This window comes from Escherichia sp. KTE52 (genome assembly GCF_000408325.1).
Classification (GTDB): domain Bacteria; phylum Pseudomonadota; class Gammaproteobacteria; order Enterobacterales; family Enterobacteriaceae; genus Escherichia; species Escherichia marmotae.
Genome location: NZ_KE138680.1, coordinates 1656328 through 1713704 on the forward strand (window position 1 = coordinate 1656328; position 57377 = coordinate 1713704).

The 57377-nt window shown below is 50.9% G+C and carries 53 protein-coding genes and 1 pseudogene (2 of these 54 only partly in view); 26 read left to right on the forward strand and 28 right to left on the reverse strand.

From position 1 onward, the window contains the following. A protein-coding gene (locus A1SC_RS03915; protein WP_000843394.1) for a 3-ketoacyl-ACP reductase crosses the window boundary here: on the reverse strand, nt 1-738 show its 5' portion. Its footprint begins 54 nt before the window's first position; only the first 738 of its 792 coding nucleotides appear in the window; its start codon is at nt 736-738; its stop codon lies beyond the left edge, outside the window. Nucleotides 739-948: 210 nt separating this feature from the next. Here A1SC_RS03915 and A1SC_RS03910 point away from each other — a divergent pair, with 210 nt between their 5' ends. Then, nucleotides 949-1596, forward strand: a complete 648-nt coding sequence (locus tag A1SC_RS03910) for a TetR/AcrR family transcriptional regulator (protein ID WP_001517639.1) — start codon at nt 949-951, stop codon at nt 1594-1596. On the opposite strand, the gene ytfB is transcribed toward A1SC_RS03910, so the two are convergent. After that, nucleotides 1580-2218, reverse strand: a complete 639-nt coding sequence (gene ytfB / locus A1SC_RS03905; RefSeq protein WP_001517640.1) for a cell division protein YtfB — start codon at nt 2216-2218, stop codon at nt 1580-1582. The genes A1SC_RS03910 and ytfB overlap by 17 nt on opposite strands. 217 nt (nt 2219-2435) lie before the next feature. Here ytfB and fklB point away from each other — a divergent pair, with 217 nt between their 5' ends. The 4 genes from fklB (at nt 2436) to A1SC_RS03885 (ending at nt 7711) form a co-directional block, all read left to right on the forward strand. Further along, nucleotides 2436-3056: a BamJ family beta-barrel-assembly machinery protein gene (gene fklB / locus A1SC_RS03900; RefSeq protein WP_000211229.1), complete on the forward strand. Its 621-nt coding sequence runs from the start codon at nt 2436-2438 to the stop codon at nt 3054-3056. A 301-nt stretch (nt 3057-3357) separates the two neighbouring features. Then, entirely contained in the window at nt 3358-4761 is a 1404-nt protein-coding gene (cycA, locus tag A1SC_RS03895; protein ID WP_016262810.1) for a D-serine/D-alanine/glycine transporter, read from the forward strand. 266 nt (nt 4762-5027) lie between these two features. Then, nucleotides 5028-6185: a hypothetical protein gene (locus tag A1SC_RS03890; protein WP_016249509.1), complete on the forward strand. Its 1158-nt coding sequence runs from the start codon at nt 5028-5030 to the stop codon at nt 6183-6185. 32 nt (nt 6186-6217) lie between these two features. Further along, nucleotides 6218-7711, forward strand: a complete 1494-nt coding sequence (locus A1SC_RS03885) for a hypothetical protein (RefSeq protein WP_000944314.1) — start codon at nt 6218-6220, stop codon at nt 7709-7711. Between the two features lie 52 nt (nt 7712-7763). Here A1SC_RS03885 and ytfE read toward each other — a convergent pair whose 3' ends face one another. The 3 genes from ytfE to A1SC_RS03870 all read right to left on the reverse strand — a co-directional run bounded on the left by ytfE (nt 7764) and on the right by A1SC_RS03870 (nt 10468). After that, nucleotides 7764-8426, reverse strand: coding sequence for an iron-sulfur cluster repair protein YtfE (gene ytfE, locus A1SC_RS03880; RefSeq protein ID WP_000331472.1), 663 nt, complete (start codon nt 8424-8426; stop codon nt 7764-7766). 107 nt (nt 8427-8533) lie between these two features. Next, the gene (locus tag A1SC_RS03875) at nt 8534-9499 is read right to left on the reverse strand and encodes a DMT family transporter (RefSeq protein ID WP_010379620.1); all 966 of its coding nucleotides are present in this window, start codon (nt 9497-9499) and stop codon (nt 8534-8536) included. Nucleotides 9500-9607: 108 nt separating this feature from the next. After that, entirely contained in the window at nt 9608-10468 is an 861-nt protein-coding gene (locus A1SC_RS03870) for an SDR family oxidoreductase (RefSeq protein ID WP_016262811.1), read from the reverse strand. Nucleotides 10469-10556: 88 nt separating this feature from the next. On the opposite strand from A1SC_RS03870, the gene A1SC_RS03865 reads away from it, so the two are divergent. Further along, entirely contained in the window at nt 10557-10937 is a 381-nt protein-coding gene (locus tag A1SC_RS03865; protein ID WP_016262812.1) for a winged helix-turn-helix transcriptional regulator, read from the forward strand. A gap of 112 nt (nt 10938-11049) precedes the next feature. Here A1SC_RS03865 and cpdB read toward each other — a convergent pair whose 3' ends face one another. Then, on the reverse strand, nt 11050-12993 hold the full coding sequence (gene cpdB, locus A1SC_RS03860; protein ID WP_016262813.1) for a 2',3'-cyclic-nucleotide 2'-phosphodiesterase: 1944 nt from the start codon (nt 12991-12993) through the stop codon (nt 11050-11052). 171 nt (nt 12994-13164) lie between these two features. On the opposite strand from cpdB, the gene cysQ reads away from it, so the two are divergent. Further along, nucleotides 13165-13905 (forward strand): 3'(2'),5'-bisphosphate nucleotidase CysQ, encoded by a 741-nt coding sequence (cysQ, locus tag A1SC_RS03855; protein WP_000886881.1) that lies wholly within the window; start codon nt 13165-13167, stop codon nt 13903-13905. Here the strand turns inward: cysQ and A1SC_RS03850 are convergent. Continuing rightward, nucleotides 13895-14452, reverse strand: a complete 558-nt coding sequence (locus A1SC_RS03850; protein WP_001517647.1) for a YtfJ family protein — start codon at nt 14450-14452, stop codon at nt 13895-13897. The two genes, cysQ and A1SC_RS03850, sit on opposite strands and share 11 nt — an antisense overlap. A gap of 324 nt (nt 14453-14776) precedes the next feature. Here A1SC_RS03850 and A1SC_RS03845 point away from each other — a divergent pair, with 324 nt between their 5' ends. Continuing rightward, nucleotides 14777-14983 carry a DUF1107 domain-containing protein gene (locus A1SC_RS03845; protein ID WP_000689228.1) on the forward strand — a complete coding sequence of 69 codons (207 nt, stop codon included), beginning with the start codon at nt 14777-14779 and terminating at the stop codon, nt 14981-14983. A 60-nt stretch (nt 14984-15043) separates the two neighbouring features. Here the strand turns inward: A1SC_RS03845 and A1SC_RS03840 are convergent, their stop codons facing one another. Then, on the reverse strand, nt 15044-16393 hold the full coding sequence (locus A1SC_RS03840) for a polyamine export protein PaeA (protein ID WP_001517648.1): 1350 nt from the start codon (nt 16391-16393) through the stop codon (nt 15044-15046). 187 nt (nt 16394-16580) lie between these two features. Beyond that, on the reverse strand, nt 16581-17219 hold the full coding sequence (gene msrA / locus A1SC_RS03835) for a peptide-methionine (S)-S-oxide reductase MsrA (protein WP_016262814.1): 639 nt from the start codon (nt 17217-17219) through the stop codon (nt 16581-16583). A 205-nt stretch (nt 17220-17424) separates the two neighbouring features. On the opposite strand from msrA, the gene tamA reads away from it, so the two are divergent. The 3 genes from tamA to A1SC_RS03820 are packed head-to-tail and all read left to right on the forward strand — an operon-like array spanning nt 17425 to nt 23281. After that, entirely contained in the window at nt 17425-19158 is a 1734-nt protein-coding gene (gene tamA / locus A1SC_RS03830) for an autotransporter assembly complex protein TamA (protein WP_016262815.1), read from the forward strand. Beyond that, the gene (gene tamB, locus A1SC_RS03825; protein ID WP_016262816.1) at nt 19155-22934 is read left to right on the forward strand and encodes an autotransporter assembly complex protein TamB; all 3780 of its coding nucleotides are present in this window, start codon (nt 19155-19157) and stop codon (nt 22932-22934) included. Before tamA ends, tamB begins: the two co-directional genes overlap by 4 nt. A 2-nt stretch (nt 22935-22936) precedes the next feature. Continuing rightward, nucleotides 22937-23281 (forward strand): gamma-glutamylcyclotransferase family protein, encoded by a 345-nt coding sequence (locus A1SC_RS03820; RefSeq protein WP_001219159.1) that lies wholly within the window; start codon nt 22937-22939, stop codon nt 23279-23281. A 282-nt stretch (nt 23282-23563) separates the two neighbouring features. On the opposite strand, the gene licT is transcribed toward A1SC_RS03820, so the two are convergent. The 4 genes from licT to ppa form a co-directional block, all read right to left on the reverse strand. Next, nucleotides 23564-24403, reverse strand: a complete 840-nt coding sequence (gene licT / locus A1SC_RS03815; RefSeq protein ID WP_000636962.1) for a BglG family transcription antiterminator LicT — start codon at nt 24401-24403, stop codon at nt 23564-23566. Next, complete coding sequence (locus tag A1SC_RS03810) at nt 24400-25824, reverse strand: glycoside hydrolase family 1 protein (RefSeq protein ID WP_000640262.1); 1425 nt, start codon at nt 25822-25824, stop codon at nt 24400-24402. The genes licT and A1SC_RS03810 overlap by 4 nt, the downstream gene beginning before the upstream one ends. Next, nucleotides 25821-27701 (reverse strand): beta-glucoside-specific PTS transporter subunit IIABC, encoded by a 1881-nt coding sequence (locus tag A1SC_RS03805; protein ID WP_001108705.1) that lies wholly within the window; start codon nt 27699-27701, stop codon nt 25821-25823. The genes A1SC_RS03810 and A1SC_RS03805 overlap by 4 nt, the downstream gene beginning before the upstream one ends. Nucleotides 27702-28212: 511 nt before the next feature. Continuing rightward, nucleotides 28213-28743: an inorganic diphosphatase gene (gene ppa / locus A1SC_RS03800; RefSeq protein ID WP_000055070.1), complete on the reverse strand. Its 531-nt coding sequence runs from the start codon at nt 28741-28743 to the stop codon at nt 28213-28215. 308 nt (nt 28744-29051) lie between these two features. Between ppa and ytfQ the strand changes: the two genes are divergently transcribed. The 5 genes from ytfQ to A1SC_RS03775 all read left to right on the forward strand — a co-directional run bounded on the left by ytfQ (nt 29052) and on the right by A1SC_RS03775 (nt 34215). Then, the gene (gene ytfQ, locus A1SC_RS03795) at nt 29052-30008 is read left to right on the forward strand and encodes a galactofuranose ABC transporter substrate-binding protein YtfQ (RefSeq protein ID WP_000265933.1); all 957 of its coding nucleotides are present in this window, start codon (nt 29052-29054) and stop codon (nt 30006-30008) included. Between the two features lie 135 nt (nt 30009-30143). After that, a complete protein-coding gene (ytfR, locus tag A1SC_RS03790; RefSeq protein WP_000205820.1) occupies nt 30144-31646 on the forward strand; it encodes a galactofuranose ABC transporter, ATP-binding protein YtfR in 1503 nt (500 codons plus the stop codon). A 13-nt stretch (nt 31647-31659) separates the two neighbouring features. Continuing rightward, nucleotides 31660-32682, forward strand: a complete 1023-nt coding sequence (ytfT, locus tag A1SC_RS03785; RefSeq protein WP_001468307.1) for a galactofuranose ABC transporter, ATP-binding protein YtfT — start codon at nt 31660-31662, stop codon at nt 32680-32682. Continuing rightward, nucleotides 32669-33673 carry a galactofuranose ABC transporter, permease protein YjfF gene (yjfF, locus tag A1SC_RS03780; protein WP_000596001.1) on the forward strand — a complete coding sequence of 335 codons (1005 nt, stop codon included), beginning with the start codon at nt 32669-32671 and terminating at the stop codon, nt 33671-33673. The genes ytfT and yjfF overlap by 14 nt, the downstream gene beginning before the upstream one ends. 26 nt (nt 33674-33699) lie before the next feature. After that, nucleotides 33700-34215 (forward strand): DUF2569 domain-containing protein, encoded by a 516-nt coding sequence (locus A1SC_RS03775; RefSeq protein WP_000263317.1) that lies wholly within the window; start codon nt 33700-33702, stop codon nt 34213-34215. A 39-nt stretch (nt 34216-34254) separates the two neighbouring features. Here the strand turns inward: A1SC_RS03775 and fbp are convergent, their stop codons facing one another. Beyond that, the gene (gene fbp / locus A1SC_RS03770; RefSeq protein ID WP_000853758.1) at nt 34255-35253 is read right to left on the reverse strand and encodes a class 1 fructose-bisphosphatase; all 999 of its coding nucleotides are present in this window, start codon (nt 35251-35253) and stop codon (nt 34255-34257) included. Nucleotides 35254-35428: 175 nt separating this feature from the next. Between fbp and mpl the strand changes: the two genes are divergently transcribed. Further along, a complete protein-coding gene (gene mpl / locus A1SC_RS03765) occupies nt 35429-36802 on the forward strand; it encodes a UDP-N-acetylmuramate:L-alanyl-gamma-D-glutamyl-meso-diaminopimelate ligase (protein ID WP_001219774.1) in 1374 nt (457 codons plus the stop codon). A gap of 179 nt (nt 36803-36981) precedes the next feature. Here mpl and yjgA read toward each other — a convergent pair whose 3' ends face one another. Next, a complete protein-coding gene (gene yjgA, locus A1SC_RS03760) occupies nt 36982-37533 on the reverse strand; it encodes a ribosome biogenesis factor YjgA (RefSeq protein WP_000166266.1) in 552 nt (183 codons plus the stop codon). A 93-nt stretch (nt 37534-37626) separates the two neighbouring features. On the opposite strand from yjgA, the gene pmbA reads away from it, so the two are divergent. The 4 genes and pseudogenes from pmbA (at nt 37627) to A1SC_RS03740 (ending at nt 40135) form a co-directional block, all read left to right on the forward strand. Continuing rightward, nucleotides 37627-38979 (forward strand): metalloprotease PmbA, encoded by a 1353-nt coding sequence (gene pmbA, locus A1SC_RS03755; RefSeq protein ID WP_001162190.1) that lies wholly within the window; start codon nt 37627-37629, stop codon nt 38977-38979. 58 nt (nt 38980-39037) lie between these two features. Continuing rightward, on the forward strand, nt 39038-39424 hold the full coding sequence (gene cybC, locus A1SC_RS03750; RefSeq protein ID WP_001232257.1) for a cytochrome b562: 387 nt from the start codon (nt 39038-39040) through the stop codon (nt 39422-39424). A gap of 189 nt (nt 39425-39613) precedes the next feature. After that, entirely contained in the window at nt 39614-39856 is a 243-nt protein-coding gene (locus tag A1SC_RS03745) for a type II toxin-antitoxin system RelB/DinJ family antitoxin (RefSeq protein WP_000212715.1), read from the forward strand. Then, nucleotides 39846-40135, forward strand: a pseudogene (locus tag A1SC_RS03740) (type II toxin-antitoxin system RelE family toxin). Before A1SC_RS03745 ends, A1SC_RS03740 begins: the two are co-directional and overlap by 11 nt. Here A1SC_RS03740 and nrdG read toward each other — a convergent pair. The 5 genes from nrdG to treR form a co-directional block, all read right to left on the reverse strand. Then, a complete protein-coding gene (gene nrdG / locus A1SC_RS03735; protein ID WP_001106237.1) occupies nt 40136-40600 on the reverse strand; it encodes an anaerobic ribonucleoside-triphosphate reductase-activating protein in 465 nt (154 codons plus the stop codon). It abuts the pseudogene before it with no gap. An 84-nt stretch (nt 40601-40684) separates the two neighbouring features. After that, entirely contained in the window at nt 40685-42823 is a 2139-nt protein-coding gene (nrdD, locus tag A1SC_RS03730; protein ID WP_000187807.1) for an anaerobic ribonucleoside-triphosphate reductase, read from the reverse strand. A gap of 392 nt (nt 42824-43215) precedes the next feature. Beyond that, nucleotides 43216-44871: an alpha,alpha-phosphotrehalase gene (gene treC / locus A1SC_RS03725; protein WP_016262818.1), complete on the reverse strand. Its 1656-nt coding sequence runs from the start codon at nt 44869-44871 to the stop codon at nt 43216-43218. A gap of 49 nt (nt 44872-44920) precedes the next feature. Then, nucleotides 44921-46339 carry a PTS trehalose transporter subunit IIBC gene (gene treB, locus A1SC_RS03720; protein WP_000049038.1) on the reverse strand — a complete coding sequence of 473 codons (1419 nt, stop codon included), beginning with the start codon at nt 46337-46339 and terminating at the stop codon, nt 44921-44923. A 121-nt stretch (nt 46340-46460) separates the two neighbouring features. Beyond that, complete coding sequence (treR, locus tag A1SC_RS03715; RefSeq protein WP_001181341.1) at nt 46461-47408, reverse strand: trehalose operon repressor TreR; 948 nt, start codon at nt 47406-47408, stop codon at nt 46461-46463. Between the two features lie 173 nt (nt 47409-47581). On the opposite strand from treR, the gene mgtL reads away from it, so the two are divergent. Together mgtL and mgtA are read left to right on the forward strand one after the other, a co-directional pair. Next, on the forward strand, nt 47582-47635 hold the full coding sequence (gene mgtL, locus A1SC_RS25275) for a mgtA regulatory leader peptide MgtL (RefSeq protein ID WP_001387276.1): 54 nt from the start codon (nt 47582-47584) through the stop codon (nt 47633-47635). A gap of 142 nt (nt 47636-47777) precedes the next feature. Continuing rightward, complete coding sequence (gene mgtA, locus A1SC_RS03710) at nt 47778-50474, forward strand: magnesium-translocating P-type ATPase (RefSeq protein ID WP_016262819.1); 2697 nt, start codon at nt 47778-47780, stop codon at nt 50472-50474. 44 nt (nt 50475-50518) lie between these two features. Here mgtA and A1SC_RS03705 read toward each other — a convergent pair whose 3' ends face one another. The 5 genes from A1SC_RS03705 to pyrL all read right to left on the reverse strand — a co-directional run bounded on the left by A1SC_RS03705 (nt 50519) and on the right by pyrL (nt 53047). Continuing rightward, on the reverse strand, nt 50519-50974 hold the full coding sequence (locus A1SC_RS03705; protein ID WP_001029763.1) for a transposase: 456 nt from the start codon (nt 50972-50974) through the stop codon (nt 50519-50521). Nucleotides 50975-51040: 66 nt separating this feature from the next. Beyond that, nucleotides 51041-51427, reverse strand: coding sequence for an enamine/imine deaminase (locus A1SC_RS03700; RefSeq protein WP_000047542.1), 387 nt, complete (start codon nt 51425-51427; stop codon nt 51041-51043). Between the two features lie 72 nt (nt 51428-51499). Then, entirely contained in the window at nt 51500-51961 is a 462-nt protein-coding gene (gene pyrI, locus A1SC_RS03695; protein WP_000148581.1) for an aspartate carbamoyltransferase regulatory subunit, read from the reverse strand. Between the two features lie 12 nt (nt 51962-51973). Beyond that, entirely contained in the window at nt 51974-52909 is a 936-nt protein-coding gene (gene pyrB / locus A1SC_RS03690) for an aspartate carbamoyltransferase (RefSeq protein ID WP_000013036.1), read from the reverse strand. A 3-nt stretch (nt 52910-52912) separates the two neighbouring features. Further along, nucleotides 52913-53047, reverse strand: coding sequence for a pyr operon leader peptide (gene pyrL, locus A1SC_RS0122385; RefSeq protein ID WP_032141493.1), 135 nt, complete (start codon nt 53045-53047; stop codon nt 52913-52915). A gap of 262 nt (nt 53048-53309) precedes the next feature. Here pyrL and tabA point away from each other — a divergent pair, with 262 nt between their 5' ends. Next, a complete protein-coding gene (tabA, locus tag A1SC_RS03685) occupies nt 53310-53762 on the forward strand; it encodes a toxin-antitoxin biofilm protein TabA (protein ID WP_000583473.1) in 453 nt (150 codons plus the stop codon). A 45-nt stretch (nt 53763-53807) separates the two neighbouring features. Here the strand turns inward: tabA and argF are convergent, their stop codons facing one another. Continuing rightward, nucleotides 53808-54812 carry an ornithine carbamoyltransferase gene (gene argF, locus A1SC_RS03680; protein WP_016262820.1) on the reverse strand — a complete coding sequence of 335 codons (1005 nt, stop codon included), beginning with the start codon at nt 54810-54812 and terminating at the stop codon, nt 53808-53810. Nucleotides 54813-54972: 160 nt separating this feature from the next. Here argF and rraB point away from each other — a divergent pair, with 160 nt between their 5' ends. After that, nucleotides 54973-55389 (forward strand): ribonuclease E inhibitor RraB, encoded by a 417-nt coding sequence (gene rraB / locus A1SC_RS03675; protein ID WP_000002962.1) that lies wholly within the window; start codon nt 54973-54975, stop codon nt 55387-55389. 45 nt (nt 55390-55434) lie between these two features. Here rraB and A1SC_RS03670 read toward each other — a convergent pair whose 3' ends face one another. Next, entirely contained in the window at nt 55435-55938 is a 504-nt protein-coding gene (locus A1SC_RS03670) for a GNAT family N-acetyltransferase (protein ID WP_001468314.1), read from the reverse strand. A 192-nt stretch (nt 55939-56130) separates the two neighbouring features. Here A1SC_RS03670 and A1SC_RS03665 point away from each other — a divergent pair, with 192 nt between their 5' ends. Then, the gene (locus tag A1SC_RS03665) at nt 56131-57318 is read left to right on the forward strand and encodes a YjgN family protein (RefSeq protein WP_001014712.1); all 1188 of its coding nucleotides are present in this window, start codon (nt 56131-56133) and stop codon (nt 57316-57318) included. Between the two features lie 46 nt (nt 57319-57364). Here the strand turns inward: A1SC_RS03665 and valS are convergent, their stop codons facing one another. Next, nucleotides 57365-57377 carry the 3' portion of a valine--tRNA ligase gene (valS, locus tag A1SC_RS03660; protein ID WP_001517658.1) on the reverse strand. Its footprint extends 2843 nt past the window's final position, so the window shows 13 of its 2856 coding nt (coding positions 2844-2856); the start codon falls outside the window, past its right edge; its stop codon occupies nt 57365-57367.

Consider the following 57377-nt stretch of genomic DNA (forward strand, 5'->3'; position numbering starts at 1 on the left):
ATAAATCAGTTTGCCTTCCGCCATTGCCCGTACTGTGGAGGCGATATCAGCCGGATAACCCCAGCGTCCCCACGGCACCAGACCTTTGGCAATTAGTTCATCGTAATAGGCTGTTGCCGGAATGGTCATATCGGTTTTGATTAGGCCGGGGCGCACTTCATAGACGCCAATTTGTTCATTGCAAAGGCGAGCGGCAAACAGACGAGCAGCGGCAGAAACGGCGGTTTTGGCAATGGTATATTCGCCGCGATTCATCGCCAGCATGATAGCGTTGATTGAACTGACAAAAATAATCGAGCGGTGCGGTAGCTCTGCTTCCGGTTTCGGTTGTGCCAGTAAGCGTTTACTGAATGCCTGAGCGAGGAAAAACGGCGCACGGGTGTTAATGGCAATGTTTTGGTCGAAGCTGTCTGGCTCCAGGTCGAGAAGGTCACCGCGCTTTTTCACGGAAATCCCCGCGTTGTTGAGCAGACAGTCCAGACGCCCCCACTGGTTTTGCGCCGCGTCGAGCATCTCTTCATGCAGGGAGAGATCGCCAACATCGGCAGGGAAGCAAATCACTTCCACGCCTTCTGCCAGACATTCCTGTTGCGTGGCATGTAATTTTTCTACGCTGTCGGCATCGGGGCGATCGTTAATCAGCAGGTTAAAACCGCCACGAGCAAGTTCCAGCGCACAGCCTTTTCCAATACCACGTGCGGCTCCGGTAATCACGGCAACGGGACGAGTGGACTTCATACAATAACCCTCTTTTGAATATTGTTTCCTTGAGTGACGATTAGCTTGCGACGTGCGGAAAGAAAGATCAACCATCTGGTTGGTTGATCTGCGATAGCGATCACAGGGCATTTGATAACTCGATGAAAGTACGAGTTTTTGCCCTTTTTTCTGGAGCTGAAATCAAATCAGGTTATGATAGTAATCCTGAAGAGGTCGTGGGGAAGCGTTATGTATCTTGATACCAGCAACGTACAAAGCCTGAAGGAAAAACTATTATTATGTGCGGTTAATGAATTTGCCGAATATGGTTATGAAGGGGCCAGAGTCGATAATATCGTGAAGGCTGCGGAGTGCAGTAAACAGACGGTTTACCATCACTTTGGTAATAAAGAAAATTTATTTATCGAAGTGCTGGAATATACCTGGAATGATATTCGACAAAAAGAAAAATCCCTTGATGTTTCAGGTCTCCCTCCACAAAAAGCAATTGAAAAAATCATCGATTTTACCTGGGATTATTACATTGCTAATCCCTGGTTTTTAAAAATTGTGCATAGTGAAAACCAGAGCAAAGGTGTGCATTATGCAAAATCACAGCGTCTTCAGGAAATTAACCACGCGCATTTGCAGTTAATGGAATCCTTGTTGGCTGAAGGGAAGAAACTCAATATTTTTAAGCCTGATATCGACCCGTTGCAGGTGAATATCAATATTGCCGCGCTTGGAGGATATTATTTGATCAACCAGCATACGCTTGGCCTGGTTTATCACATCAGCATGGTTTCACCGCAAGCGCTGGAAGCCAGACGTAAGGTCATTAAAGAAACGATCCTTAGCTGGCTTCTGCTTGAACCTTCATCTACCGCGCACGAATAAAACTGCCATCTGGCTGGCGGGTAAACAGAACCTGTTGATTATTCTCCGTATCAATGGTTAAGCCCGTCACCACGCCGCTGGCGTTCTGGCGAATTTTCACTATCTGCCCATTTTGCAAATTACTCAGCGGTTTACCCACGCCTTCTACCTGCGCCATTGCATAGACATCAGTGGCGGGTAGACCGTGGTCGCGGAACAGTTGCGCCATCGTTTTGCCGGGTTCGACACGGTAAGAGCGCCACTGGTTGTCAATTCCGCTATCTGGCTGGAAAGGTTGTGTTTGTGCGGTTTGCGGCTGATCTTCAGGCTGACTTTCCTGTATCGGTTCAGGGGCGACCGGTGCCACCTGATCGGGATCATTTTGTGGGGTGACTAATTGCGCCCGCAGTTGTTCTTCCGTCGGCGGTTGGGATTGCGACTGAATATCCAGTTGCGCTTCACGCGTCACCACCGGCGCGTCGGGCGTATCATCAGACGGAAGTAGAAAACCGACCACCAATACAATGGCGGCAATAATGATCCCCCGACGATGCATCGGCGGCAGCGGGTCCATGAAGCGAAAATTGTCCGGCGCGTGCCAGACTTTCTCCAGGGTTGGTTTTAGTTCAAAGCGCCCGGGCATGGTTTCCTCCTGCTCCGCGTCTTGTTCCTCAATCATAGCCTATGAATAAGCTAACGCTATGATGTCCGTGGTAAACCCGCTTTTATTATATTCATACGGGATATTGCTATTGTTTCTTTTTCCCCGTGATTTGTCATCATTCCCGCGACAAAGTTTTACCCAAAGTTGTGTGGCTGATATGCTGCCCGCTACTTTTTACCCTAAGAAAGGAAATACGATGACCACCCCAACTTTTGATACCATCGAAGCGCAAGCAAGCTACGGCATTGGTTTGCAGGTAGGGCAACAACTGAGTGAATCTGGTCTGGAAGGGTTACTGCCAGAAGCACTGGTTGCAGGCATTGCTGATGCGCTGGAAGGCAAACATCCGGCTGTTCCGGTTGATGTGGTGCACCGTGCGCTACGTGAAATCCACGAACGTGCCGATGCTGTTCGTCGTCAGCGTTTCCAGACGATGGCAGCCGAAGGTGTGAAATACCTTGAAGAAAACGCCAAAAAAGAGGGTGTGAACAGCACCGAATCTGGCCTGCAATTCCGCGTGATTAATCAGGGCGAAGGCGCAATTCCGGCACGTACCGACCGCGTTCGCGTTCATTACACCGGTAAACTGATCGACGGTACTGTATTTGACAGCTCCGTTGCCCGTGGCGAACCGGCTGAATTCCCGGTTAACGGCGTGATCCCCGGCTGGATTGAAGCACTGACTCTGATGCCGGTAGGTTCTAAATGGGAACTGACTATCCCGCAGGAACTGGCTTATGGCGAGCGTGGCGCTGGCGCGTCTATTCCTCCGTTCAGCACCCTGGTGTTTGAAGTCGAACTGCTGGAAATCCTCTAAGCAGCGCATTCTGTTCCCCTCGAGCCAGAGGGGAGCAGGCATTCAGCAATAAACCCTTCAGTTTGCCAAACGGCGCTATTTTGTGTTGCAAAGACCACGTAAGCGTGTATTTTTGTGAGCTATTTCGCGTTATCACCGTGATATGACACTCACTTTAAACATTAAATTAACATTAGATCTAAATCTTAGTATTCATCCCGCGCATTGTTACCTAATATCGATGAGTCCCGATACCGATTCGTCGTATCATAGACTGACAAAAGGCCGCAGAGCCTGAACAACACAGACAGGAAGAAAAAACATGGTAGATCAGGTAAAAGTCGTTGCCGATGATCAGGCTCCGGCTGAACAGTCGCTACGGCGCAATCTCACAAACCGGCATATTCAGCTTATTGCCATTGGCGGTGCCATAGGTACAGGGTTGTTTATGGGTTCCGGTAAAACAATTAGTCTTGCCGGGCCGTCGATCATTTTTGTTTATATGATCATCGGTTTTATGCTCTTTTTCGTGATGCGGGCAATGGGGGAGTTGCTGCTTTCGAATCTGGAATATAAATCTTTTAGTGACTTCGCTTCCGATTTATTGGGGCCGTGGGCGGGTTATTTCACTGGCTGGACTTATTGGTTCTGTTGGGTGGTAACCGGTATGGCGGATGTTGTGGCGATTACCGCTTACGCGCAGTTCTGGTTTCCAGGACTTTCCGACTGGGTGGCGTCGTTGTCGGTGATCATTCTGTTGCTGGTTCTTAATCTCGCCACCGTGAAAATGTTTGGTGAGATGGAGTTCTGGTTCGCGATGATCAAAATCGTCGCTATTGTGTCGCTGATTGTTGTCGGTCTGATTATGGTGATGATGCACTTCCAGTCACCGACTGGCGTAGAAGCGTCGTTTGCGCATTTGTGGAATGACGGCGGCTGGTTCCCGAAAGGCTTAAGCGGCTTCTTTGCCGGATTCCAGATAGCGGTTTTCGCTTTTGTGGGGATTGAGCTGGTCGGCACAACGGCTGCGGAAACCAAAGATCCAGAGAAATCACTGCCGCGTGCGATTAACTCCATTCCGATCCGCATCATTATGTTCTACGTCTTCGCGCTGATTGTGATTATGTCCGTGACGCCGTGGAGTTCAGTGGTCGCGGAGAAAAGCCCGTTTGTAGAACTGTTTGTGCTGGTGGGGCTGCCTGCGGCGGCAAGTGTGATTAACTTTGTGGTGCTGACCTCTGCGGCTTCTTCTGCTAACAGTGGCGTATTCTCTACCAGCCGTATGTTGTTTGGTCTGGCACAGGAAGGCGTCGCGCCGAAAGCGTTCGCTAAACTCTCTAAACGCGCAGTACCAGCGAAAGGGCTGACCTTCTCTTGTATCTGTCTGCTCGGCGGCGTGGTGATGTTGTATGTGAATCCAAGCGTGATTGGCGCGTTCACCATGATCACCACGGTTTCAGCGATTCTGTTTATGTTCGTCTGGACTATTATCCTTTGCTCGTACCTGGTGTATCGCAAACAGCGTCCACACCTGCATGAGAAGTCGATCTACAAGATGCCGCTCGGCAAGCTGATGTGCTGGGTATGTATGGCGTTCTTTGTGTTCGTTATCGTGCTGCTGACGCTGGAAGACGACACTCGCCAGGCACTGCTGGTTACTCCGCTGTGGTTTATCGCACTAGGGCTGGGCTGGTTGTTTATTAGTAAGAAACGTATAGCGAAGTAATGCTGCTAAGGCACCTGCGGGTGCCTTTCAGGCTGCAAAATTGCCTGATGCGCTACGCTTATCAGGCCTACGGGAGCTCTGCCATATATTGAATTTGCGTGCTTTTGTAGGCCGGATAAGGCGTTTACGCCACATCCGGCATGAACAAAGCACACTTTGTCTGCAATCTCTTTTGTCTTTATACATTCCTAAAAATACTTCCCGTCATCGACAGCGCCCAGGCGCGGGCTTACCGTGAATCTTTGCCACTTATTGCAGAGTTCACTATGGCTAAGCACAGTTGGTTATTAATCGCCGCATTACCTCTCTCCATTTCACCTTCCTGGGGCGCAGATTTTTATTACCGCCAGCAGGAGAAAGGTACGGTTTACATTGCCGAACAGAAGGGGGAAAAAGATGAGATCCTCTCTGAATTACCAGATATTAATTTTTCCCACCTTTGGCGCATTGCCAATTTAGCCAATAAACAAGAAACCCGCTTACTGTCCGATTTTAATCCCGATAAGTTCGATTGCGATGATGAGGGGGATTGTCAGCATACCTGGCTCACCGATGGACGCTCTGTCCTTTGGGCAGGCAAAGTCCTGACAAACCCATCCGGTAAACCTAATGTCGATGCCACCAGTTTTCAGGCATTCGGCGCTTTCGCTGCCGATAAACGCAGTATCTATTTTGATGGTCAGCGTACCGATGATAATAGCGGTGATAAGCAGGTGGATATGTCAACGCTGGAAGAGACGGACATCTGGAATTTACTGCGTGATAAAAATAGTCTTTGGCATAAAGGTCGCTGGTTGGGTCATGCCGATGGATTTCAAATCGTGCGGCATGATTCAGCCATACAATTTGTTGTGCTGACAAATTCGCAGGTAATTGTTAACGGTAAGCTTCTGCCCGCCGATCGCAAAACTTTTCAGATTAAACGTTGGATGCCTGGTGAACGGTTGGTTTATCGCGATAAAAGCGGCGAGCATGACTATGAGCTTGAGGATATTGAGTATCGCTGTGCGCCATTTAATAGTGGTCTGAATAATGTGTCCTGGCTCAAACATGAAGCCACTCCAGCGGGCAGTGACTGTGTTTATGAAACGCTGGTGGGGGTTGATCCGGAATATTTTTATCTGTTTGTTTGGGACACCGGTTTATATAAGAACCAAATTTATAAAGTAACAACCAACGCCTTGGGTGAAGGTGAATTGATTAATCTTAAGTCGGAGGAACTCTCCGGCTCACTTGAAGCAGGTGGTTGGCGGAGATTAATTAATACGTATATATCTCCAGACGGGCAGCTTTACGCTCAACAAGCGACTGAAATTGTGAAAGAGCGTGCCCGGCAAGGTGAATGGCTGCGTTATAACCTGGGTGTGGGAGGATGGTCATCGGTGAAGCAACCTCCGAGCGGACTAAAACCCTTATTTAAATAACCTCTTCACACTAACAGCTTCAGGATGACGCTATGTTGCGAATTAAACCCCTTTGTCTCGCCCTGGCTTTATTTTCAACCACCTCACTAGCCTGCTCCGGTGTACCTTCTGCTGCGTTTTACTACCAGCCGTGGGGGCAAGGAACAAAATATAGCGTTGAAGATAGTGACGATTATGGACTCTATTTCCCGGATATTCATTTACCGCAGGTCAAGTTTAAGCAACTTCGCCGCGTACCCAACGGCACTGATGATAAATATGATTCTCCGGATAATATCAATAATGATTTTGTACAAGTGGATGCTGGCACTTATATCAGAACTAATGGCGGCTGGCGTTTCGACTGGTTGACTGATGGCCGTCATATTTTATGGGCAGGGAAAATAGTCCAGAACCCGCCGGGAACACCGAAAGTCGATGCCGCAACATTCCGTGCCTGGGGACGTTTTGCCGCTGATAAAGACAGCCTCTATTTTGATGGCGAACGCACGGATGATAACCGCGGCGAAAAGCAGGTTGATATGGATTCGCTGCAACAAGTCGGCGGTCGCGTTCGTTCAGGTGATTCTGCGGATGTGCTCAAAGATCGCCGCAATATTTATTTTCAAGGGCGTTGGTTAGGCAGTGCACAAGGGTATTCTATTCTTGGCGTTAAATCCTGGACACGTCGCCCCATTCTTTATTCACCTAATAGTTGTGAAAGCAAAAGTAATCCTGGACCGTGGGATACCATTTGGCGAACCCAATCGCAGGTCTTTGTGAATGGAGATGCCATCAATGCCGATCCGGATACCTTTCATCTTGTGCGCTGGATGGCCGGTTCACTACTGATTTATCGCGACAAAAACGGGGAGAAACGTTATTCGTTCGGGAAAGATTGCCGGAGTACGTTTGATCTACAGCGAGATAAAGTAACATGGTTGACGCGTGATGCTTCCCGGCGCGCTAATGACTGCCGGGTTGCGACCATTCCTGATGTTGATCCGGAATATTTTCGCCCGTTGACGCAGAATGTGGCGCAATATAAAGATTCGCTCTATCTGGTGAAGTATGTTTCTGGGGTCGAAAAAACGCTTTCGGTTATTCATTTACCCGACCCCAAACAAGAATTACAGGGAGGCGTTAATATTGTAGGGAATAAAGTTTATTTCATCGCGAGCGCTGATGTGACTATTTTCGATATTAATGGGCATTGGACGTGGTATAAAAGCCCCGATGGCACAACATTAAATTATTTGGCACATGATGACCGCTATACGTATTTTATTAACGAAGACACGGTTGAGCTCTTTGAACTGAAAGGCCAATGGACGTGGTTTAAATACGCCAATGGTCAATTATCAGATACCTTTGCTCATGATGACCATTATATTTATTACGTAGGAGATGGGTTGGTTCGTGATGCGAAGCGGCGTAATGAGACTCGACAACTCAATGCGGCGCATCTTGATAAAAACGGCAGTCTGCTTACCGTTGAAGGTAAGTACACCAGTTACAATAATGAATTGCTTCCACTGAGTGACTGAATCACTTAACAATCAACGATCCTGCTCATGTCAGGATCGTTGATCAAACAAATCACTCACCCGCCAGCGCGCGTGGGAACAGTACATTATTTTCCAGACTGATGTGCTCCATTAAATCATCAATCAGTTCATTAATACCGTTATACATCGCTTTCCAGGTGGTGCAGGCTTCCGGCGGCGGTGTGACGTTATTGGTAATGTGTTTGATAACCTCCAACAGCTCACCTGCTTCATCGTGTTCGCTTTCCATTACGCTGATTGGCCCCATCGCCTGGCTGCCCATGCCTTGTTTGATCATCGGGAAGAGGATCTGCTCTTCTTTCATCATGTGGCTGGAAAGCTCTTCATGCAGCATAGTCAGGTATTTTGTCAGCCCTTTTGGCACGCTCGGTTTGTCGGCGTGAACGCGCTCTACTTTGGTGGCTTGCAGGATCAACTCTGGCAGTTGTTCACGGTGACGATCGTGGTAGCGCACGATGATATGGTCGATGATTTCTGCCAGCGGCGCGCTACGCCAGTCTTTCTCAATCGGTTGTTCAGCAAGCTTTGCCAGTTCGGCTTCAATGACGTCAACATCCAGTTCTTTACGTGCCGCCGCGCGAGCCAGCGTCTGCTTACCGCCGCAGCAGTAATCCATATCATATTGACGAAACAGAGCCGAAGCGCGAGGAATAGAGAGCGCCAGTTCACCTAAAGGTTGGTCGCGATAAGCCATAGCTGATACCTCATTCTTAATAAGATAAGATGTATTTTAAATGCATCTTTAAGTTAAAAGCTATAACCCTTACGTAGCAGAGGATTATTTAACAGATTGGCAAGGTGTCAACTTTCAGAGACAGGTTCAGCTAAGGGTTTTTCCGGTTTTGCTCTGACTGCAATGATCACGCCGGCCACTAACAGCGCGATACCGCTCAGCGTCATCAGCGGTGGAATTTGTTGGCGGAGTAAAAAGGTGTACAGCAAACCTGCCAGCGTTTCGAAAACAATCAGCGGCCCGAGGATCACCGTCGGTAATCGCTGGCTGGCGACGTTCCAGCAAAGTGCGCCGACCCATGAGCAAAGCACGGCGATAGCAATCATCAGGCTAATAAAGGCCAGTGGACGGGAGCCAAAAGGTAGAGAGAAATCAGGCATTTGCGTATTCAGCCAGAAACAAGCAACAACATAACCGATGAGCGAAACCGGCAGCGTGACCAGCGCCTGCGCCGTCGCCCACATCATTGGATGTTTGTCTGGATTTTCCCGCAGCCAGCGGGCGTTGCGCAATGCATACCACGCCCAGCAAACCACGGAGACTAATGCCAGCATGACGCCTGAGGTATAACGTGCCCAGTCAAAATTGGGGAGACCGTGGTTTAACTCAGCAATATTTACACACGCAAGGCCGATACCAATACAAACCAGCGCCGGGGCGAGTTTCCCCCACGCGAGTTTGCCGTCGCGCTGGCTGTACAGCAAATTGGCAAAGACCGGGATCACCACTGGCAGGGTGCCGATAATCATCGTGGAAACAGGCGCGCCGGTTCGCTGAATGGCACTGGCAAGGCAAAAGTAATAGATGAGATTGCCCATCATGGTGAGCATTAGCGCGGTAAGCCAGTCGCGACGTGTCAACTGGCGCAGACGCACGCGCCCCAGCCAGGCAATGGGCAGTGCAATTAAACCTAATGCCAGATAGCGTCCCATTGATTGCAACATCGCCGGGTATTCTGGAACGATCAACGGCCCGACAAAAATAAGCCCCCACATCAACCCTGCTAACAGGGCGTACAGCACGCCGCTAATCATCACTGGCATCCATTGGTCTGTCAGAAGAAATATTCAGGGAACAGAGATGGTTGCTCCCCGCATCCCGTCATTATCAGAGAGGATGCGGGAGGATGCCACTTTAATTAACTAGTTATTAACATTAAAAAACGCGTTTACGCTTTCGGCTAATGTTGTTGTCGGGCGGCCAATCAGCGTGCTGAGTGTTTTGCTGTCATCAAACAGACCACCTTTTGATGCGCCAACGTCAGAGTCAGCCAGCATATCCGCCAGTCCGCCAGGAAGACCAACGCTTTTCAGCGCTGCGGCGAAATCGGCTTCGCTCATATTCTGGTAGATAACTGGTTTGCCGCTCTGTTTGGTCAGCTCTGCCGCTAACTGTGTCAGCGTCCAGGCGTTGTCGCCCGCCAGCTCATAGACTTTGCCTTCGTGACCTGCTTCGCTAATTACGCGTGCCGCAGCCTCTGCGTAATCTGCACGAGTTGCTGAGGCAATTTTGCCATCGCCCGCCGCACCAATAAATACGCCGTGTTCCAGTGCTGCCGGGGCGCTGGCGAGGTAGTTTTCAGTGTACCAGCCGTTGCGCAGCAGGGTATAAGCGATGCCAGAATCAGCCAGCATTTTCTCCGTCTCGATATGCTCAGCAGCCAGGCCGAGCGGGGAGGTGTCCGCATGTAACAGGCTGGTGTAGGCGATAAATTTCACGCCAGCCGCCTTTGCTGCATTAATAATATTACGATGCTGCGAGGCACGCTGTCCCACTTCGCTGGAAGAGATCAGCAGCAATTTTTCCACGCCCTGTAGCGCAGATGTCAGTGCAGCTTCATCGCCGTAGTTAGCCTGACGCACGCTAATGCCTTGTGCGCTCAAAGCATGCGCTTTTTCCGGATTACGTGCGATAGCCACTATTTGGCTGGCAGAAACGGTTTGCAGCAAAGATTCAATTACATTGTGACCAAGCTGGCCGGTCGCGCCGGTGATTGCGATCATGAGAAATCTCCATTGGTTTGTCTTGTGTTTAAATACGCTAACACCTAAACTAACTTTTAGTAAGTACATACAAAAAGGTAAGTATGAAATGAATCGGGTAAGCCTGTCGCAACAACTGAAAGAGGGAAACCTCTTCGCTGAGCAGTGTCCGTCGCGGGATGTGTTGAAACACGTTACCAGCCGTTGGGGTGTACTGATTCTGGTGGCGCTGCGCGAAGGCACTCATCGCTTTAGCGACTTGCGGCGTAAAATGGGCGGAGTGAGCGAAAAGATGCTCGCGCAGTCGTTACAGGCGCTGGAGCAGGATGGATTTGTTAACCGTATCGCGTATCCGGTGGTGCCGCCGCATGTGGAATATAGCCTCACACCGCTGGGTGAACAGGTCAGTGAAAAGGTTGCTGCACTGGCAGACTGGATTGAGTTGAATTTGCCAGAGGTGCTGGCGGTGCGGGATGAACGTGCGGCATAACTGCCGGAGACCTACGATTCGTGGTTTGTAGGGCGGATAAGACGCGTCAGCATCGCATCCGCCAGGAAGTGCCGGATGCGATGCATGATGTGTAGACCGAAAACGGTGTGTCTTACTTACTCAAATCCACCTGATAAATCGCAAACCCGATATCATCAGTCGCGACTTTATTCATTGGATACTGACCCTTCTCTTTAATAAAGTCTGCGGCTTTATCGGACGGGGACGTTTCAAAACGAATATCCAGTTTTTTATCACCGGCAATCGGCGCTAAACGCCAGTTATTATCTGCCGCTGGGTGAATTTCTCCTGCACGCTTCGACTCTTCAGCAATCCACGCTGCCAGCACCGAACGGTTCTCATCCGGCGACGCAAAGGCGATATGGCTGTCGCCTGTTCCGGCAAATTTGCCACCGTATGCACGATAATTATTGGTAGCAACCAGGAACATCGCGTCCGGATCAATCGGTTTACCATTAAAGGTCAGATTCTTAATCCTTTCCGCATTGGCATTAATCACCTGACATTCACCGTCATAGCGGGCTGGCTGGGTAACATCAATCTGATAATTCACGCCGTCAATCACATCAAAGTTATAGGTACGGAAGCCATCCCAGTTGATTAATGACTGCGGTTTAGTGCTGTTGGGATCTATCTGGTTAAACTGCCCGGCGGAGCACTCCAGCCACTCTTTAACTTCCTTGCCGCTGGCTTTTACCACAATCAGCGTATTGGGATAGAGATAGAGATCGGCGGCATTACGGAAAGTCAGTTGGCCTTTTTCCACTTCTACATAGCTGGCAGGATCGTTCTTGCGACCGCCAACTTTAAACGGCGCAGCGGCAGAGAGCACCGGCAGTTTTGCCAGATCCGGATCGCCCTGAATGTAATGTTCGACATACGCTTTTTGCGCGTTGTTCACCACCTGCACCGTCGGATCGTCCTGTACCAGCGCCAGATAGCTATACATATTGTCGGCGGATTTCCCGATAGGTTTGCTGACAAACTGGCGTGTGGCATCGTGATCGGCTTTCAGCGTTGCAACCAACTTGCTGTCTTCAGCGGCGAGTGATTTTTTATTGGCGACATCGTAAATCGGGCGAGCTTCCGCTTTTGCTTGCGTCACCTGCCATTTCCCGCTGTCATTATTGAGTTGCAGATCGACCACGCCGAGATGATCGCCCCACATGCCTGGCATTACCGCCGGAACACCGTTAATCGTACCTTTGGCGATATCTACGCCTTTGATATCAGCAAAATCTTTGCCCGGGAAGACGGCATGGGCATGACCAAACATAATGGCATCAACGCCCGGAATTTCACTGAGATAATAAACTGAGTTTTCCGCCATTACTTTATACGGATCGGCAGACAGACCAGAATGCGCCAGAACGACAACGACATCGGCACCTTTCTCGCGCATTTCCGGCACGTACTTGCGCACTGTTTCGGTAATATCGTTAACGGTAACTTTGCCGGATAAATTGGCTTTATCCCATCCCATAATCTGCGGTGGCACGACGCCGATATAGCCAATTTTCAGCGTTTGCTTTTTCCCGTCTTTATCGACTACTTCGGTGTCTTTAATTAAATACGGTGTAAACATCGGCTGGTTGGTTTTTACGTCAATGACATTGGCATTTATATAGGGGAATTTCGCCCCCGCCAGCGCATTTTTCAGGTAATCCAGACCGTAATTAAATTCATGATTGCCGAGTGTGCCGACGGTATAATCCAGCGTATTCAGCGCCTTATAGACCGGATGAATATCACCGGCTTTTAATCCTTTAGCCGACATGTAATCCGCCAGCGGGCTGCCCTGAATCAGGTCACCGTTATCGACCAACACGCTATTTTTCACTTCATTGCGCGCGTCATTAATCAGGCTGGCGGTGCGTACCAGCCCAAATTTTTCTGTGGATGTGTCTTTGTAATAATCGAAATCCATCATGTTGCTATGCAAATCAGAGGTTTCCATTATGCGTAGATCGACTGTTGCCGCATTCACGCTGGCAGCAATCAGCGTGGCCAGGAGCGTTGCGCTAAACTTAATCATAAGGGACATCCTTTTATGAACGAGAAGATGAAACGTCTTTCATACGGAGCGTGAAGGATGCCATAAATAATAAATCAGGAAACGATGACGCCATCACAGTTGGCGGATTCTATAGCGATGGGGTATAAGTAAAACAATAAGTTAACGCCGCTCACAGAGACGAGGTGGAGAATGTTAGATCAAGTATGCCAGCTTGCACGGATTGCGGGCGATGCCATTATGCAGGTCTACGACGGGACTAAACCGATGGACGTCGCCAACAAAGCAGATGACTCTCCGGTGACGGCGGCAGATATCGCCGCGCATACCGTAATCATGGAAGGATTACGTAAACTGACGCCGGATATCCCCGTTCTTTCTGAAGAAGATCCTCCCGGTTGGGAAGTCCGCCAGCACTGGCAACGTTACTGGCTGGTGGATCCGCTGGACGGCACCAAAGAGTTTATTAAACGAAATGGCGAATTTACCGTTAACATTGCGCTGATCGACAAAGGCAAACCGATATTAGGTGTGGTGTATGCGCCGGTAATGAACGTAATGTACAGCGCGGAGGAAGGAAAAGCCTGGAAAGAAGAGTGCGGCGTGCGCAAGCAGATTCAGGTACGCGACGCTCGCCCGCCTCTGGTTGTCATTAGCCGTTCCCATGCGGATGCGGAGCTGAAAGAGTATCTGCAACAGCTTGGCGAACACCAGACGACATCCATCGGTTCTTCACTGAAATTTTGCCTGGTGGCGGAAGGGCAGGCTCAGCTCTACCCGCGTTTTGGGCCAACCAATATTTGGGACACCGCTGCCGGTCATGCTGTGGCTGCCGCTGCCGGAGCACACGTCCACGACTGGCAGGGAAAACCGCTGGATTACACTCCGCGTGAATCCTTCCTGAATCCAGGGTTCCGGGTTTCTATTTATTAAGCAACTTATGCAGCAAGTCCATCACTTGCTGCACCTCTTCCTGAGTGAGCGCTCCATCTTTTGCCCATTGCACGCGACCGTCTTTATCCAGCACTGCAATGGCGGAACTCTCTTCATCCAACTGCCAGGCGCTGCGTGCGATGCCGTTGCTGTCGACAATAAACTGTGACCACGGATAGAGCTTTTTATTGCTCTCCAGGCTGCTACGTACAAACATACCTGAACCGGGGATAGCGTCGTCGGTGTTCACAATGGTGGTCGTCTGGTAGCGATCATGCGGCAGTTTTGCCGATTTAATCGCTTCAATCAGCGTCGCATTTTTCTCTTTTGCGGAGGTGCGACCGGCAATATGTTGCAGTACCCGCACTTTCCCCACTAACTGTGCGCTGTTCCAGGTATTGTAGCTAAACTGATCTTTATCAAGTACTAACTCGCCACGATCGGCAATGCCAATTGGTGGTACTCGCTGACCGGTTTCGAATTTATGCGCGGAGGCCATCATCGGCAGTAGCAAGCAAGTCAGCGCGAGAATCTTGCGTAGGGTCATAGTGTTTCCTTCTTATCGTATGCAGGTGATCCGACCACTTGGGTCGGACTTTTAATCATATGTGCTATTTATCGAATTTCCCGCAAGTGTGGTGCCAGTTTGCGGACAAGCGCACAAATCATATGAAAAATGAATGCTTATACTGAAGATTGTGGTTAGGCGAAAAGATAATTCTGAATAACTGTAACGTTAAGGTAAAAAACTTTATACACACTGGAAACATTGCAGCGATAGACTATAGTCATCAGGCATTAAAATTTGCGCCTCATAATAGTTGGGCCGATTGTGGCACCACAAAGGCGTAATACTCAGCAGGAGATAACAATGAAAATTTTCCAACGGTACAACCCACTGCAGGTGGCGAAGTACGTGAAAATCCTGTTCCGTGGACGGTTATACATCAAGGACGTTGGCGCTTTTGAATTTGATAAGGGTAAGATTCTTATCCCAAAAGTGAAGGATAAGCTGCATTTGTCAGTGATGTCCGAAGTTAACCGTCAGGTTATGCGTCTGCAAACAGAGATGGCTTAACCAGCGTGCTATGCAGTAATAAGACGGCTCCTGATTCAGGAGCCGTTGATGTTTCTGGGGTTATGCGACGCTTTCTTCTTTATTTTTATCTTTAGCGTCAGGCTGTTTCGGTGAAAGGGCGGTGGCTTTGCTGTCGATCCGCGTTACCAGCAGTTGGTCGATGCGGTAGTTATCGATATCCACCACTTCAAATTTGTAGCCGGAGAGTTTCACTGAATCGGTGCGTTTCGGGATCTTACGCAGCATAAACATCATAAAGCCGCCGATGGTTTCGTAGTTGCCCGACTGCGGGAACTCGTCAATATCCAGCACACGCATCACGTCGTCAATCGGCGTACCGCCATCGATTAGCCATGAGTTCTCATCACGCGCGACAATCTGTTCTTCCAGCCCCTGACCGACCAGATCGCCCATCAACGTGGTCATCACGTCGTTGAGGGTAATTATCCCCACCACCAGGGCGTACTCGTTCATGATTACCGCAAAGTCTTCGCCCGCAGCTTTAAAACTTTCCAGCGCCTCAGAGAGGGTCAGAGTGTCAGGCACGATCAGCGTGTTGCGAATCTGCACGCCGCTATTCAGTGCCAGGCTTTGATTGGCCAGCACGCGGTTCAGCAGATCTTTCGAGTCCACATAGCCGATGATGTGGTCGATATCTTCATTACAGACGAGGAATTTTGAGTGTGGATGCTCCGCCACTTTATTCTTCAGACTTTGCTCATCTTCATGGAGATCGAACCAAATCACGTTTTCACGCGGCGTCATGGAAGACGGCACGGTACGGGATTCCAGTTCAAACACGTTTTCGATCAGCTCGTGTTCCTGTTTACGCAGTACTCCAGCCAGTGCACCGGCTTCCACCACCGCGTAGATGTCATCAGAAGTGATGTCATCTTTACGTACCATCGGCAATTTAAAGATACGGAAGATCATGTTTGCCAGGCCGTTGAAAAACCACACCAGAGGGGTGCAGACGAACAGGCAGAAGCGCATCGGGTTGATGATACGCAAAGCCACAGCTTCTGGCGCAATCATACCGATGCGTTTCGGGGTTAAATCCGCAAACAGAATAAACATGCCAGTCACTAATGAGAAAGAGAGAATAAAGCTCAGTTGCTCAGAGAGTTCCGCTGATATATAGCGAGAGAACAGGCTGTTAAAAGCCGGAGAGAACGCCGCATCACCGACGATACCACCGAGTATCGCCACCGCGTTCAGACCAATTTGCACCACGGTAAAGAACATGCCGGGATTTTCCTGCATATCCAGAACGCGCTGGGCGTTTATATTGCCTTCATCAGCCAGCAGTTTAAGTTTGATTTTGCGTGAGGCGGCAAGCGAGATCTCGGACATCGAGAAGAACGCACTCACAGCGATCAAGCATAGTATGACTAAAATACTGTTTAACATATCTTATCCGACCGTTCAGGTCAGATCCTCGGAAGGGGAAGTTGATTAATTTGTGCGAAATACACATTGAAAGCCGGTTCGAAGAGAGTGAACCGACATTTTCAGTGGCTAGTATAGCGTAAGGTTCTGTAAAGTCGCCAGAGGGTTAAATTTTTGCTTCATTTCGCTTTAGTTCAGCCTTTTATTGCTACGCTTCAGGCGGCAGGCAAACGCCGATCCCACCAATTCCACAATAGCCATATGGGTTTTTGTGCAGATATTGTTGGTGGTCATCTTCGGCATAATAAAACGGTGTAGCGTTGGCGATCTCGGTGGTTATCTGGCGATCGTCACTGACGGTGAGCATTGCGGCCTGAAAACGTTCCAGACTGGCGCGGGCGGCAGCGTCCTGTTCTGGTGTCAGCGGGTAAATTGCGGAACGATACTGCGTGCCGTGGTCATTGCCCTGACGCATCCCTTGTGCGGGATCGTGATTCTCCCAGAATACCTGTAACAGTTGTTCGTAGCTGATCACGGACGGATCGTAAACCACGCGTACCGCTTCGGCGTGGCCGGTATCACCAGAACACACTTCCCGATAGGTCGGGTTTGGCGTGTAACCGCCGGTATAGCCTGCGGCAGTGCTGTAAACACCGGGAAGTTGCCAGAAAAGGCGTTCCACGCCCCAGAAACAGCCCATAGCAAAAATGGCGATCTCCATTCCGTCAGGCACATTGGTCATTGAGTGGCCGTTGACCGCATGCAATGTGGCTACAGGCATCGGGGTATTACGTCCAGGAAGGGCATCGGCGGGGGAAACCAGATGCTTTTTATCAAATAAACTCATAGTGTTGCTCTCCCGAAAGTCGGCCTTTGGGGATTAGGTTGTAACAAGAGACGTATTTGCACACAATAACCCCCGTGAATGTGTATAAAGTAAACCATAAGAAATATTTTGGGTTTAGTCTGCTTTTAAATCCATATGGCTGGATTTTTGTTAAGCCGTTTAACGGAGTTCCAGGGGCAGGAACAAAGGATATTCAGGAGAAAATGTGCGCTATATCCGACAGTTATGCTGTGTAAGCTTACTCTGCTTTAGCGGAGCTGCCGTCGCCGCGAACGTCCGTCTACAGGTCGAAGGGTTATCGGGGCAGCTAGAAAAGAACGTTCGTGCGCAGCTTTCTACGATTGAAAGTGATGAAGTTACGCCAGATCGGCGCTTTCGCGCACGTGTTGATGATGCCATCCGCGAAGGTCTGAAGGCGCTGGGCTATTACCAGCCGACCATTGAATTTGATCTCCGACCACCGCCAAAGAAGGGGCGGCAGGTGTTGATCGCCAAAGTCACGCCCGGCGTGCCGGTGTTGATTGGCGGCACTGATGTGGTTTTGCGCGGCGGTGCGCGGACTGATAAAGACTATTTGAAGTTGCTCGATACCCGCCCGGCTATAGGCACGGTGCTGAATCAGGGCGACTACGAAAATTTCAAAAAGTCCTTAACCAGCATCGCGTTGCGTAAAGGCTATTTCGATAGCGAATTTACCAAAGCACAGTTGGGTATCGCACTTGGCTTGCATAAAGCCTACTGGGATATTGATTACAACAGTGGCGAACGCTACCGCTTTGGGCATGTGACCTTCGAAGGTTCACAGATCCGCGATGAGTACCTGCAAAATCTGGTGCCGTTTAAAGAGGGCGATGAGTACGAATCTAAAGATCTGGCGGAACTGAACCGCCGTCTCTCCGCTACTGGTTGGTTTAACTCGGTGGTGGTTGCACCGCAGTTTGATAAAGCGCGAGAAACTAAAGTATTGCCACTGACTGGCGTCGTTTCGCCGCGCACGGAAAACACCATTGAAACCGGGGTCGGGTACTCAACGGACGTTGGCCCACGAGTTAAAGCCTCGTGGAGAAAGCCGTGGATGAACTCTTACGGTCACAGCCTGACCACCAGCACAAGTATCTCTGCACCGGAACAGACTCTCGATTTTAGTTATAAAATGCCGCTGCTTAAGAACCCACTGGAACAATACTATCTGGTACAGGGTGGTTTTAAGCGTACTGATCTGAATGATACCGAATCCGATTCCACCACCCTGGTTGCTTCCCGTTACTGGGATCTTTCCAGTGGCTGGCAGCGTGCCATTAACCTGCGCTGGAGTCTCGACCACTTTACTCAGGGTGAAATCACTAACACCACGATGCTGTTTTATCCTGGGGTCATGATTAGCCGGACGCGATCACGCGGCGGCCTGATGCCGACCTGGGGCGACTCGCAGCGTTACTCTATCGACTACTCCAACACCGCCTGGGGATCGGATGTCGATTTCTCCGTATTCCAGGCGCAGAACGTCTGGATCCGCACACTTTACGATCGCCATCGCTTTGTCACTCGCGGCACGCTGGGCTGGATTGAAACCGGTGACTTCGACAAAGTACCGCCGGATTTACGTTTCTTCGCCGGGGGCGACCGCAGTATTCGCGGCTATAAATACAAATCGATCGCTCCGAAATACGCCAATGGTGACCTGAAAGGGGCATCAAAGCTAATTACCGGATCGCTGGAGTATCAGTACAACGTGACCGGAAAATGGTGGGGCGCGGTGTTTGTCGACAGCGGCGAAGCGGTAAGCGATATTCGCCGCAGTGACTTTAAAACCGGCACCGGGGTTGGCGTGCGTTGGGAATCGCCGGTCGGGCCGATCAAGCTCGATTTCGCCGTTCCGGTCGCTGACAAAGACGAGCATGGTTTACAGTTTTACATCGGTCTGGGGCCAGAATTATGAGTTTATGGAAAAAAATCAGCCTCGGCGTAGTCATCGTTATTTTACTGTTGCTGGGATCAGTGGCGTTTCTGGTGGGCACCACCAGCGGCCTGCATCTGGTATTTAAAGCGGCGGACCGCTGGGTGCCAGGGCTGGATATTGGCAAGGTCACCGGTGGCTGGCGCGACCTTACCTTGTCTGACGTTCGTTATGAGCAGCCAGGCGTGGCGGTAAAAGCGGGCAATCTGCATCTGGCGGTCGGGCTGGAGTGCCTGTGGGACAGCAGTGTTTGTATTAACGATTTGGCACTGAAGGATATTCAGGTCAACATCGACAGTAAAAAAATGCCCCCTTCAGAGCAAGCGGAGGAAGAGGAAGATAGCGGGCCGCTGGATCTCTCTACGCCATATCCCATCACCCTGACGCGGGTAGCGCTGGATAACGTCAACATTAAGATTGATGACACTACGGTGTCGGTGATGGACTTCACCTCCGGTCTGAACTGGCAAGAGAAAACCCTGACCCTGAAACCGACATCGCTGAAAGGGCTGTTGATTGCCCTGCCGAAAGTGGCAGAAGTGGCGCAGGAAGAAGTTGTCGAACCGAAGATTGAAAATCCGCAGCCGGATGAAAAACCGCTGGGCGAAACGCTGAAAGACCTCTTTTCTCGCCCGGTATTACCGGAGATGACCGACGTACATTTGCCGCTCAACCTGAACATTGAAGAGTTTAAGGGTGAGCAACTGCGCGTGACGGGCGACACGGACATCACCGTGCACACCATGCTGCTGAAAGTCAGTAGCATCGATGGCAATACCAAACTGGACGCACTTGATATCGACTCTAATCAGGGGAGCGTTAATGCCAGTGGCACGGCGCAACTGTCCAATAACTGGCCGGTAGATATCACCCTCAATAGCACACTGAACGTGGAGCCACTAAAAGGCGAAAAAGTGAAGCTGAAAGTGGGTGGTGCGCTGCGCGAACAACTGGAGATTGGCGTTAATCTTTCCGGTCCGGTGGATATGGATCTGCGCGCCCAGACGCGGCTGGCAGAAGTCGGATTGCCGCTCAACGTGGAAGTAAACAGCAAACAGCTTTACTGGCCGTTTACTGGCGAGAAGCAGTATCAGGCGGATGATCTGAAACTGAAACTCACCGGAAAAATGACTGATTACACGCTCTCTATGCACATGGCGGTGAAGGGGCATGAGATCCCGCCAGCGACCATTACCCTCGATGCAAAGGGCAATAAACAGCAGGTTAATCTCGACAAACTTACCGTCGCAGCGCTGGAAGGGAAAACCGAGTTGAAAGCGTTACTCGACTGGCAGCAGGCGATTAGCTGGCGTGGTGAGTTAACGCTTAACGGCATTAACACTGCGAAAGAGTTCCCGGAGTGGCCGTCAAAACTCAATGGTTTGATCAAAACCCGAGGCAGCCTGTACGGCGGCACCTGGCAGATGGACGTACCAGAGTTGAAGCTGACCGGCAATGTTAAACAGAACAAAGTGAACGTTGACGGAACGCTGAAAGGCAACAGTTATATGCAGTGGACGATCCCAGGTCTGCATCTGGAACTGGGGCCAAACAGTGCCGAAGTGAAAGGCGAGTTGGGGGTAAAAGATCTCAATCTTGATGCCACCATCAACGCGCCGGGGCTGGATAATGCGCTACCAGGACTGGGCGGTACAGCGAAAGGGTTGGTGAAAGTACGCGGTACTGTGGAAGCGCCACAACTACTGGCAGATATTACCGCGCGCGGTTTGCGTTGGCAGGAACTCTCCGTAGCGCAGGTTCGTGTGGAAGGCGATATCAAATCCACCGATCAGATTGCGGGTAAACTCGACGTGCGCGTTGAGCAAATCTCGCAGCCGGATGTGAATATCAACCTCGTCACTCTGAACGCGAAAGGCAGCGAAAAGCAGCACGAGTTACAACTGCGGATTCAGGGCGAGCCGGTTTCCGGGCAGCTCAATCTGGCAGGGAGTTTTGATCGCAAAGAAGAACGTTGGAAGGGAACACTTAGCAATACGCGCTTCCAGACGCCGGTCGGCCCGTGGTCGCTGACGCGTGATATCGCACTGGACTACCGCAATCAGGAGCAAAAAATCAGCATCGGGCCACACTGCTGGCTTAACCCGAATGCGGAACTGTGCGTGCCGCAAACCATTGATGCCGGGGCTGAAGGGCGTGCGGTGGTGAATCTCAACCGTTTCGACCTGGCAATGCTGAAGCCGTTTATGCCGGAAACCACTCAGGCCAGCGGTATCTTTACAGGTAAAGCGGATGTCGCCTGGGATACCACCAAAGAAGGGCTGCCGCAGGGCAGTGTTACTCTTTCCGGGCGTAACGTGCAGGTGACGCAAACCGTCAACGATGCGGCGCTGCCAGTAGCGTTTCAGACGCTGAACCTGACGGCGGAGTTGCGTAATAACCGTGCCGAGCTGGGCTGGACAATCCGTCTGACTAATAACGGTCAGTTTGATGGTCAGGTACAGGTAACCGATCCACAAGGGCGGCGTAACCTCGGCGGCAACGTGAATATCCGTAACTTCAACCTCGCGATGGTAAACCCCATCTTTACGCGTGGTGAAAAAGCGGCGGGTATGGTGAGCGCCAACTTACGTCTGGGCGGTGATGTGCAGAGCCCGCAGTTGTTTGGTCAGCTCCAGGTCACTGGTGTGGATATCGATGGCAACTTTATGCCGTTTGATATGCAGCCGAGCCAGCTTGCGGTCAACTTTAACGGTATGCGCTCGACGCTGGCGGGCACTGTGCGAACCCAGCAGGGGGAAATTTACCTGAACGGTGATGCTGACTGGAGTCAGATTGAAAACTGGCGTGCGCGGGTGACGGCAAAAGGCAGTAAGGTGCGGATCACCGTACCGCCGATGGTGCGCATGGATGTGTCGCCAGATGTCGTATTCGAAGCCACACCAAGCCTGTTTACCCTCGATGGCCGCGTGGATGTACCGTGGGCGCGCATTGTGGTGCACGATCTACCGGAAAGTGCGGTGGGCGTCTCCAGCGATGTGGTAATGCTCAACGATAACCTGCAACCGGAGGAGGCGAAAACGGCATCGATTCCGATCAACAGCAACCTGATTGTTCACGTTGGCAACAATGTGCGCATTGATGCCTTCGGCCTGAAAGCGCGACTGACGGGCGATCTCAATGTCGTACAGGACAAACAAGGTCTGGGTCTGAACGGGCAGATCAACATTCCGGAAGGTCGCTTCCATGCCTATGGTCAGGATCTGATTGTGCGTAAAGGTGAACTGCTGTTCTCTGGCCCGCCGGATCAACCGTATCTCAATATCGAAGCGATTCGTAACCCGGATGCAACAGAAGACGACGTGATCGCCGGTGTTCGTGTCACCGGGCTGGCGGATGAGCCGAAAGCGGAGATCTTCTCTGACCCGGCGATGTCACAACAGGCGGCATTGTCCTACTTGTTACGCGGACAAGGGCTGGAGAGCGATCAGAGTGACAGCGCGGCGATGACCTCGATGCTGATTGGTCTGGGGGTTGCACAAAGTGGTCAGATTGTGGGTAAAATCGGTGAGACATTTGGCGTAAGTAATTTAGCGCTCGACACCGAGGGGGTAGGCGATTCCTCCCAGGTGGTGGTCAGCGGCTATGTATTACCAGGCCTACAAGTGAAATACGGCGTGGGGATATTTGACTCTATAGCAACACTCACGTTACGTTATCGCCTGATGCCGAAGCTATATCTGGAAGCCGTGTCTGGTGTAGACCAGGCACTGGATTTGCTCTATCAGTTCGAGTTTTAGCTATGCGAATATTTGTCTACGGCAGTTTACGCCACAAACAAGGCAACAGCCACTGGATGACCAATGCCCAGTTGCTGGGCGATTTCAGTATCGATAACTACCAGTTGTATAGCCTGGGCCACTATCCAGGCGCAGTTCCGGGGAACGGAACGGTACACGGTGAAGTTTATCGTATTGACAACGCCACGCTGGCCGAACTTGATGCCTTGCGCACCAGGGGCGGTGAATACGCGCGCCAGTTGATTCAGACGCCGTACGGGAGTGCATGGATGTACGTATATCAACGACCCGTCGATGGATTAAAGCTGATTGCAAGCGGCGACTGGTTAGACAGGGATAAGCCATAATTAAACACGCCACCTTCGGGTGGCGTTGTTTTTGCGAGACGACACGCATTCTGTTTTGTAACTTTCCCGCCTGTTTCTTTTCCTTCCGAGTCGCTTTCTATATCTGTTAACGCATAAAAAACGCTGCTGGTGTTCATTAATGCGCGGGGGTAAAACATCTCGCAATTTAAATGGTGAGAATGAGCAGGAGCGGCTTATTTCCAGCAAGCGACTCTGAACAGGCAAGATGCGTTCTCAAAAGCAAATGTTATACGTCAATTTAAACGATTAGAGGCATCCTGTTTATGCATCAAGTCCAGTTATCCTCACCAGATGGACTGTGAGCCATAGCAGTTCGTTACCTCTGAGGGTGATACCGAGTTGAACCTTGATATAATCGCGGATCAGTAGCGTACACTGCCAGGCTTCTGGATACTCTTTAATCACTTGCACTAGCAGGAAACTGTCCCGCGAGCTATCCAGTTCTCCCTCCTGTAAACGCTGAAGGAAAAACTGCATATGGATAAGAAAACGTGAGTAATTAATCGATTCAGTGTCGATCTCCTGCTTAAAGTGGTACTGCACGAGATTAAAAATATCCTTCAACATTTTCACTGACTGCATGGTTTGCGCCACGTCGTCGCCTTCGCTCTGACCATTCACAAGATGAAAAGCGATATTCCCGGCTTCCTCTTCCGGTAGTTCAATACCGTACTGCTGGCGAATAATGGTTACAGCCTCGCTGGCGATGTGGAACTGTTGTGGATAAAACCGCCTGACCTCCGGTAGTAGGCGGTTTTGAATGGTGATCCCTTTGCGGCTGCGCTCGATGGCAAAAGCCAGGTGATCGGCAAGGGTAAAGAAAATCTGCTCACGAACTTTGCTCGAAAGCTGCATGTTGGCACGGGAAATAATCATCGCAGCCATTTCGATGACTTCATCCGGTATAGCGGAAAGTGCCTCAAGATAGCCGCTGCGTTCGTCAAGCGTCTGGGTTACAAATAGCTTCTCTATCTGCTCCGGGGCGATCTCGTCCCCGGGTCTGCTGTTGAAGCCAATACCTTTCCCCATGACGATAACTTCCCTGTTATCGTCATCAAGGGAAAGCACCAGGCTATTATTGAGCACCTTCTGAACAATCATCTCTGAGACTCGTTGTGGTTACCGTTTTGCGCGATGACATCCTTATACCACCAGAAACTGCGTTTGCGGATCCTTTGCAAACTCTTCAGATCATCCTCGCCGCGATCGACATAAATAAAACCGTAGCGCTTAGCGTATCCCTGGTGAGTGCTTACCACATCAATTGCTGCCCATGGGCAATAGCCCATCAGCTCGACGCCGTCAGCAATTGCCAGACGCATTTGCTCAATGTGCGCCTCAAGGAAAGCGATACGGTAATCGTCATTCACCGTCCCATCATGCTCCAGCTTATCCGGTGCGCCCATACCGTTTTCGCTGATCAGAATCGGCAGGCCGTAGCGCTCGCACACTTTACGCAGCGTCAGGCGCAATCCCACCGGATCAACGACCCAGCCGTAAGGCGTTTTGCCGACCCACGGATTTTCCGCTGGCCGATAAACGCCCTCTTCGCCCAGCATAATTTGTTGATCGCCCGCGCGGGGGGCAACATCGGCACCATCGCCCCGGCTGGCAGCAATCGTCGCGGTTGAGTAGTAGTTAATGGCGATAAAATCCGGCCGCCCCTGCTGCAAAATCAGCGCATCTTCTGGCTGCATTTCCGGCGCGAGGCCGCGATCCTGCAAATACGCCCACGCCAGGGCGTTGTAGCGACCATGTACCGCTACATCTAAAAAACTCCAGCAGCGCAGCGTTTCCCAGTTATGCGCGGCAATAGCGTCTTCCGGTTTGCAACTTTCGGCGTACATCGAAGTGGTGTTTATCGCCGGGCCGATGCGCAGCCCGGGGAATTCGCGGTGGCACAGGGCGAAGATCTGCGCCTGAGCCAGCATCATATGATGATTCTGCTGGTACAGCGCCTTCTTATCCGGCAGTTCACGATTGGCGGGTACGCCAATCGCGCCGGGATGCAGGATCATGGTGTTCTGTTCGTTAATCGTCAGCCATAGCGGGACTTTATCGGCAAACTCGCTGAACAGCAGACGGGCGTAACGAACAAACGCCTCCCCGGTTTTGCGGTTCAGCCAGCCGCCTTTCAACTCCAGAGCCCAGGGCAAGTCGAAATGATACAACGTGACGATGGGGGTTATTCCGTGGCGTGTCAGGGCGTCGATCAGGCGGTGATAAAAGGCTAACCCGTCCGGATTCACCGGGCCATCACCGTCAGGTATCACCCGCGACCAGGCCACCGAAAAGCGGTAGGCCTTCAGCCCCATCTGCGCCATCAGCGCTACGTCTTCCTCCACGCGATGATAGTGATCGCTGGCAATGCGGAAGTCAGCCGTTCCCGGCGGATGGCTGAGCATGTCGACTACCGACGGTCCTTTACCGTCTTCATTCCACGCGCCCTCAACCTGATAGGCCGAAGTGGACGCGCCCCACAGAAAACCGTCCGGGAACTGCGTTTTCTTTTGATAAATCATACCTGCACCTCCTTAGCGGATTGCACCATCAGTTGTTCGCCGTAATCGACCTGCGCGGCGGTGGTAAGGCGCAGGGAGTGCTGCTCGTCGCCATTGACCACAATCACCGGGGTAATCAGGTCATACCCGGCCTGTTCGATGGCGGGGATATCAAAGCGGATTAGCTCCTGTCCGACCTCCACCTTGTCGCCTACTTTCAGCGATGAGCTAAAGTGCTGGCCGTTAAGATTAACGGTATCGATACCGATATGGATCAGCAGCTCAAGTCCGCTTTCACTTTGTAAACCAACGGCGTGGCAGGAAGGTAGAAACATCATTACAGTACCGTTAAACGGCGCACGCAGAACCCCTTCCTGTGGTTGGATCGCCACGCCTTCTCCCAGCAGGCCACCGGAAAAGACATCATCATTCACTTCGTTCAGCGCCATCACCTGACCGCGCAGCGGGCTGAGTACTTCAATCTCACCCTCAATTTTCGGGCTAACGACAGGCTGCGGAGCCTCGCTGACCTCTTCTTGCTCTTCAGGCGTATCTTTAAAGGCGATAAACCAGGTCAGGGCAAAGGTTACTACGATAGAAATCGCACAGGTCACTAGCGCATGGACGATATTCATCGGGTTTTCACCGATAAACGCCGGCAGCGCCGCAAGTCCTGGGGAGACAAACGCATAGCGCACCAGACCGCTCACACCAGCATAAATCCCGGCGCAGCCGCCACCGATCATCGCGGCAATCAGTACCCGGCGGAACTTGAGTAATACCCCGTACAGTGCCGGTTCGGTGATCCCCAGCAGCGCGGTAAAGCCCGATGATGAGGCCAACTGGCGCAGGTTGTTATTTTTGGTTTTCAGCGCCACGCACAGCGTCGCCGCGCCCATTGCCACGTTTGACGCCAGCATTCCCGGCCCGTTGATCATCTCAAAACCGTTTTTACTCAACTGACCGGTAGCGATTGGCGTCATCGCCCAGGCGGTGCCGGTAATAATCAGGAAGGGTTGCAGAGCGCCCATCAGCATCGGAATTAACCAACTGGCGTGGCGATCAATAGCGCCCGCGCCAGCCGCCACCAGATCGTTAAGCAAAATACCCGCAGGGCCGACGAGCACCAGCGCCAGTGGCGCGGTGATCAACAGGATCAGCATCGGCTTAACAAAGAACTTAATGATCGACGGCGAAACCTTCTCCGCGAAGCGCTCCACCCACGACATCAGCCAGACCGTCAGAATAATTGGCAGCACTGACCCGGCGTAATCGGAAAGCAGGACGTTGATACCGACAAAATCAACCGCTTTCCCCGCTGCCAGCATCTGGCCGATGCCCGGATGCAGCAGTACGCCCGCGAGGGTCATCGCCAGAATCGGGTTACATTCAAATTTCAGCGATGCCCCGTAGGCCAGCAGCACTGGCAGGAAGAAGAAGGCCGCGTCGGCAATAATGTTGAGTAGCTGATAGGTTGAACTGGTTTCGCTAATCACGCCCGTTAGTTTGAGGATAGCCAGCAGCGCCTTGATCATCCCGGCGCCGGTAATGGCCGGGATCACTGGGGTGAAGGTGGTCGAAATCACGCTGATAATGCGTGCGATGATACCGGTGGGTTTAGCGTTTTTGCCACCGCTTGAGGGGCCTTTCTTCTCCGGCAGCGCCTTATTGAGCAGGCGATAAACCTGCTGCACCTCATTGCCGATAACAATCTGGAACTGACCGCCTTTCTCCACCACGCTTATCACGCCGGGGATAGCGCCAATCTGCGTATCGTTAACCTTTGCGCGATCGTTAAACTCCATGCGCAAGCGGGTCGCGCAGTGGGTGAGCATTCGGATATTCTCCGCACCACCCACCGAGTGGAGGATTTTGTCTGCTGTTTCGTTATAGTTCATAGTGTTCCCTGGGTTGAGGCAAAAAAAAAGACCAAAATAGAAATGCTCCCCTTGGCGGGAGAGCATTTCTATTTTGGTCTTGCCTGCTTTCGCAGTAGCACGCCATCATAGAAATGGGTTATTTCGACAGATTATCTAAGTGATGTTGTTGTCTTTCAATCGGTATAGAGAAAAAACGTGATCTGCATTGAATGAAATTATGACGGTTTCAGGTGAACCTCTATGTTTTACCCAAACACGTGTCTACCATTCATGTGATAAGAAGGGCTTTGTGCCTTACCAACACCGGGTTCGGTTGTTTTTTGCAAGACAAAACAGGTGTCAATATAAAATAAAAACCCTTACTAACCGAAGCCCGGTGTTCAGGGTTATTACGATATACTCGTCATGCTGCAAGTTGCATGTACTGTGTCTGCGTTCGCTCACCCCAGTCACTTACTTATGTAGGTGCCCGGGAATTCACTCGCTTGTCGCCTTCCTGCAACTTGAATTATTTAGAGTATACAAGAAATTATTTATTCTTTGCGCGCTCGAAGGAAGCAACGATTTCAGCTTTAGCGGCTTCAGCGTTTTCCCAACCTTCAACTTTCACCCACTTGCCTTTTTCGAGGTCTTTGTAGTGCTCGAAGAAGTGAGCGATCTGCGCTTTCAGCAGTTCCGGCAGATCGTTAACGTCTTTGATGTGATCGTATTCTTTGCTCAGCTTGCTGTGCGGAACCGCAATCAGTTTTGCATCTTCACCGGCTTCGTCGGTCATTTTCAGAACGCCAACCGGACGGCAACGGATCACAGAACCCGGCTGCAGCGGGTACGGAGTCGGGACCAGTACGTCAACCGGATCACCATCCAGAGACAGAGTGTGGTTGATGTAACCGTAGTTGCATGGATAGAACATTGCGGTGGACATGAAGCGGTCAACGAACAGTGCGCCGCTTTCTTTGTCGATTTCGTATTTGATCGGATCTGCGTTAGCCGGGATCTCAATAACAACGTAGATGTCTTCCGGCAGATCTTTACCCGCAGGGACGTTGAGTAAGCTCATGTCTGTTTCCTTTAAAATATGTGGCAAACAAGTGCCGAGTATTATAGCCAACTCGCGCCGAATGTCTTCGCTTGTTTTCGTCCTCTTTTTCCTTTTTCGCCAGCTTTAAGACGGTTTACAGAGCAGGAAAATCCATAACCGTAGCCGCATTTTTCATAGCGAGATGAAAGCGATTACAAACTTGTGATTAACGATGTATTTACTTTTTTGAAGTGTGAAGTAACGCAATCTGTTACATGACCGATTGTCTATAGTTTTTTCGCGAACATCTTTTAAACAATAATAATCACCCCGACGAGGACAACCCTATGTGGAAACGCTTACTTGTAGTCTCTGCGGTCTCAGCAGCCATGTCGTCTATGGCATTGGCCGCTCCCTTAACCGTAGGATTTTCGCAGGTCGGATCGGAGTCCGGCTGGCGTGCCGCAGAAACCAACGTGGCGAAAAGTGAGGCAGAAAAGCGCGGTATCACGCTAAAAATTGCCGATGGTCAGCAAAAGCAGGAAAACCAGATTAAAGCGGTACGTTCCTTCGTCGCACAAGGTGTGGATGCGATCTTTATCGCTCCGGTGGTGGCGACGGGCTGGGAACCAGTATTAAAAGAGGCGAAAGATGCCGAAATTCCGGTCTTTTTGCTCGACCGTTCCATCGATGTGAAAGACAAATCTCTCTATATGACGACCGTTACTGCTGACAACATTCTGGAAGGCAAGTTGATTGGTGACTGGCTGGTGAAAGAGGTCAACGGTAAACCGTGTAACGTGGTTGAGTTACAAGGCACCGTTGGGGCGAGCGTTGCCATCGACCGTAAGAAAGGTTTTGCCGAAGCTATTAAGAATGCGCCAAATATCAAAATTATCCGCTCGCAATCCGGTGATTTCACCCGTAGTAAAGGCAAAGAAGTTATGGAGAGCTTTATCAAAGCGGAAAACAACGGCAAAAATATCTGCATGGTTTACGCCCATAACGACGACATGGTAATAGGCGCGATTCAGGCGATTAAAGAAGCGGGTCTGAAGCCGGGCAAAGATATTCTGACAGGCTCTATCGACGGCGTGCCGGATATCTACAAAGCGATGATTGATGGTGAAGCGAATGCCAGTGTTGAACTGACGCCAAACATGGCAGGCCCAGCTTTCGACGCGCTGGAGAAATACAAGAAAGACGGCACCATGCCTGAAAAGCTGACGCTGACTAAGTCCACCCTTTATCTGCCTGATACCGCAAAAGAAGAGTTAGAGAAGAAGAAAAATATGGGGTATTGAGGCCTACAAACCGATGCCGACTGGTAGGTCGGATAAGGCGTTCACGCCGCATCCGGCATTTGTGCGCAGATGCCTGATGCGACGCTGGTGCGTCTTATCAGGCCTGCCAGGAGCCCGCTTTACACTGGGAGAGCTATGACTACCGACCAACACCAGGAAATCCTCCGTACCGAAGGATTAAGCAAATTCTTCCCCGGCGTCAAAGCGTTAGATAACGTTGACTTCAGCTTGCGTCGTGGTGAAATTATGGCACTGCTTGGTGAAAACGGGGCAGGAAAATCGACGCTGATTAAAGCATTAACCGGCGTTTACCATGCCGATCGCGGCACAATCTGGCTGGAAGGCCAGGCCATCTCACCGAAAAACACAGCCCATGCACAACAGCTTGGCATCGGCACCGTCTACCAGGAAGTCAACCTGTTACCCAATATGTCGGTTGCCGACAATCTCTTTATCGGCCGTGAGCCCAAACGTTTCGGCTTGCTACGGCGCAAAGAGATGGAAAAGCGCGCAACCGGGTTAATGGCATCCTACGGTTTCTCCCTCGACGTGCGCGAACCGCTTAACCGTTTTTCGGTGGCAATGCAGCAAATCGTCGCCATTTGCCGGGCCATCGATCTCTCCGCCAAAGTGCTGATCCTTGATGAACCCACCGCCAGCCTCGACACCCAGGAAGTGGAACTACTGTTTGGCCTGATGCGCCAGCTTCGAGATCGCGGCGTCAGCCTGATCTTCGTCACTCACTTTCTCGATCAGGTATACCAGGTCAGTGATCGGATCACCGTCTTACGCAACGGCAGCTTTGTTGGCTGTCGGGAAACCCGCGAGCTTCCGCAGATCGAACTGGTGAAAATGATGCTGGGGCGTGAACTCGACACTCATGCGCTACAGCGTGCCGGGCGAACATTGTTGAGCGACAAACCTGTTGCCGAGTTTAACAATTACGGCAAGAAAGGGACGATCGCGCCGTTTGATCTGGAAATTCGTCCCGGCGAGATCGTCGGGTTGGCAGGTTTGCTGGGATCAGGACGTACAGAAACTGCGGAAGTGATCTTCGGTATCAAACCCGCCGACAGCGGCACAGCGTTGATCAAAGGTAAACCGCAAACCCTGCGATCGCCGCATCATGCATCGGTACTGGGTATTGGTTTCTGTCCGGAAGACCGGAAAACCGATGGCATTATTGCTGCCGCTTCGGTACGGGAAAATATCATCCTTGCCTTACAAGCCCAGCGCGGCTGGCTGCGACCGATTTCACGCAAAGAACAGCAGGAAATAGCAGAACGATTTATCCGCCAGCTCGGTATTCGCACCCCTTCCACGGAACAGCCGATAGAGTTCCTCTCTGGCGGTAATCAACAAAAAGTGTTGCTTTCACGCTGGCTGCTGACTCGTCCGCAATTTCTAATTCTCGACGAGCCAACGCGCGGTATTGACGTTGGTGCCCACGCCGAGATCATCCGCCTGATTGAAACGCTGTGCGCCGATGGTCTGGCACTGCTGGTGATCTCCTCGGAACTGGAAGAACTGGTGGGCTATGCCGATCGGGTGATCATCATGCGTGATCGTAAACAAGTGGCAGAGATCCCGCTGGCAGAGCTTTCCGTTCCGGCGATCATGAACGCCATTGCGGCGTAAGGAGAACAGTGTGATGCCTCAATCTCTCCCTGACACCGCGTCGTCGAAAAGGCGTTTTCGCTGGCCGACGGGAATGCCGCAACTGGCAGCGCTGTTGCTGGTGCTGCTGGTCGATAGCCTGGTCGCCCCGCATTTCTGGCAGGTGGTGCTTCAGGATGGGCGTCTGTTCGGGAGTCCCATCGATATCCTTAACCGCGCGGCTCCCGTTGCGCTGCTGGCGATCGGCATGACGCTGGTGATCGCCACTGGCGGCATCGATCTTTCCGTAGGCGCGGTGATGGCTATTGCCGGAGCCACAACGGCCGCGATGACGGTAGCGGGGTATAGCGTGCCGATTGTGCTACTCAGTGCGTTAGGCACCGGCATTCTGGCTGGATTGTGGAATGGCATTCTGGTGGCGATCCTCAAAATTCAACCGTTTGTCGCCACTCTGATCCTGATGGTTGCCGGGCGCGGCGTGGCGCAACTGATCACCTCCGGACAGATCGTTACTTTCAACTCGCCGGATCTCTCCTGGTTCGGCAGCGGATCGCTGTTGTTCCTGCCAACGCCGGTCATTATTGCAGTGCTGACACTTCTTCTGTTTTGGTTGCTGGCTCGCAAAACGGCGCTGGGGATGTTTATTGAAGCTGTTGGCATCAACATTCGGGCAGCGAAAAATGCCGGAGTGAACACGCGGATCATCGTCATGCTCACCTATGTGTTGAGCGGGCTGTGTGCGGCGATTGCGGGCATTATTGTGGCGGCGGATATTCGCGGTGCCGACGCCAATAATGCTGGATTATGGCTGGAACTGGACGCCATTCTTGCGGTGGTGATCGGCGGTGGATCACTGATGGGCGGGCGCTTTAACCTGCTGCTCTCGGTGGTGGGGGCGCTGATTATTCAGGGAATGAATACCGGGATTTTGCTCTCGGGCTTTCCGCCGGAGATGAATCAGGTGGTGAAAGCGGTGGTGGTGCTTTGCGTGCTGATTGTTCAGTCGCAACGCTTTATCAGTCTGATTAAAGGAGTGCGTAGCCGTGATAAAACGTAACTTGCCACTGATGATCACCATCGGCGTCTTTGTGTTGGGCTATCTCTACTGTCTGACGCAGTTTCCCGGTTTTGCCTCCACGCGGGTGATCTGCAATATCCTGACTGATAACGCTTTTCTGGGGATCATCGCTGTCGGCATGACCTTTGTGATCCTCTCCGGTGGGATCGATCTTTCTGTCGGTTCGGTGATCGCTTTTACCGGCGTGTTTCTGGCAAAGGTGATTGGTGACTTCGGCTTTTCGCCACTATTGGCCTTCCCGCTGGTACTGGTGATGGGCTGTGCCTTCGGCGCATTTATGGGGCTTCTGATCGACGCGCTGAAGATCCCGGCATTCATCATTACCCTGGCAGGAATGTTCTTTTTGCGCGGCGTCAGCTATCTCGTTTCGGAAGAGTCGATCCCGATTAACCATCCCATTTATGAAACGCTCTCAAGCCTGGCGTGGAAAATCCCCGGCGGTGGTCGCTTAAGCGCGATGGGGCTGCTGATGCTTGCGGTGGTGGTTATTGGTATTTTCCTCGCACATCGTACCCGTTTTGGTAATCAGGTATATGCCATTGGTGGCAACGCGACTTCGGCAAACCTGATGGGAATTTCTACTCGCAGCACCACTATTCGCATTTATATGCTCTCCACCGGACTGGCGACACTGGCCGGGATTGTCTTCTCTATTTACACCCAGGCCGGATACGCGCTGGCAGGCGTAGGTGTGGAACTGGACGCTATCGCCTCCGTGGTGATTGGCGGTACACTTTTAAGCGGCGGTGTTGGGACAGTATTAGGAACGCTTTTTGGCGTAGCGATTCAGGGACTCATTCAGACTTACATAAACTTTGACGGCACGATGAGTTCATGGTGGACGAAAATCGCCATCGGCATTTTGCTGTTTATTTTCATTGCATTACAGCGTGGGTTAACGGTGCTGTGGGAGAACCGTCAGAGTTCGCCAGTAATAAGAGTGAGTCCGGAAAATACAATAAAAGAGTAAATTTACTGATATACAAGGATATTTTTATGTGGGCAAAGGAAGGCGAGGATTTAAGTACAACATGCAAAAGTTGTGGAGTAGCTGTTTTACCACCTGACGATTATTGTAAAGGTTGTGCTGATAAAAAGCTTACGGGGATTGGAGGTTGGCTGTATTTACCTGCTATTTCTTTAGTGCTGGTGATTATTTCGAGCATTTATTCTTTTGTACGAACATGGGGGCTTGCTCAGGGCAGTCAGGAAGAACCGCTCAGAACTCTGCTTTATCTGGAAGTGGTCGGATGTGCCACGATATTTCTGTTGGTGAGTTATACTACTTTTTTGTTTTTTAATAAGAAACGCCAACTTCCTCACTACTATATTGCCCTTCTTCTGGCGCTCTTCGCATTGAATGTTGCTGATACCTGGGGAGCAGTACAATTTCTTCATGCCACAATTGATCTTTCAGACGCATGGGGTGTGCTGAAAAATATCATTCATCTGGCTATCTGGGTTCCCTATTTCCGTGTCTCTAAACGCGTCAAATTAACTTTTGTTAATTAAAACGCAAAAACGCCGGACTGCTCCGGCTTTTTTAGACCATTACGCGTCCGGGAACTCACGGATAAAGCGTTCGACATCTTCAACCATATGGTCATTGCCGACGAAGAACGAACGGCGCTGATGCAGGGTTTCCGGGATGATATCCAGAATACGCTCTTTGCCATCGCTCGCTTTACCGCCAGCTTGTTCCGCCAGGAATGCCATTGGGTTGCATTCATACAGCAAACGCAGTTTACCGTCCGGGTGACTTGCGGTGCTTGGATAGAGATAAATGCCGCCTTTCAGCAGGTTACGGTGGAAATCCGCGACCAGTGAACCGATATAACGTGAGGTGTACGGGCGGTTGGTGGACTTATCTTCTTCCTGGCAGAATTTAATGTACTTCTTCACGCCGTTAGGAAACTTAATGTAGTTTCCTTCGTTGATGGAGTAGGTTGAGCCTTTCTCCGGGAAACGCATTTTTTCCTGACACAGACAGAAAACGCCGAGTGACGGATCATAAGTAAAGGCGTGGACGCCGCAGCCAGTGGTGTAAACCAGCATGGTAGAGGAGCCGTATACCACGTAACCTGCGGCAACCTGTTTATTACCAGGCTGGAGGAAATCTTCTTCCGTTACCGGCGTACCAACAGGCGTGACGCGGCGGTAGATGGAGAATATAGTACCGACAGAGACGTTAACATCGATGTTGGACGAGCCATCCAGGGGGTCCATCAGCACAACGTATTTTGCGTGTTCACACCCATCAAAGACGACAATCCCATCCTCTTCTTCAGATGCAATGCCCGCAACGATATCGCGCGCTTTCAATGCGGCTTTCAGTTTTTCATTAGCGAACAGGTCGAGTTTTTGTTGCACCTCGCCCTGCACATTCTCAGCACCGCTGGCACCCAGGATATCAACCAGTCCGGCTTTGTTGATATCTCTATGGATAATCTTGGCGCCCAGTTTTATTGCCGACAGCAAAGCAGTGAGCTCACCGGTAGCATGAGAAAACTCGTGCTGCTTTTCGACAATAAATTCACCTAACGTTTTCATAAAACTTTCCCTGCAATGTTTATGGAGTAAAGCGACCGCAACAATCTTAACAAATAATCTGAATGTTGCGCTCAGGTGAATCGCGCCAGCAAATTACGGATTATCCTGAAATGCGTTTCTCACTTGCCCGACATATGCGTAAAATGAGCGGTAGATTAAAAAAGGATAATGACGTATGCGCATTCATATTTTAGGAATTTGTGGCACGTTTATGGGTGGTCTGGCGATTCTGGCGCGCCAGTTGGGCCATGAAGTAACGGGTTCGGACGCCAATGTGTATCCGCCGATGAGCACCTTACTTGAGAAGCAAGGCATTGAACTGATTCAGGGTTTCGATGCCAGCCAGCTCGATCCGCAGCCGGATTTGGTGATTATTGGCAATGCCATGACCCGTGGAAATCCGTGTGTGGAAGCGGTACTGGAAAAAAACATTCCGTATATGTCAGGTCCACAGTGGCTGCACGATTTTGTGCTGCGTGACCGCTGGGTTCTGGCCGTTGCTGGTACACACGGCAAAACTACTACCGCGGGAATGGCGACCTGGATTCTGGAACAGTGCGGCTATAAACCGGGTTTTGTGATCGGCGGTGTACCTGGAAACTTTGAGGTTTCGGCGCGTCTGGGCGAAAGCGACTTCTTTGTTATCGAAGCGGATGAGTATGACTGCGCCTTCTTTGACAAACGTTCTAAGTTTGTTCATTACTGCCCGCGCACGCTGATCCTCAATAATCTTGAGTTTGATCACGCCGATATTTTCGATGACCTGAAAGCGATCCAGAAACAGTTCCACCATCTGGTACGTATTGTTCCGGGGCAGGGCCGTATTATCTGGCCGGAAAACGACATCAACCTGAAACAGACCATGGCGATGGGCTGCTGGAGCGAGCAGGAGCTGGTGGGCGAGCAGGGACACTGGCAGGCGAAAAAGCTGACCACCGACGCTTCCGAATGGGAAGTTTTGCTGGATGGTGAAAAAGTGGGTGAAGTGAAATGGTCGCTGGTGGGGGAACATAACATGCACAACGGTCTGATGGCGATTGCTGCGGCCCGTCATGTTGGTGTTGCTCCGGCAGATGCTGCTAATGCGCTGGGGTCATTTATCAACGCTCGTCGTCGTCTGGAACTGCGTGGTGAAGCAAATGGCGTGACGGTATATGACGATTTTGCCCATCACCCGACGGCAATTCTGGCAACGCTGGCGGCGCTGCGCGGTAAAGTTGGTGGTACGGCGCGTATTATTGCCGTGCTGGAACCACGCTCGAACACCATGAAGATGGGCGTCTGCAAAGATGATTTAGCACCGTCGTTAGGTCGTGCCGATGAAGTCTTCCTGTTGCAACCGGCGCATATTCCGTGGCAGGTAGCCGAAGTGGCGGAAGCCTGTATTCAGCCTGCACACTGGAGTGGTGATGTCGATGCGTTGGCAGATATGGTGGTGAAAACCGCCCAGCCTGGCGACCATATTCTGGTGATGAGCAACGGCGGTTTTGGTGGTATTCATCAGAAACTGCTGGATGGTCTGGCGAAGAAGGCGGAAGCCGCGCAGTAACCCTGAGACGCCTTATAAGGCCTACAGGGGCAACGTGCTTTTGTAGGCCGGATAGGGCGTTCACGCCGCATCCGGCATTTGAGCATAGCGCCTGATGCGACGCTTGACGCGTCTTATCAGGCCTACAGATCTGGCGGTGCACTGCATCCGGCAAACCATACTCACATCAACAACGAAAATTACCCTTCGTTCTCTGCCAGCTCGCGCAGATACTGGAAAATCTGGCGTGCGGATTTCGGCGGCTTATTCCCTTCTTTCTCTTTCTTCGCGTTGCGGATCAGAGCACGTAATTGCTGACGATCGGCATCTGGCCACAAGTTCAATACCTCAGCGATGGCATCATCACCGTGGTCGATCAAACGATCGCGCAGGTTTTCCAGTTTATGGAACAGCACAACCTGCTGGTTGTGGCGGTTTTTCAGCTTATCCAGCGCCTGACGGATCGGTTCTACATCGCGCTGGCGCAGCATCTTACCGATCAGCTGCAACTGGCGGCGGCGGCCTTCCATCTTAATACGCTGGGCTAACTCGATAGCTGCGCGCAGATCCGCATCTAGCGGGATCTTATCCAGCGCGTTTTTCCCCAGATCTACAATTTCCGCACCCAGGCGTTTTAACTCCTCGGCATCGCGTTTAATTTCACTTTTACTGACCCAGATAATTTCATCGTCTTCGTCTTCGATATCATCACCGGGAACGTCGTCGAGCCAGTCTTCGGGCTGCTTAGTCATGTCAGGCTCCTTAAAAAAAGAGGCTAATGTTACCAGTTAAGATGCGCACTGAAAAACGGTTCTCTGTTAGACTTCAGAGAAACTCTCTACATTATGGCACTTGCAATGAAAGTAATCTCTCAAGTTGAAGCGCAGCGCAAGATTCTGGAAGAAGCAGTTTCGACTGCGCTGGAGTTGGCCTCAGGCAAATCGGACGGTGCAGAAGTTGCCGTCAGCAAGACCACCGGCATTAGCGTAAGCACGCGTTATGGTGAAGTGGAGAATGTCGAATTCAATAGCGATGGCGCGCTGGGGATCACCGTTTATCACCAGAACCGCAAAGGTAGTGCATCATCCACCGATTTAAGCCCGCAGGCCATTGCCCGCACCGTACAGGCGGCGCTGGATATTGCCCGTTATACCTCGCCAGATCCCTACGCAGGCGTGGCAGATAAAGAGTTGCTGGCCTTTGACGCGCCTGATCTCGACTTGTTCCACCCTGCGGAAGTCTCTCCGGATGAAGCCATTGAACTGGCGGCCCGTGCTGAACAGGCTGCGTTAAAGGCGGACAAACGCATCACCAATACCGAAGGCGGCAGTTTTAACAGCCACTACGGGGTAAAAGTATTTGGTAACAGCCACGGCATGTTGCAGGGCTACTGTTCAACGCGCCATTCACTCTCCAGTTGCGTGATTGCCGAAGAGAACGGCGATATGGAGCGTGATTATGCCTACACCATTGGTCGCGCGATGAGCGATCTACAAACGCCGGAATGGGTCGGGGCAGACTGCGCCCGCCGTACTTTATCGCGCCTGTCACCGCGTAAACTCTCCACTATGAAAGCGCCGGTAATTTTTGCCAATGAAGTTGCCACGGGGCTGTTTGGTCATCTGGTCGGCGCGATTGCCGGTGGTGCGGTCTACCGCAAATCGACTTTTCTGCTCGACTCGCTCGGTAAACAAATTTTGCCTGACTGGCTGACCATTGAAGAACACCCGCATCTGCTAAAAGGGTTGGCATCCACGCCATTCGACAGTGAAGGTGTGCGCACCGAGCGTCGCGATATCATCAAAGATGGCATCCTGACTCAGTGGCTGCTGACTTCCTACTCTGCGCGCAAGCTGGGGCTGAAAAGTACCGGTCATGCGGGCGGTATCCACAACTGGCGTATTGCCGGGCAAGGTCTGAGCTTCGAGCAGATGCTCAAAGAGATGGGCACCGGGCTGGTGGTGACAGAATTGATGGGCCAGGGCGTGAGCGCGATTACCGGTGATTATTCCCGTGGTGCCGCGGGTTTCTGGGTAGAAAACGGCGAAATTCAGTATCCGGTTAGCGAAATCACCATCGCAGGTAATTTAAAAGATATGTGGCGCAATATTGTCACCGTCGGTAACGATATTGAAACACGCAGCAATATACAGTGTGGTTCTGTACTGTTGCCGGAGATGAAAATCGCCGGGCAGTAAAAAACTGGCGCGACCTGCCGCGCCGAATCTTAATAAGAAAAATGGAAGGAAGTGAGCAATGCGTAAAAGCCTGTTAGCTATTCTTGCAGTCTCCTCGTTGGTATTCAGTTCGGCGTCGTTTGCCGCTGATCTGGAAGGCAATATGGAAACCCTCAACGACAATTTAAAAGTGGTCGAAAAAGCGGATAACGCGGCGCAAGTCAAAGATGCGTTAACCAAAATGCGCGCCGCGGCGCTGGATGCGCAAAAAGCAACGCCGCCGAAGCTGGAAGGTAAATCGCCAGACAGTCCGGAAATGAAAGATTTCCGTCACGGTTTCGACATTCTGGTCGGCCAGATTGACGACGCGCTGAAGTTGGCGAACGAAGGTAAAGTCAAAGAAGCACAGGCCGCCGCAGAGCAACTGAAAACCACCCGCAACACCTATCACAAGAAGTATCGTTAATGCTGGATTGGGCGGTGAAACATCACCGCCCAACGCTCTTCTCCTTTCATAAATCCCACGCAGAATTTACTTTCAACACGACCATTGTCTTGTGCGTAGCCCCATTTTTGCGAGGCGTTTTCCATAAATGAATGTAATGCATATGTAATGCTATAATGCATTACACTTTTCGTAATTACCGGAGGCATAATGGCCACACTTAACGTCCGCCTGGATGACAAACTGAAAAATGAGGCTTATGCGGTGCTGGAAAAATTAAATATCACGCCTACTGAAGCAGTGCGACTGCTGTTTCAGTACGTTGCGGAAAATGGGCGAATGCCGGTAAAAACGCTCACTGTCAGTGATAGCGAGGAAGCCTTGTTACGCACTGTCAGGGAACGACTGGCCAACCCACAAGAGGCCATTAAGGTCCGACTGGATGAACTATGAGCTGGCCTTTGATCCGCGAGCGCTGAAAGAGTGGCAAAAGCTGGGCGTGGCAGTCCGGGAACAATTTTAAAAAAGCTTGAGAATGTGCTGAAAAGGCCGAGCAATCCATCGGCTAAACTGCGGGATTTGCCGGACTGCTACAAAATTAAGCTTCGAACACTGGGATATCGTCTGGTCTATCAGGTCAATGATAAAGCGTTGCTCGTGTTGGTGATGGCTATTGGTAAGAGAGAGAACTCAGCCGTTTATGATGAGGCGGATAAACGGCTGGATGAGTGATTACCGCAAATGATGCACCACCTGGTTGCTGCTACCGCGCCAGATCAGGGACGGATCTTTTAAATCCTGCACAAATTTGCCGTCGACCAGCACGTTAATCAAGTCAACAACCTGCATTTGCGCAGCATTGAGTTCGTCGAGTTTATAGCCTGTCCATACCCAGATATCTTTACCAGGGCACTCGGCGCGGATGCGTTGTACCAGTTTTAAAATATCCGGCACGTTTTGTGGGTGCAGCGGGTCGCCGCCGGAGAGGGAAATACCCTGGCGTTTGATGCGGGTGTCGTTCAGATCGTTGATGATCTGGTCTTCCATTTCTTTGGTAAACGGTTGACCGGAATTTACCCGCCAGGTGCTTTTGTTATAGCAGCCAGGACATTCATGGACGCACCCGGAGACAAACAGGGTGCAGCGAGTGCCGGGGCCGTTAACGATGTCGACAGGATAGTATTGATGGTAATTCATTTTTGCCTGGCTTATCAGTCCGCGTGTAGGCCGGATAAGACGCTTTCGCGTCGCATCCGGCATTTGCTTACCGCAGAGTGAAGATCAACCGATTTGCCCATTGCCCAAATGTTTAACGCGGCGCTTAACTTCTTCCTGCTTACCGGCGTTAAACGGACGCGCATCAGGACTGCCTAAATACCCGCACACGCGGCGAGTCACCGACACACGGGAGGTGTCATGGTTACCACATTTCGGGCAGGTGAAGCCTTTGCTGGTGCACTCAAACTCACCGGTAAAGCCACATTCGTAGCATTCATCGATCGGCGTGTTGGTGCCGTAATACGGCACATGCTGATAGCTGTAATCCCAGACATCTTCCAGCGCCTTCAGGTTGTGCTGAATATTTGGATACTCGCCGTAGCAAATGAAGCCACCGTTCGCCAGCGGCGGATAAGGCGCTTCAAAGTCGATCTTGTCGTACGGGTTAACCTTCTTCTCAACATCGAGGTGGAAACTGTTGGTGTAGTAACCTTTATCGGTCACGCCCGGCACCACGCCAAACTCCGCAGTATCAAGACGACAGAAGCGATCGCACAGGTTTTCACTCGGCGTACTGTAGAGGCTGAAACCGTAGCCGGTTTCTTCTTTCCACTGATCCACCGCCTGACGCAGACGTTCAACAATGGCAATACCTTTCGCACGCAGTTGCTCGTTGTCGTAAACATGTTCGCCGCCGAACAGCGCATTAATCGTTTCGTGGATCCCGATATAACCCAGCGAAATCGATGCACGACCGTTTTTGAAGATTTCAGAAACGTCGTCATCAGCATTCAGACGTACTCCACAGGCACCTTCCATATAGAGGATTGGGGCCACGCGCGCTTTCACGCCTTCCAGACGGGCGATACGGGTCATCAGCGCCTTACGCGCCAGCACCAGGCGTTCATCCAGCAGCTTCCAGAAGGTGGCTTCATCACCTTTTGCTTCCAGCGCAATACGCGGCAGGTTAAGGCTGATTACGCCGAGGTTGTTACGTCCATCGTGGATCTGCTCGCCGTTTTCGTTTTCCCACACGCCGAGGAAGCTGCGGCAACCCATTGGCGTTTTAAACGACCCGGTAACTTTAACCACCTGATCGTAGTTCAGAATGTCTGGATACATGCGCTTGCTTGCACACTCCAGTGCCAGTTGTTTGATGTCGTAGTTCGGATCGCCTTTTTTATGGTTCAGGCCATCGCGGATCGCAAACACCAGTTTCGGGAACACGGCAGTTTTACGGTTTTTACCGAGGCCCGCGATACGGTTACGCAGGATAGATTCCTGAATCAGACGCGACTCCCAGCTAGTACCCAGACCAAAGCCAAAGGTGACAAACGGCGTCTGACCGTTGGCTGTGTGCAGGGTATTCACTTCATATTCCAGCGACTGGAACGCGTCGTAGCACTCTTTGATGGTACGAGAGTTGGCGTAGCCTTCAGCGTCTGGAATGCTCCACTCTTCCGCTGTTTTACGGTGCTTGTTGTAGCTGGCAGTGACGAACGGTGCCAGAACTTCGTCGATACGGTTAATGGTGGTGCCGCCATAAATATGGCTGGCAACCTGGGCGATAATCTGTGCAGTTACTGCGGTTGCCGTAGAGATCGACTTCGGCGGTTCAATCTCGGCGTTCCCCATCTTAAAGCCCTGGGTCAACATACCTTTCAGGTCGATCAACATGCAGTTGAACATCGGGAAGAACGGCGAGTAATCGAGATCGTGGTAGTGAATATCGCCACGCTCATGCGCCTGAACCACGTCACGCGGCAGCAAATGCTGGCGTGCATAGTGTTTAGCAACAATCCCGGCCAGCAGGTCGCGCTGGGTCGGAATCACCTTGCTGTCTTTGTTGGCGTTTTCATTGAGCAACGAAGAGTTGGTCTGCTCGACCAGGCCACGGATCTCCTGGTTCAGGCGACCGCGTTTTTCACGTTCAATGTCGCGATCATGACGGTACTCGATGTAAGCACGAGCCAGTTGTTTGTACGGGCCAGACATGAGCTGGTTTTCAACTGCAGTCTGGATTTCGTTGATATCGACCTGGGTGCGGCCTTGCATTTGCTCGCTGACGACAGCGGCAACAGTGGCACAATAATCTGCATCATCGACTTCCGCTGCTTTAGCTGCACGCAGAATAGCTTCTTTGATGCGCTCTGATTTAAACGGCACTTTGCAGCCGTCTCGTTTCATCACATGCGGTGTCATGATCGCTCCATATTTTTAAGAACAGGTTATACACAGAAAATTGGGAAGTGCGCCCCGGTTTATTTGGCTCTTTTTACGGGGAGTTACAGCAGTCCCAATCTGCCTTATCCACAATTATGTCGGCTTAGTTGGTGTGTATCTTGATGCAAGTATAGTCGACGGATACAACATATTGGGTTGCGATGCATTTTAAAGTCTATATATAGTGCTTTGCATTAAGGATGTTTGAGCTTTTTTTGATTTAGCTCAAAGTAAAAAGCAGAGTGTACGGATGACGGGCGCTACAGCGATGTGTAAATTTTTAATAATTTTCTGTTTAAAAAACCAACAAAAACAATGTGCTGCCATGTAAGGCCCCGAAAATGCTCGCTTTACCGGGGCCAGGAGAAGAATTATCTCTGCAACCACCAGGCAGCCTCAAAAGGCCGTAATGTCATGGCTCCCGGTTGAGAGGAGGCTTCTTCATAGTTGTGCATTAACAGTTGCCAGTCGCCGCGGATTTGCCCTGGCTGCCAGGGTTGTATGTCGCGGCTAAGGTTGGCAATCACCAATAAGGTTTGCCCCTGCCATTCGCGGCGATAGCACCACAACGCAGGGCTGTTTGGCAGCAGATCCTGGTAATCGCCCCATGTCAGAATGGGTTCTTGTTTACGCAGCGCGATTAATTTCTGATAGGTGTAAAACACCGAAGATTCATCGGCCAGCGCGGCTTCCACGTTGATTTCCCGATAGTTATCACACACGGCAATCCACGGTTCGGCGGTAGTAAACCCGGCGTTATCGCCGTTGTTCCATTGCATTGGCGTGCGGCTGTTATCGCGGGACTTGCTGGCGAGGATCGCCAATAACTCTTCGGCGTCACACCCGCAGTTGCGCAGTTCGGCAAACATGTTGAGGCTTTCCACGTCGCGGTAATCGGTAATGCGTGTGAAATGCGGATTGGTCATGCCAATCTCTTCCCCCTGGTAAATATAAGGCGTTCCCTGCATACCATGCAGCACCATCGCCAGCATTTTTGCCGCAGACTCTCGGTAGTCACCTTCATCGCCAAAGCGAGAAACAATGCGCGGCTGATCGTGGTTACACCAGAACAAAGCATTCCACGCGACGTTATGCATTCCCTGTTGCCAGTGGCGGAACAATGTTTTTAACGCTACAAAGTCAGGTTTAGCTAGCGTCCATTTTTCACCGCCGGGATAATCGACCTTCAGGTGATGAAAATTAAAGGTCATCGACAATTCACTGCCTGTCAGCGCCGCGTATCGCTGGCAATGTTCAAGGCTGGTGGAGGACATTTCACCTACGGTCATCAACCCGCGTGGTGTAAAGACATCACGGTTCATCTCGTGCAAAAACTCATGGACTCGTGGCCCGTCGGTGTAGAAGCGACGCCCGTCGCCATCCAGATCGTCAGGGAAGCGCGGGTCTTTGGAGATCAGATTCACCACATCCAGACGCAGCCCGTCTACCCCGCGATCGGCCCAGAACTCACAGACTTTTTTCAGTTCTGTGCGTACTGCTGGGTTTTCCCAGTTGAGATCGGCCTGTTCTGGTGCAAACAGATGCAAATAATACTGTTCGCTTTCTGCGTGCCAGCGCCAGGCATTGCCGCCGAATTTAGAACGCCAGTTATTTGGTGGTATTCCTGGTTCGCCGTCACGCCAGATATAAAACTGACGATAAGGGCTTTCTTTGTTCAGCGCCTCGCGAAACCAGGCGTGTTGGGTAGAAGTATGGTTAAACACCATATCAAGAATAATGCGAATACCGCGCGATTTCGCCTGCGCCACCAGTTCGTCAAAATCATCCAGCGTGCCATACGTGGGATCAATCGCCGTATAGTTCGCCACGTCGTAACCGTTATCGACCTGGGGAGAGACATAAAAGGGGGTCAACCAGATAGCATCGACCCCCAGTTTTTGTAGATAGTCGAGGCGCAGGGTGACTCCGCGCAGATCGCCGGTGCCGCTGCCGGTGGTGTCCTGAAAACTCTTTGGATAAATCTGGTAGATAACGCCGTTTTGCCACCAGTGGGGAAGATTAGTCATTAGGTTATTCCTGCAAATGCGAGGGGGCGCAAGTGCGCCCCGAAGAAAATTAAACAATTTCAAGCGTACCCAGGCGATATTTCCGCTGGTAGATAAACGAGGTGAGTACAATCGGAATGATGATGGCGATAGCCATTGCCAGCGCAAACACCTGCCAGTAGCTCGGCTGAATAGAGAGAATGCCCGGCAGACCGCCAACACCGATGCCGTTCGCCATGACGCCGTTCAGGCCGCATAACAATCCCGCCACACCAGAACCAATCATCGCGCACAGCATCGGGAAGCGATATTTCAGGTTGATGCCGTACATTGCCGGCTCTGTGACCCCAAGCCAGGCGGAGATCGCGGCAGGCACGGAGATCTCGCGTTCATTGTGCTTGCGGCTGGAAATGATAATACCTATCACGGCGGAGCCCTGAGCGATATTCGACAGTGCAATCAGCGGCCACACTGGCGTGCCACCCATGCTTTGAATCATCTGCAAATCAATAGCAAGCGTGGTCTGGTGTACGCCGGTGATCACCAACGGGGCGTACAGGAAGCCAAACAATGCCGCACCAATCGGCGCAAAGCTGCCGGTCATCAGGTGGCGTACCGCAAAGGCAACGCCATCGCCAATCATGCGGCCAAAGGGACCAATAAGTGCATGGGCAAGGAACACCGCGAGGATCAACGAACAGACCGGCACAACCACCAGATAGAGGTAATCTGGCACGATGCGCTTAAGGCGGGTTTCAATAACGCCAAGCGCCAGCCCGGCCAGCAGTGCCGGGATCACCTGTGCCTGATAGCCCACTTTAGCGATGCTGAACATGCCAAAGTCCCATACTTCTGGCACCTGCTGCCCGAGCAGATAGGCGTTCATCAATTGTGGAGAAACCAGCGTCACGCCAAGTACGATACCGAGAATCGGTGTGCCACCCATCTTTTTCACCGCTGACCAGCAGATTCCGACTGGCAGGTAGAAGAAGATCGCTTCACCGATCAACCACAAAAAATCGTAGATCGTTTTTAGAGAAGGGTACATTTGCGCCAGCGTCTGCCCGTTGCTCATGGGTAGATCGCCAATCACATTGCGAAAACCGAGGATCAAACCACCACTAATTAGCGCCGGTAGCAACGGGAAGAAGATCTCTGCGAAATGGGAGATCAACTGTTCATGCCATTTCATATTTTGCCGTGCAGCTTTTTTCACCTGCTCTTTATCGACCTGCGCCTGACCAGTCCTCGCCAACAGCGCTTTATAGTAATCGCCAACGTTGGTGCCAATGACCACCTGAAATTGCCCGGCATTGGTGAAGCAGCCTTTCACCATTGGTAATTGTTCAATTTCTTTCGGTCTGGCATTGGTCGGTTGGTTGAGGACAAAGCGCAGGCGTGTAATACAGTGGCTCACCGTCGCGATATTGTCGCGCCCGCCGACCAGTTCAATCAACTGGTCGATATCCGTTTGGTTCACTTTGCTCATCGTAAAGCCCCGTGGCAGATGACATATTTGGTTGATGGCAGAATATCGTGGGAAGAGAATATTAAAAATGGGAACGTTCCCGAAACGCAGCGAAGATCACAAATTATCGTTCAGTCAACGATCAGGAAAGGGTGGCGGGGATGACGATTTGTTGGGGTTCGCTGCGTCCGGTTACCTGCTCGATCAACTGGCAGGCCGCCTGGCGTCCGGCTTCAGCGTAGCCGGGATCAACGGTGACGATCTCCGGATGGAGGAACTTCATCAACGGCGTATTACCAACACTCGCCAACTGTAGAGTGTCAATGCGTTTCTCTTGCAGGTATTTACTTGCGCCAAGTGCCAGCGTGTCGGTTGCGCACAGCAACGCGGTGGTTTCAGGCGTAATCACTTTTTCCACGTTATCGTAGCCTTGCTTCATGGCAAGGCCCGGCAGAGCGGCGACGGGATGCAGTTTATGCGCTTTGCAAAATGCCAGATAGGCCTCATGGCGTCGCTTACCGGTAGTGACGTCACTGTGTGGCACGCCGAGATAGCTGATATTGCGGTGCCCCTGGTCATACAGTCGCTGCATCAGGATTTTGATCGCCCCTTCGTCGTCATAACAGACTGAAGCAAAGCCTTTTGCGTCACGTGCCATCAGCACCAGTGATGACTGCCAGTGGGCTAACATCTCTTCCGTTATGCCGGTAAAACCAAACAGCACCACGCCGTCAATATTACGACGTTTCAGAACGCCCAGATGCTCTGCGACCAATTGTGGTGAAAACTGGCTTTCCATCATGATTGGGTCGTAGCCCTGTTCATAGAATGCAGGCAGCATGGTCTGAACGGCGAGATTTTCTGACAACGAATCCAGACGGGTAACGATAATGGCGACGACTTTATCGCTTTGCCCACGCATGGCGCGTGCGGAGCGGGAAGGGGAAAATCCATGCTGATTCATCACTGCTTCCACGCGCTCACGTGTGCGCTGACTCACGCCGCTTTCGTTATTCAGCACCCGGGAAACCGTGGATTTCCCCACGCCGCTTAAGCGCGCGATGTCTTTGATGGTCAGCCGATTTTGCATCCTGTTGCCCCGTAACTTGCGGTTTAATTATTTGAGCCTAACTTTACCTGTGCATACCGCAATGGGCAAAGTCTGGTTTATCGTTGGTTTAGTTGTCTGCAGGTATTATATCGGCATAAACGCTACCAATATTATTGGATTCCTGGCGCTATTTTTCACTTACCGGAGGTTATATGGAACCTGATCCCACGCCTCTCCCTCGACGGAGATTAAAACTTTTCCGGTAAGCCTGTCTTTTCACGGCGTTACCGGATGCGTAAAGCCGTGACGTTTTAACGTCCCAGCTCATTTTTATTACCTTCAGGTAAGGCTTTGCAACGCCTGAAGATATTTTCTGCACCATGCTTACAGGGTGCGGAGGGACTTCCTATGTTTAAAGAAATTTTTACCCGGCTCATTCGCCATTTACCTTCTCGTCTGGTTCATCGCGATCCTTTGCCTGGCGCGCAACAGACAGCGAATATTCCGATCCCCCCTTCCTTAAGTGCGCATTGCCTGAAAATGGCGGTAATGCCAGAAGAGGAATTATGGAAAACCTTCGACACCCATCCGGAAGGGTTAAATCAGGCGGAAGTGGAATTAGCCCGCGAACAACATGGTGAAAATAAATTACCTGCGCAACAACCGTCTCCGTGGTGGGTACATTTGTGGGTCTGTTATCGCAACCCCTTTAATATATTGCTCACCATTCTCGGCGGTATTTCTTATGCCACGGAGGATTTATTTGCTGCAGGTGTGATCGCGTTAATGGTGGCTATTTCCACGCTGCTGAACTTTATTCAGGAAGCGCGTTCCACTAAAGCGGCAGATGCCCTGAAAGCGATGGTCAGCAATACCGCGACGGTGCTGCGTGTAATTAACGACAAAGGGGAAAATGGCTGGCTGGAGATCCCAATCGACCAGTTAGTGCCTGGCGATATTATTAAACTGGCGGCGGGGGATATGATCCCGGCCGATTTACGTATTTTGCAGGCGCGCGATCTGTTCATCGCTCAGGCGTCATTAACCGGTGAGTCTCTGCCTGTTGAAAAAGCAACAACTACCCGCCAGTCAGAGCACTGTAATCCGCTGGAGTGCGACACTTTGTGTTTTATGGGCACCACCGTGGTGAGCGGCACGGCACAAGCAATGGTGATTGCTACAGGCGCTAATACCTGGTTTGGTCAACTGGCGGGGCGTGTCAGCGAGCAGGAAAACGAGCCGAACGCCTTTCAACAAGGGATCAGCCGCGTCAGCATATTATTGATTCGCTTTATGCTGGTGATGACGCCGGTGGTGCTGCTCATCAACGGTTACACCAAAGGTGACTGGTGGGAAGCAGCGCTGTTCGCGCTTTCGGTTGCGGTAGGCTTAACGCCGGAAATGTTGCCGATGATTGTCACTTCGACGCTGGCACGTGGCGCAGTCAAGCTGTCGAAACAGAAAGTGATCGTCAAACATCTGGATGCCATTCAGAACTTTGGCGCTATGGATATTCTGTGCACTGATAAAACAGGCACCCTGACGCAAGATAAAATTGTGCTGGAGAATCATACCGATATCTCCGGTAAAACCAGCGAGCGGGTGCTACATAGTGCGTGGTTGAACAGCCATTACCAGACCGGGCTTAAAAACCTGCTCGATACGGCGGTGCTGGAAGGCATCGATGAAGAGTCTGCCCGTCTGTTGGCCAGTCGTTGGCAGAAAGTGGATGAAATTCCGTTCGATTTCGAGCGCCGCCGGATGTCGGTAGTAGTGGCAGAAAATGCCGAACACCATCAACTGGTCTGCAAAGGCGCATTGCAGGAGATCCTCAATGTGTGTTCGCAAGTGCGTCACAATGGCGAGATTGTCCCGCTTGATGACACCATGTTACGCAAGATTAAACGGGTTACTGATACGCTGAACCGTCAGGGGCTGCGCGTGGTTGCGGTGGCGACGAAATACCAGCCAGCGCGTGAAGGAGATTACCAGCGAATTGATGAATCCGATCTGATCCTCGAAGGATATATCGCTTTTCTTGATCCGCCAAAAGAGACAACGGCTCCGGCTCTGCGGGCGTTAAAAGCCAGTGGAATTACCGTGAAGATCCTTACTGGCGACAGTGAGTTAGTGGCGGCGAAAGTGTGCCATGAAGTGGGGCTGGACGCGGGAGAAGTGGTTACTGGTAGTGATATTGAAACGCTAACTGACGACGAATTGGCAAATCTCGCGCAACGTACCACGCTGTTCGCGCGCCTGACGCCGATGCATAAAGAACGCATTGTGACCTTACTGAAGCGTGAAGGGCATGTGGTTGGCTTTATGGGCGATGGAATAAATGATGCGCCCGCCTTACGCGCTGCGGATATTGGAATTTCCGTGGACGGCGCGGTAGATATTGCTCGTGAAGCGGCTGATATCATCCTGCTGGAAAAAAGCCTGATGGTGCTGGAAGAGGGGGTTATTGAGGGACGTCGCACTTTCGCCAACATGCTGAAATACATCAAAATGACGGCGAGTTCTAACTTCGGTAATGTGTTCAGCGTGCTGGTGGCGAGTGCTTTCTTGCCTTTCCTGCCGATGTTGCCGTTACACTTGCTTATTCAGAACCTGCTGTACGATGTGTCACAGGTGGCTATCCCGTTTGATAACGTCGACGACGAGCAAATTCAAAAGCCGCAGCGCTGGAATCCGGCGGATCTGGGGCGCTTTATGATCTTCTTCGGACCGATCAGTTCGATCTTCGATATTCTGACGTTTTGCCTGATGTGGTGGGTATTCCATGCCAACACACCGGAAACGCAAACGCTGTTCCAGTCGGGCTGGTTTGTGGTGGGGTTACTGTCGCAAACGCTGATTGTACATATGATCCGCACCCGCCGTGTGCCGTTTATTCAGAGCCGCGCATCGTGGCCGTTAATGATCATGACCGTGATCGTGATGGTTGTGGGGATCGCGTTGCCGTTCTCGCCGCTGGCCAGTTATCTGCAACTGCAGGCGTTGCCGTTAAGCTATTTCCCGTGGCTAATTGCGATTCTGGCAGGGTATATGACATTAACGCAACTGGTGAAAGGGTTCTATAGCCGTCGTTACGGCTGGCAGTAAGTCAGTGATGAGACTGACCTGAAATATTCTTTCAGGTCAGTCACCTACGAAAAAATCTGCACAAAAAAATAGATTACTGCAAAAATAAAAAAACAAATAAACGTCCAGCTCAAATTATAAAGGGCGCTATAGCTTTTATTTACCGAACGAGAGAGACAGATGTCTTCTTTTTTAATGTGTCTGGAGGAGATGTTGCGATACAGGCGGATATAATAAACACAATAAAGTAATAAAGGCGGTATTACCCATCCACCTGTAGGCTTGCCAAATATAAGCGTGAGTATAATGGAGACAGCAAAGAAAAGCAGAAAGACGATTTGCGCTTTGGATTCTATTTTTTTTAATTCACTTCTTACGCCTTCTGCGTGCTGTTCTTGCCAGCGCCGCAGCGTACTAACACTAAATTGATAGTGTTCACATAAATCCTTATTAGGTGCACCCTTTTTTGACTGCTGTAAAATTTCAGCAATTTGTTCATCAGTGAAACGGGCTTTAGCCATCTTCAACCCTCCGTGGTTGAATCAGATAATCCAGGCGCGAAACCTGGATTATCTTTTTGAAAGAGATTAGCGACGAACAGCGATCGCTTCGATCTCAATCTTCACGTCTTTCGGCAGACGGGCAACTTCAACGCAAGAACGTGCCGGGAAGGTGGCATTGTGCTCGGTGAAGAACGCTTCGTAAGTGGCATTTACGGTTGCGAAGTCGTTCAGATCTTTCACAAAAACGGTGGTTTTAACGATATCGCCCACTTTCAGGCCAGCCGCTTCCACGATCGCTTTTACGTTATCCAGAGACTGACGCGCCTGTGCGGCTACGTCTGCCGGAACTTCGCCCGTTTTCGGGTTTACCGGGATCTGACCGGAGGTGATGATCATACTGCCCAGATCAACGCCCTGAACATACGGACCGATAGCTGCGGGTGCATTTTCCGTCGCGATAGTTTTGCTCATGATTTCTCCTTTATTACAGCGGTAAAAAGTCTGGCTCATTATAGGGAGCCAGACTTTTATTACCAACCGCAATTAATTGGCCAGCACCACATTATGGGAAAACTCTTTTTCGCAGTATTTGCATTTGAGCGCGATATCATTGGCGCGTTTTCTCACTGCAAAGCTGGAAGAAACCGGTTCGGCATGGCTGATACAGTTGCTGTTCGGGCAGACCAGCACATTGTCGATGCGCTCCGGCAGGCTGGGGCGCGATTTGCCAACCACTTCATAGTTGTCGATACGGTTTACCGTGGCTTGCGGTGCATACAATGCCAGTTGGTCTACCTGATCTTCACTCAAAAAGGTATTTTCTATTTTGATCAGATCCTTGCGCCCCATCTCGCCAGAAGGCAGGTTCAGACCAATGGTGATGCGCTGATCCGTTTCGGTCAGCTTGAACAGACTCAACAGCTTAAAACCGATCTGGGCGGGGATATGGTCAATTACCGTGCCGCGTTTAATAGCTTCAACCTGCAATTTATTATCGTGTGTCATCTCTATTTCCCCTTACAGTACCAGATCGCGATTCAGAACCAGTGCCAGTAACGCCTGGCGAGCGAAAATTCCGTTACCTGCCTGCTGGAAGTACCAGGCGTGCGGCGTTTTATCAACATCTGTCGCAATCTCATCAACGCGCGGCAGCGGATGCAGCACTTTCATATTGGCTTTGGCGTTGTGGAGATCGCTGGCGCGCAGGACAAACTGCGCTTTCACGTTGGCGTATTCAGACGGATCCAGGCGCTCTTTTTGCACGCGGGTCATATACAGAATATCCACTTCCGCCATCACTTCTTCGATGGCGCTATGCAGACTCCAGGCGATACCTTTTTCATCGAGCATATCCAGAATGTATTGCGGCATTGCCAACGCATCCGGGGCGATGAAGTAAAAACGGTTGCCGTCGAATTTTGCCAGCGCCTGGGTCAGAGAGTGCACGGTACGGCCATATTTCAGGTCACCGACCATTGCGACGTGGAGATTGTCCAGACGCCCCTGAGTTTCCTTAATCGTGAACAGATCCAGCAAGGTTTGCGTCGGATGTTGGTTGGAACCATCACCGGCATTCAGTACCGGTACATTGCCGGAAAACTCGGTGGCCAGGCGTGCCGCACCTTCCTGCGGGTGGCGCATCACAATCGCATCGACATAGGTACTAATAACCGAAATGGTATCGGCCAGCGTTTCCCCTTTTTTACCCAATGACGTGTTGGCGCTGTCGGAGAATCCCACCACGCTGGCACCCAGGCGGTGCATCGAGGTTTCGAAAGAGAGGCGGGTGCGGGTTGATGCTTCGAAGAAGCAACTGGCAATCACTTTATGTTTCAACAACTCTGGTTGCGGGTTTGCTTTCAGTTTCGCCGCTGTCGCCAGCACCAGATTAAGGTCATCGCGACTAAGGTCGTTTATGGAAATGATATGTTTTTGATATAGCGGATTAGCCATCTTTTATCTCCTGACGCCTGGGCAAAAAAAAGCCCCTCGATTGAGGGGCTGGGAATAGGTGATCAACGGGAAGAAAAACGGCAGGCCAGCGTCTTTTTTCAGACGCGGTAAGACAAAATGTCGAACACACTGAACCATACATCCTCCCGGCAAATTGTCCGGCATTATACTCAGCCAGAAAGTGGGATCAAGCGATTAATGCAAAAAATTCCCCAGGTAAACGATTGTTGTGAATTTATATGCTTTAAATTTGAATTTATAACATAAGGTGGGATGGCGCGGGAACGGGCAGGAAAATATGCGCTGGCGCAATCAGGCGGCAAAAAATACTGGTATGGCTATAAGGAATTACGTATAACAAAAGAAATGAAACGATGTTTTAATTGAGGAAAGGAAAGAAATGATCATCGGAAATATTCATAATCTCCAGCAATGGTTGCCGGAAGAGTTACGCCAGGCTATTGAGCATATTAAAGCGCACGTTACGGCAGAAACCCCAAAGGGTAAGCACGATATCGAAGGCAACCGTCTGTTTTATCTTATCTCTGAAGATATGACCGAGCCGTATGAAGCGCGTCGCGCAGAGTATCATGCTCGCTATCTCGACATTCAAATTGTGTTAAAAGGGCAGGAGGGCATGACCTTTAGCACGCAACCTGCGGGTACACCGGATACTGACTGGTTAGCAGATAAAGACATCGCTTTTTTGCCGGAAGGCGTTGAAGAGAAGACCGTCATCCTCAATGAAGGGGACTTTGTCGTGTTCTATCCGGGTGAAGTGCACAAGCCACTGTGCGCAGTGGGCGAGCCAGCCAGGGTTCGCAAAGCGGTTGTGAAGATGCAGATGGTATAAGCGGATTATACCGGTGGCGACGTTACGCCGCCTCCGGTACTGGTGTTATTTGGCAAGCGTCGCGACCATCACTGCTTTGATGGTATGCATACGGTTTTCCGCCTGATCAAAAACAATGCTGGCGGCAGATTCGAAGACCTCATCCGTCACTTCCATCCCACCATGCAGGCCAAATTCTTCTGCCATTTTTTTGCCAAGCGTGGTTTGATCGTCATGAAATGCGGGCAGACAGTGCAGGAATTTGACTTCGGGATTACCCGTCAACTGCATCATTTTGCTGTTGACCTGATAATCACGCAGCAGTGCAATACGTTCTGCCCATTTCTCTTTCGCTTCCCCCATCGACACCCACACATCGGTATAGATAAAGTCTGCGCCTTTAACGCCTGCCGCGATATCTTCTGTCAGCGTAATATTCCCGCCGTTCTGTTGTGCCAGCGCGCGACATTCCGCAACCAGCGAGGCTTCCGGCCAGCACGCCTGCGGTGCCACCAGGCGTAAATCCAGGCCAGTCAGCGCAGCAGCTTCCAGCATCGAATTGCCCATGTTGTTGCGGGCATCTCCGGCGTAGACCAGCGTCATTTCATTGAACGCTTTACCCGGTAAATATTCTTGCATGGTCAGCAGATCTGCCAGCAACTGCGTTGGATGGAATTCATTGGTCAGCCCGTTCCAGACCGGCACGCCAGCGTATTCTGCCAGCGTTTCGACGATCTCCTGACCATAGCCGCGATACTGAATACCGTCATACATGTGTCCAAGCACGCGGGCAGTATCTTTAATCGACTCTTTATGACCAATCTGGCTGCCGCTGGAGCCGAGATAAGTGACGCGAGCGCCCTGGTCATATGCGGCAACTTCGAAAGAGCATCGGGTACGTGTCGAGTCTTTTTCGAAGATGAGCGCGATGTTTTTACCCGTGAGTCTGGCTTCTTCAGTACCGTTTTTCTTATCGGCTTTCAGCTTCGCGGCTAACTGAAGCAGGCTGTTGATTTCAGCGGGTGTGAAATCGAGTAATTTCAGGAAATGCTTATGATAAAACCCGGACATAGATCCCTCCTGTGGCTAATGCCTAATGAATTAAAATTCAATTTATATGTATGAATATTCATTTGCAAGCCTGAGGCATAAATCTTTATCACAAAGGTGGAGGCAATGTCAGTGGTGTGTGACAATAAGAGTATCGGCAGGACATTAAGAGGAATAAGCCATGGCAAACCCGGAACAACTGGAAGAACAGCGTGAAGAAACGCGTTTGATTATTGAAGAATTACTGGAAGATGGTAGCGATCCAGACGCGCTGTACACCATCGAGCATCACCTTTCCGCAGACGATCTGGAAACCCTGGAAAAAGCGGCGGTTGAAGCATTTAAACTCGGCTATGAAGTGACCGATCCAGAAGAGCTGGAAGTTGAAGAGGGTGATATCGTGATTTGCTGTGACATCATCAGCGAATGCGCGTTGAATGCCGATCTGATCGATGCTCAGGTTGAGCAATTGATGAACCTGGCAGAGAAATTCGACGTTGAATACGACGGTTGGGGGACTTACTTTGAAGATCCTAACGGTGAAGAAGGCGACGATGAAGATTTTGTCGACGAAGATGATGACGGTGTTCGCCATTAATTAATTGATTAAAATGCCCGATAGCACACACTAGCGGGCATTTTTTTACAGTTCGCGCAGCATCCGCACTTCACAATCGACATGGCCCGTGCAGCCAAGCGCATAGTCGATATGTTGAAAACCTAAATGTTCATACAAACCAATCGCTTCTTTCAAAAAAGCGGTTGTTTCCAGATAGCAGCGTTTGAAGCCCATTTCTCGCGCCTGCTCCATCGCCATTAAGGCCAGTTTTTTTGCCAGCCCTTTGCCGCGAATAGCAGGAAGAAAATACATTTTTTGTAATTCGCAAATGTCTGACTCACTCCCGGTTAATGGTGCAATTCCGCCGCCGCCGACCACTTCGCCGTGGTATTCAACCACCCAATACGCATGGCCAGGCTGACTATACATTTGATACAGCTCGTCGAGATTGGGATCGGCAACGGTATAGCCTTTATCAGCGGTCAGACCGTACTCTGCGGACACCTGGCGGATGACGCTGGCAATAGCAGGATTATCGGTGGCGGTAAGTTTGCGCAAACGGAGCGCGGGAGAAGCGACAACATTCATAGCATAGCTCAATTTCAAATGTATGATTTATAGCTCACTTTAATACCACCCTCGCTTATGCGGTGCAAGAAGAAGATAAATCAGAAAATATTAAGCATATATCTCTTTGAGAAGGCGTATTCTAGGCGTACCAGTATTATTGTACTGGATTTATTATCTGTATGAATGGAATTTATTTTAGGGATATAGTTCATGAATGGTGTAAACGTCGGGAAAGATAATCCTCGTCACGCATTTGTTTTTACAGGCAAGGGTGGTGAGTATTTTCTTATTTGTCTTGTGAATTTTTTACTGACAATTATTACGCTGGGAATATATGGGCCGTGGGCATTAGTGAAATGCCGTCGTTATATTTATCAACATGTGACACTCAAGGGGCAACCATTTAGTTATAAGGGAACAGGTGGTGCCATTTTTGTTAGCATGTTACTTATTATGATCGTTTATTTTTTCAGTATTTTTTGTTTTTCAGGCCAACACTTTGTGCTTGGTTTTTTCCTGTTTGCCCTCTTGATCTGCGGTATTCCTTGCATGGCAGTGAAGAGTCTGCAATATCAGGCGAACATGACCTCACTGAATGGTATTCGCTTTGGCTTTAACTGCTCCATGCTCCGTGCATGGTGGGTGATGTTAGGTCTGCCTGTTCTGTTGGCGTTAGCTTTTTGGTTAGCGCTATACCTTATTGCGCAAGTTATGACATCAATAGGAGGATTAGTCTTTAATTTAGTGGTGTTAAGTTTACTTTCAGCCGTCGGATTGGGTGTTGTCCACGGTATTACCTATAGCAAATGGATGCCGTTGCTGGGTAATAACGCGACCTTTGGCACTCATCAGTTCTCTATTAAGGTAAACGTAAAAGAATGCATTAAAGGATGTATGCTCGCAATATTGACCATGGTTCCTTTCATCATTGTCATTGGTATTATGATTGCGCCAGTATTTCAGCAATTAATGATGATGACTATGTTAGGGCGGGCTGGTGCGGGTAGTGATCTTATATTGCAATATTACCCGCAGATTATGGCTTCCTATTTCCTGTATTTTGTGGCGATTCTTGTTTTTGCCAGTTATCTCTATGCCACGTTACGCGGTCTGTTTCTGAATAATCTGACACTGGCAAATGGAACAATTCATTTCCATTCGTCTGTTACCACCTTCGGTATGCTTCTGCGCATGTTTGCGATATTAATGGGGGCTTCAATCACCTGTGGACTGGCTTATCCCTGGCTGAAAATGTGGATGGTTGGCTGGATTGCCAATAATACCCATGTTCAGGGTGACCTTGATTCGCTGGAATTAACCAATGATGACAAACCGCAGGATAGCGGGCCGTTAATGTGGATATCTCGCGGTATTATGCCGTATGTTCCGTTTATCTAAATAAAAAGGCCGGAGCATGCTCCGGCCTTCGTTTTCACGGTGGGTATTACAGCGCGGCG

Excerpts from the sequence above, each read along its gene's own strand:
- fbp (WP_000853758.1), bottom strand. The coding sequence starts at position 35,253 with ATGAAAACGTTAGGTGAATTTATTGTCGAAAAGCAGCACGAGTTTTCT.
- fklB (WP_000211229.1), top strand. The coding sequence starts at position 2,436 with ATGACCACCCCAACTTTTGATACCATCGAAGCGCAAGCAAGCTACGGC.
- cpdB (WP_016262813.1), bottom strand. The coding sequence starts at position 12,993 with ATGATTAAGTTTAGCGCAACGCTCCTGGCCACGCTGATTGCTGCCAGC.
- ppa (WP_000055070.1), bottom strand. The coding sequence starts at position 28,743 with ATGAGCTTACTCAACGTCCCTGCGGGTAAAGATCTGCCGGAAGACATC.
- treR (WP_001181341.1), bottom strand. The coding sequence starts at position 47,408 with ATGCAAAATCGGCTGACCATCAAAGACATCGCGCGCTTAAGCGGCGTG.
- nrdG (WP_001106237.1), bottom strand. The coding sequence starts at position 40,600 with ATGAATTACCATCAATACTATCCTGTCGACATCGTTAACGGCCCCGGC.
- pyrI (WP_000148581.1), bottom strand. The coding sequence starts at position 51,961 with ATGACACACGATAATAAATTGCAGGTTGAAGCTATTAAACGCGGCACG.
- rraB (WP_000002962.1), top strand. The coding sequence starts at position 54,973 with ATGGCAAACCCGGAACAACTGGAAGAACAGCGTGAAGAAACGCGTTTG.
- A1SC_RS03850 (WP_001517647.1), bottom strand. The coding sequence starts at position 14,452 with ATGACCCTACGCAAGATTCTCGCGCTGACTTGCTTGCTACTGCCGATG.
- argF (WP_016262820.1), bottom strand. The coding sequence starts at position 54,812 with ATGTCCGGGTTTTATCATAAGCATTTCCTGAAATTACTCGATTTCACA.
- mpl (WP_001219774.1), top strand. The coding sequence starts at position 35,429 with ATGCGCATTCATATTTTAGGAATTTGTGGCACGTTTATGGGTGGTCTG.
- ytfE (WP_000331472.1), bottom strand. The coding sequence starts at position 8,426 with ATGGCTTATCGCGACCAACCTTTAGGTGAACTGGCGCTCTCTATTCCT.
- A1SC_RS03705 (WP_001029763.1), bottom strand. The coding sequence starts at position 50,974 with ATGGCTAAAGCCCGTTTCACTGATGAACAAATTGCTGAAATTTTACAG.
- pmbA (WP_001162190.1), top strand. The coding sequence starts at position 37,627 with ATGGCACTTGCAATGAAAGTAATCTCTCAAGTTGAAGCGCAGCGCAAG.
- A1SC_RS03745 (WP_000212715.1), top strand. The coding sequence starts at position 39,614 with ATGGCCACACTTAACGTCCGCCTGGATGACAAACTGAAAAATGAGGCT.
- A1SC_RS03910 (WP_001517639.1), top strand. The coding sequence starts at position 949 with ATGTATCTTGATACCAGCAACGTACAAAGCCTGAAGGAAAAACTATTA.
- pyrB (WP_000013036.1), bottom strand. The coding sequence starts at position 52,909 with ATGGCTAATCCGCTATATCAAAAACATATCATTTCCATAAACGACCTT.
- A1SC_RS03775 (WP_000263317.1), top strand. The coding sequence starts at position 33,700 with ATGTGGGCAAAGGAAGGCGAGGATTTAAGTACAACATGCAAAAGTTGT.
- cysQ (WP_000886881.1), top strand. The coding sequence starts at position 13,165 with ATGTTAGATCAAGTATGCCAGCTTGCACGGATTGCGGGCGATGCCATT.
- A1SC_RS03805 (WP_001108705.1), bottom strand. The coding sequence starts at position 27,701 with ATGAACTATAACGAAACAGCAGACAAAATCCTCCACTCGGTGGGTGGT.
- yjgA (WP_000166266.1), bottom strand. The coding sequence starts at position 37,533 with ATGACTAAGCAGCCCGAAGACTGGCTCGACGACGTTCCCGGTGATGAT.
- A1SC_RS03875 (WP_010379620.1), bottom strand. The coding sequence starts at position 9,499 with ATGATTAGCGGCGTGCTGTACGCCCTGTTAGCAGGGTTGATGTGGGGG.
- cybC (WP_001232257.1), top strand. The coding sequence starts at position 39,038 with ATGCGTAAAAGCCTGTTAGCTATTCTTGCAGTCTCCTCGTTGGTATTC.
- A1SC_RS03810 (WP_000640262.1), bottom strand. The coding sequence starts at position 25,824 with ATGATTTATCAAAAGAAAACGCAGTTCCCGGACGGTTTTCTGTGGGGC.
- A1SC_RS03845 (WP_000689228.1), top strand. The coding sequence starts at position 14,777 with ATGAAAATTTTCCAACGGTACAACCCACTGCAGGTGGCGAAGTACGTG.
- A1SC_RS03865 (WP_016262812.1), top strand. The coding sequence starts at position 10,557 with ATGAATCGGGTAAGCCTGTCGCAACAACTGAAAGAGGGAAACCTCTTC.
- cycA (WP_016262810.1), top strand. The coding sequence starts at position 3,358 with ATGGTAGATCAGGTAAAAGTCGTTGCCGATGATCAGGCTCCGGCTGAA.
- nrdD (WP_000187807.1), bottom strand. The coding sequence starts at position 42,823 with ATGACACCGCATGTGATGAAACGAGACGGCTGCAAAGTGCCGTTTAAA.
- mgtA (WP_016262819.1), top strand. The coding sequence starts at position 47,778 with ATGTTTAAAGAAATTTTTACCCGGCTCATTCGCCATTTACCTTCTCGT.
- treB (WP_000049038.1), bottom strand. The coding sequence starts at position 46,339 with ATGAGCAAAGTGAACCAAACGGATATCGACCAGTTGATTGAACTGGTC.
- pyrL (WP_032141493.1), bottom strand. The coding sequence starts at position 53,047 with ATGGTTCAGTGTGTTCGACATTTTGTCTTACCGCGTCTGAAAAAAGAC.
- A1SC_RS03870 (WP_016262811.1), bottom strand. The coding sequence starts at position 10,468 with ATGATCGCAATCACCGGCGCGACCGGCCAGCTTGGTCACAATGTAATT.
- licT (WP_000636962.1), bottom strand. The coding sequence starts at position 24,403 with ATGATTGTTCAGAAGGTGCTCAATAATAGCCTGGTGCTTTCCCTTGAT.
- tamB (WP_016262816.1), top strand. The coding sequence starts at position 19,155 with ATGAGTTTATGGAAAAAAATCAGCCTCGGCGTAGTCATCGTTATTTTA.
- ytfR (WP_000205820.1), top strand. The coding sequence starts at position 30,144 with ATGACTACCGACCAACACCAGGAAATCCTCCGTACCGAAGGATTAAGC.
- treC (WP_016262818.1), bottom strand. The coding sequence starts at position 44,871 with ATGACTAATCTTCCCCACTGGTGGCAAAACGGCGTTATCTACCAGATT.
- A1SC_RS03670 (WP_001468314.1), bottom strand. The coding sequence starts at position 55,938 with ATGAATGTTGTCGCTTCTCCCGCGCTCCGTTTGCGCAAACTTACCGCC.
- A1SC_RS03840 (WP_001517648.1), bottom strand. The coding sequence starts at position 16,393 with ATGTTAAACAGTATTTTAGTCATACTATGCTTGATCGCTGTGAGTGCG.
- ytfT (WP_001468307.1), top strand. The coding sequence starts at position 31,660 with ATGCCTCAATCTCTCCCTGACACCGCGTCGTCGAAAAGGCGTTTTCGC.
- ytfQ (WP_000265933.1), top strand. The coding sequence starts at position 29,052 with ATGTGGAAACGCTTACTTGTAGTCTCTGCGGTCTCAGCAGCCATGTCG.
- A1SC_RS03665 (WP_001014712.1), top strand. The coding sequence starts at position 56,131 with ATGAATGGTGTAAACGTCGGGAAAGATAATCCTCGTCACGCATTTGTT.
- msrA (WP_016262814.1), bottom strand. The coding sequence starts at position 17,219 with ATGAGTTTATTTGATAAAAAGCATCTGGTTTCCCCCGCCGATGCCCTT.
- A1SC_RS03890 (WP_016249509.1), top strand. The coding sequence starts at position 5,028 with ATGGCTAAGCACAGTTGGTTATTAATCGCCGCATTACCTCTCTCCATT.
- ytfB (WP_001517640.1), bottom strand. The coding sequence starts at position 2,218 with ATGCCCGGGCGCTTTGAACTAAAACCAACCCTGGAGAAAGTCTGGCAC.
- A1SC_RS03820 (WP_001219159.1), top strand. The coding sequence starts at position 22,937 with ATGCGAATATTTGTCTACGGCAGTTTACGCCACAAACAAGGCAACAGC.
- tabA (WP_000583473.1), top strand. The coding sequence starts at position 53,310 with ATGATCATCGGAAATATTCATAATCTCCAGCAATGGTTGCCGGAAGAG.
- A1SC_RS03700 (WP_000047542.1), bottom strand. The coding sequence starts at position 51,427 with ATGAGCAAAACTATCGCGACGGAAAATGCACCCGCAGCTATCGGTCCG.
- A1SC_RS03885 (WP_000944314.1), top strand. The coding sequence starts at position 6,218 with ATGTTGCGAATTAAACCCCTTTGTCTCGCCCTGGCTTTATTTTCAACC.